This is a genomic window from Bacteroides sp. 1_1_14 (genome assembly GCF_000162515.1).
Taxonomy (GTDB): Bacteria; Bacteroidota; Bacteroidia; order Bacteroidales; family Bacteroidaceae; genus Bacteroides; species Bacteroides thetaiotaomicron.
Map to the genome: position 1 here is coordinate 1 of NZ_GG774712.1, position 52,330 is coordinate 52,330.

Sequence of the window (52,330 nt, forward strand, 5' to 3'; positions counted from 1 at the left end):
ACATTTCGCACTAAAAGCCGCTTCTGAAAATTTGCCGACAACAAGTTTCGCCATGACCGGGCAATGTCCCTCGTCATTCATTTCGCTCTTTTTGAGGTAGAACGTAACCGTTACATCCGTCTGTTTCATAACTCTATTTTTTTATGTTGCAAAATTACTTGATATATAGCTATTTACAGTTATGAAAATTATAGCGGAACAAAGAATAAAACCCCGGATGCCGGGTAACATAACCTGTATTTCCATGAAAACGGAAAAAACGGTTATCTTTACGGGCAAAATATAGGGTTCTTTGCATGGTGAACGGTAAAACCGCAGGTGGTCAAGCGTTATTTTGCCGGATTATCCGGGGCTAAAAAAGGCAACGGATAAGTAGCAAATCTTTCTCTTAACCTTTCATTATCCTGCATTTTAGCGATTTGGAAAGGTATAGAAGAATTTGGCTTAACTCTCCTCAATACCAAACACTTACTTTATTTATCCAAATTTTGCCGTTTTTTTGCGAGTTCTTGTTATATTTGTATTATCCCTTAAAAAATGATAATTATGAAACAACACTACAGACTTACTATTTGGAGCCTTTTCTTTCTGATCACTTCCAGTGGAAGTGCCTTTGCCCAGAGAAAAACGATCACTCCGATAGACTCTCTGATAACGGTAGGATACGCCACCGGAAGTTTAAAAACCATATCCGGATCAGTGGAGAAAATCACGGAGACACAGATGAATAAAGACCAGATTACGAATCCGCTGGAAGCCATACGCGGACGAGTACCGGGCCTGACCATCCAGCGTGGGACAAACGGTCCCGCCGCCTTAGATGCAGTCCGCCTGCGAGGAACCACCTCATTGACCAGCGGAAACGACCCGCTGATTATCGTCGATGGAGTCTTCGGCGATTTGAGTATGCTTACCTCCATTTATCCTACAGACATAGAGAGCTTCACCATCCTGAAAGACGCTTCCGAAACGGCACAGTACGGATCACGAGGCGCCTCCGGTGTCATCGAAATCACCACCAAGAAGGGCATGAGCGGTAAAACGCAAGTGAGTTATAACGGCATCTTCGGTATATCCACCGTCTATAAGAATCTGAAAATGCTGTCAGCAGATGACTTCCGCCGGGTCGCATCCGAACGGGGCATCTCCATACTGGACAAAGGAAACAACACCGACTTCCAGAAAGAGATAGAACAGACAGGATTGCAACAGAACCACCACATCGCCTTTTATGGAGGCTCGAATGAATCCAGCTACCGTGTCTCCCTCGGTTTCATGGACCGTCAGGGAGTCATACAGAACGAGGACATGAAGAACTTCACCTCTAATATGAACATGACCCAAAGGATGTTCGACGGTTTTCTGAACTGCGAACTGGGCATGTTCGGTTCTATCCAGAAGAATCACAATCTGGTAGACCTTCAGAAAACCTTCTATTCTGCCGCCACTTTCAATCCCACATACCCCAATCACAAAGACCCCGATTCCGGTTCATGGGACGGAATCACTACCGCCAGTCAGATCACGAATCCGTTGGCATGGATGGAAGTACAGGATCATGACGCCACCTCGCATATCAGTACTCACGCTCATCTGACTTTCAATCTGATGGACGAACTGAAACTGGTTCTCTTCGGTGCTTATACCTATAACATAGTCGAAAATTCCCAATACCTGCCCACCTCCGTCTGGGCGCACGGACAGGCATACAAAGGCACGAAAAAGATGGAATCCCTCCTGGGTAACATGATGCTGACCTACAAGAAAGGCTGGAAGAAGCATTACTTCGACGCGCTGGCACTGGCGGAACTCCAGAAGGAGACATACACCGGATACTATACCACAGTCACCAACTTCAATACAGATAAATTCGGCTACCACAACCTGCAAGCCGGTGCTCTCCGTCCGTGGGAGGGAACCAACTCGTACTACGAGCAACCGCATCTGGCCTCCTTCATGGGACGCTTCAACTACACCTATGCCGACCGCTACAGTCTGACAATGACCGCCCGTACCGATGCCTCCTCCAAATTCGGAGCCAATCACAAATGGGGATTCTTTCCCTCCGTCTCCGCCGCATGGGTGATCAGTGAGGAAAAGTTCATGAAACGCCTCCCCGTGATTGATAATCTGAAGTTCCGTATAGGCTACGGTCTGGCTGGTAATCAGAGCGGTATCGACTCCTACACCACGCTGAGCCTTGTCAAACCGAACGGAGTGATTCCCGTAGGAAACTCGGCAGCCGTGTCATTGGGAGACTTGCGAAACACGAATCCCGACTTGAAATGGGAAGTGAAACATACCTTCAATACAGGTATTGACCTTGCCATGTTCGGCAACCGCCTGCTGCTCTCCGCCAATTATTACAACTCCAAAACGACGGATATGCTCTACCTCTACAACGTAAGCGTACCGCCCTTTACCTACAACACCCTGTTGGCGAATATCGGCTCCATGCGCAACAGCGGTCTGGAGATAGCCATCGGCATCACCCCGTTGAAGACGCAGGACATGGAATTGAACATCAATGCCAACATCACCTTCCAGCAGAACAAGTTGCTTTCTCTGAGCGGTATGTACAATGGCGAACTGATTTCCGCCCCCGAATACAAGAGTCTTGCCAGCCTCGACGGAGCCGGCTTTCACGGAGGTTATAACCACATCGTTTATCAAGTAGTAGGCCAGCCGCTGGGTGTCTTCTACCTGCCACGTGCCAACGGACTCGTTTCCGACGGAAACGGCGGCTACACCTATGACATAGCCGATCTCAATGGCGGCGGCGTCAGCCTCGAAGATGGCGAAGACCGCTATGTAGCCGGGCAAGCCGTACCCAAAACGATTCTCGGATCGAACCTCAGTTTCCGCTACAAGCGTTTCGATATTTCAGTACAGATCAACGGTGCCTTCGGACACAAAATATACAACGGAACCTCCCTGACCTATATGAACATGAATATATTCCCCGACTACAATGTGATGCAGGAAGCTCCCGCACGCAATATCAAAGACCAGACCGCCACCGACTACTGGCTGGAAAACGGAGCGTATGTCAATTTCGACTACGTGACACTCGGCTGGAACGTACCGATAGAAAAGGTGCAGAAACTAAAGAAATATGTCCGCTCCCTGCGACTGGCATTTACAGTCAACAACCTTGCGACGATTTCCGGCTATTCAGGTCTTTCGCCCATGATCAACAGCTCGACGGTCAACTCCACTTTGGGGCTGGACGATAAACGCGGATATCCGTTAGCGCGGACTTACACGTTGGGATTGAGTATTAACTTTTAACGGAGGAGGAAAACAATAATGAAAAAGATAAAGCGATATTTGCAGCAGCAAGGATGGTATTTAGAGAGTAAATATCTATATGATGGAAAAGCAACTCTGCTTGGGGGGAATTTGCTTGAGGGGAAGATGAACCTGAAAAAAACAGTTGTCTTTCTTATTGTGTGCATTACCTTCTTCTCGTGCGACAAGTTTCTGGAAGAGAGTCCCAGAGACAAACTGCCGGAAGATGAAGTCTACAACAATATCTCGGATGTATATCTGAATGCCGTAGTCTCACTTTACACCTACATCGGCGGTTATAGCGACAGTCAGGGATTGCAGGGGACGGGTAGGGGAGTCTATGACCTGAACACCTTCACCACCGACGAAGCCATTATCCCCACCCGTGGCGGCGATTGGTACGACGGCGGCTTTTGGCAAGGTCTGTTCCTGCACCAATGGGGAATAGAAAACGATGCCATCCAAGCCACTTGGGAATATCTTTATAAAGTGGTGATGCTGTCCAACAAATCCATCGAACGAATAGACAAATTCAGTGCCACCCACACAGATGCCGAACTTCCCGCCTATCGTGCCGAAGTACGCGCCATGCGGGCGATGTATTATTATTACCTGATGGATTTGTTCGGACGTGTCCCGCTTGTACTTACCTCATCCCCGTCGATGAAAGACGTAGTGCAGAGCGAACGGAAAACGATATTCGACTTTGTATTCAAAGAACTGCAAGAATCCGCCCCTTTGCTGGCCGAAGTCCACAGCAACCAGTCCGGTCCGTATTACGGACGAATCACCCGTCCTGTAGTTGTTTTCCTCTTGGCAAAACTTGCCTTGAATGCCGAAGTCTATACCGACAACGACTGGACGGACGGCCAGCGTCCCGACGGAAAGAATCTCTTTTTCGAAGTAGACGGCAACCGCCTCAATGCCTGGCAGACGGTTATCGCTTACTGTGACCAACTGCAAGAAATGGGCTATCGTCTGGAACCGGATTACAAAACCAACTTTGCCGTATTCAATGAACCGTCTGTTGAGAACATCTTCACCATCCCGATGAACAAGACCTTGTACACCAACCAGATGCAATACCTTTTCCGTTCCCGCCATTACAATCACGCCAAAGCCTACGGACTGAGCGGTGAAAACGGACCGAGCGCTACTATCGAAGCTCTGGAAACCTTCGGCTATGAAACAGCGCAACAGGACCCGCGTTTCGATATCTGCTATTTTGCCGGAGTCGTATATGATTTAAAAGGAAATATAGTCCGTCTGGACGATGGAACCGTTCTCGAATATTTGCCGTGGAAAGTCGAACTGGATATCTCGAATACTCCCTATGAGCAGACAGCAGGAGCACGCATGAAAAAGTACGAAGTAGACGAAACGGCTACCAAGGACGGTAAACTGATGGAGAACGACATTGTACTGTTCCGTTATGCAGATGTCCTGTTGATGAAGAGCGAAGCAAAGATTCGTAATGGGGAAGACGGAGATGCCGAACTGAACGAAGTACGCGGGCGTGTCAACGCTTCCTCCCGAACGGCTACATTAGAAAATATCCTTGCCGAACGACAGCTCGAACTGGCTTGGGAAGGTTGGCGACGGCAGGATCTGATTCGCTTCGGAGCGTTCACGAGAGCATACAGCAGTCGTCCGCAACTTCCCGATGAGAACAATGGATATACCACCGTATTCCCGATTCCGGAAAAGATACGGGTAATGAATACAAAACTGGAGCAGAATCCGGGATATTAGCTGGTTTCATCCATTTATAATATCCAATACAAACTAAAAGAGTGTGTGTCAAGCCAATAGTAACTAAAATGGGGTGACTATTGACTTTTGACACACACTCTTTATTATATCTCTGTGTGAATGACTATGATCTTAAAAACAGACCCAGCCAAAGAAAGCTAGTCAAAGAAGCTCTTGAACTTCTTGAAGATCTTCTCCTTCACCGATGTACTCGGCTTGAAGTTGTCCGAAGCCTCCATCTTTTCCAGCGTGCTCTTTTCCTCCTTGTTCAATGCTTCCGGCACATAAATGCTGATATTAACCAGCAAATCTCCCGTACCGTAACCATTGACATTCGGCAGACCTTTGCCGCGCAGACGCAGCACTTTTCCCGGTTGAGTACCCGAGTCGATCTTCACTTTCACTTTTCCGTCGATTGTCGGAATCTCCACGGCACCGCCCAGTGCGGCAGTCGGGAAACTCAGCAGCAAGTTATAGATCAGATCATTCTCGTCGCGGATCAAGTCCGGATGCGGTTCTTCCTCTACGAGAATCAGCAAGTCGCCCGGCACACCATTATGCTTTCCGGCATTACCCTTGCCGCCCATCGAGAGCTGCATACCTTCTGCCACTCCGGCAGGAATCTTCACCGTCACTACCTCTTCGCCATATACGATACCGTCGCCGCCACACTCTTTACACTTGTTCTTGATGATCTTACCTTCACCGTTACAAGTAGGACAAGTGGTGCGGGTCTGCATCGTACCCAAAATCGTCTGCTGGTTACGGATCACCGAACCGCTACCTTTACAGGTCGGACAAGTCTCCGAACCGCCGTCGCCTTCGGCACCCGTGCCATGACAGTGATTACACGGCACATATTTTTTCAGTTTGAATTTCTTTTCTACTCCTGTCGAGATTTCTTTCAAAGTCATCTTTACCTTGACACGTAGATCGCTGCCCCGATAGCGACGTTGCTGTGAACCACCGCCACCGCCACCGAAACCGCTGAACCCTCCGAAGCCGCCGCTGAAACCACCGCCGCGACCTCCGAAGATGTCACCGAACATGGAGAAGATATCATCCATAGACATTCCTTCGCCACCGAAACCACCGAACGGACCTCCGTTGCCCGCCGCACCGCTTACTCCCGCATGACCGAACTGGTCGTAACGCGAACGCTTGTCCGGATTGCTCAACACGTCATACGCTTCGGCAGCCTCCTTGAATTTCTCTTCCGCTTCCTTGTCACCCGGATTTTTGTCGGGGTGATATTGGATCGCTTTTTTGCGGTAGGCTTTTTTAATCTCTTCTACTGTGGCGGTTTTTGTCACCTCCAGCACTTCATAATAGTCTCTTTTTTCTGCCATGCTTCTTAACTAAACTAACTTTTGTATTTACTCCCCAACTACTACTTTCGCGTGACGAATCACCTTGTCATTCAGCGTATATCCCGTCTGTACGCAGTCCAGAATCTTACCTTTCTGCTCTTCCGACGGGGCAGGGATGACGGCAATGGCTTCGTGATAATCGGTATCCAGCGGCTGGTCTTTCGTTTCGATGACCTTCACACCATTCTGTGCCATGACAGCCATGAACTTATTATAAATCAATTCGACACCTTCCTTCACGGCTTTTACGTCTTTGGCAGTTTCCATCGTTTTGATGGCACGTTCAAAGTCGTCGATCACCGGCAGAATGCTGCTGATGCTCTTTTCGCCACCATTCAGAATCAGTTCTGCCTTCTCCTTCATGGTACGTTTGCGGTAATTGTCAAACTCGGCGGACAGGCGCAGATATTTGTCCTTTTGCTCCTCGATGACAGCCTGAGCATCTTCCAGCTCCTTTTCGAGTTGCTCCTCATGAGTCAGGGGAGCGGCCTCTTCTGCCTGATCGTTTTGCGGTTGTTCTTCCGCCGTATCCTTTGTTTCTTCCACATTCAGCTCTTCAGCCATCTTTTCTTTTTCTTTTGGATCCATATCTTATTTTTATTTTTTATTCATAATATCAATTTCCCAAGCAAAAACTTTGCCAATCTGACCGTTTTGCCAAAAAACGTGGCAAAGGTAATACATTTATGCCAGATTGACACATTCCGGATAGCTCATAATTCATTTTAAATGTCTACCTTTGCACGCTCAAATAATAATATAGTAACTGGTAAAATAGTAAATAATAGAAAATGATTACAGTTTCAAACGTTTCGGTGCAGTTTGGTAAAAGAGTCTTGTTTAATGACGTGAACCTGAAATTTACAAGTGGCAACTGCTATGGTATTATCGGCGCGAACGGCGCGGGAAAATCCACCTTCCTTCGTACAATCTACGGAGATCTGGACCCGACGACCGGTACGATTGCCCTGGGACCGGGCGAACGCCTGTCGGTGTTGAGCCAGGACCACTTTAAATGGGATGCTTATACGGTAATGGACACCGTAATGATGGGCCACACCGTGTTGTGGGACATTATGAAGCAGCGTGAAGTATTGTACGCCAAGGAAGACTTCACGGACGAAGACGGACTGAAAGTATCCGAACTGGAAGAGAAATTTGCCGAGCTGGACGGATGGAATGCGGAGAGTGACGCAGCCATGCTGTTGAGCGGTCTGGGCATCAAGGAAGACAAGCATTATACATTGATGGGTGAGCTGAGCGGTAAGGAAAAGGTGCGTGTGATGCTTGCGCAAGCATTGTACGGCAACCCCGACAACCTCCTTCTGGACGAACCTACCAATGACCTCGATATGGAAACAGTGACCTGGCTGGAAGAATACCTTTCCAACTTCGAGCACACCGTGCTGGTGGTAAGCCACGACCGTCACTTCCTCGACTCCGTATGTACGCACACCGTAGACATCGACTACGGAAAGATCAATATGTTTGCCGGAAACTACAGTTTCTGGTACGAATCTAGTCAGCTGGCGCTCCGTCAGCAGCAGAACCAGAAGGCGAAGGCTGAGGAGAAGAAGAAAGAGCTGGAAGAATTTATCCGCCGTTTCAGTGCCAACGTAGCGAAGAGCAAGCAGACCACAAGCCGCAAGAAGATGCTGGAAAAACTGAATGTAGAAGAAATCAAACCTTCTTCACGCAAGTATCCGGGCATCATCTTCACTCCCGAACGCGAGCCGGGCAACCAGATCCTCGAAGTTTCCGGACTGAGCAAGAAGACGGAAGAAGGCGTAGTGCTGTTCAGCGACGTGAACTTCAACATCGAAAAAGGCGACAAAGTGGTATTCCTTTCACGCAACCCGCGTGCGATGACCGCTTTCTTCGAAATCATCAACGGAAACATGAAGCCGGATGCCGGACAGTTCAACTGGGGAGTAACCATCACAACGGCTTACCTGCCTCTGGACAATACGGACTTCTTCAACACTGACCTTAACCTGGTGGACTGGCTGAGCCAGTTCGGCGAAGGTAACGAAGTGTACATGAAGGGCTTCCTCGGGCGTATGCTGTTCTCCGGCGAAGAGGTACTGAAGAAAGTCAGCGTACTTTCCGGAGGTGAAAAGATGCGTTGTATGATTGCACGTATGCAGCTCCGCAATGCGAACTGTCTGATTCTGGATACTCCGACAAATCACTTGGACCTGGAATCTATTCAGGCTTTCAACAACAACCTGAAGACGTACAAAGGAAATATCCTCTTCTCTTCGCATGACCACGAATTTATTCAGACGGTTGCCAACCGCATTATCGAACTGACTCCGAACGGTATCATCGACAAGATGATGGAATATGACGAATATATCACTTCGGATCATATCAAGGAGTTGAGGGCGAAGATGTACGGTGATAAATAGTGTGTTGCATCAGCCGGATACACTGAATAATGTATAGAAGGTAGTATAAATAGTACCTTACTGTTAAATAAAGGGAAATGCTTGTTGACTGTCGTCACATTGCTTTTCCCTTTCCTTTTGTATATTGAAGTATATAAACTTGTATTGTACTGTTTGTAAAATAAAGTTTATTTAGATGTGTTGCTGAGGGAGAGATCGAAAGTTCCAAAATTCCTCCAGCAAAGTCCAGTAAAGTTCAAAAGTCCACTATAGGATTTTCAGAAAACGGAAATTGGATTAAAAACGAGGAAGAAATGAGCAGAGAAGGACTTGGCGGGCATATTTAAATTTTCCCGGACTAAACCTGCAATCTGATTCTCACCATCTTCAAAAATGTGTCTCCATCATAAGAAAATAACGTGAATAGGATGAATAGTTGTTGTTATTTATTGTTGCGTGTGTTGCCGGACGAACCGGAAGATGTTGAACAGTCTTCTTATTTATTCTTGACAATATCAGTCGCACGTATATCGAAGTAGCGTTCGCCATTTTACTATATTACGTTGAACATAATAAAATGGTCAACACCTGCGTGAGAAGCTTTGTCGAAGACACGAAAACGTGCAATCGTCTGACATATCTCGCATCTTTCGGAGAAGCTTAGACAGTTTTGGGGGCTAAAGATTCATGTGTTGCGGGAGAGGAATTAAACTTCTCTAGAAGCGCTGTTTATTATTTAATAAATTAAGGTGTTAATGCTTGAAATATAGTAAGTTATATCGCAGATTGTGTATTCTAAAAATCTAATATGGACTTTCTGGACTTTATTGGACTTTGAAAGGAAGGAAATTCGTGACTTTTCCTTGATTGTCATAAGAAAAAAGAGTTGTGAAAATCGGGAGAAATTATGAAATAAAAGAAAGTTGTGACAAACGAGAAGCTTTTTCTCTCTATGCCAATGACGAAGTGAAATAATTGATCGGTTTTGTCATTCTTTTCTTTCAAATACGCTATGAGCAAATCGAAATTAGCTATTAGCAAAAACAAATTAGCTAATAGCTAATCGAAATATGCTAATAGCTAATTTATTTTCGATCTATCCTCGTATCTTCTACATAGCATAAATCAATGTCCAATGTGGATTATACTTTTTTTATTTCTTATAAATCAACTTGCTCGGCACCCCGTTTCCGAAGAGTTCATCGCCCAGCGTTGTAATCTTATCACCTGTAGCAAGCACATAGCGCAGATTATCGCATCCCATGAACGCTCCGAACTCGATAGCCGTCACGCTGGCAGGCAGCTCAAGTGTTCCGGCAAGCCGTCCGCAGTTGCTGAATACCCGTTGGCCGATGGTCTTGAGGTTATGTGGCAGCTTGATCTTCAGGAGATACTTCTTTTGTGCGAAAGTGAAGTCGGGGATAGTTGTCGCATTTGTTTTAGAAATATCCAGAGATACGAGATTCGGCATATAGTCGCGGATTAGTTTGAAGTCGGCGTTATCCAGTTTCCCTTCGATGGTCAGGAAGTTGATGTCCCTGGGTTGCAGACCAGCTTTCATAATCTCGTCTTCCAGTTTGCCCATTGCGCCTACCTGTATGGTTGTTTCCAGCGGTTCACCTTCTATAAATGCAAAGTGCTCCCATCTGTTCTTAAAACGGTAGGCATCACTGCTGCCCAGCGGGATGAAGATAGCGGTCACACTGTCCGCCAGCGCTTCCGGCAGCAGATTAGGAGCTGTCTTCTTGCGTATCTGACAGATTTTCAAGTTGTCACATCCTTTGAAGGCTGCATCTTCGATATTCTTTATCTTTTCGGAAAGGATCACTTTCTCCAGCGTCTGTTTACCTTTGGTCACTCCGTTCACCACATTCGAGAAAGCGTAGGCAGGGACGAAATTGGCCATATAGATGTAGAACTTTCCGTTAGGATATGTGCCGGCTTTTCCGCTGTACATCTTGATTTCGGCATTGGAGATATCAAGCACTTTCAGGCTGGGAAACTCGTCGCGGAGATGTCTGAAGTCTTCTGCGTTCAGTTTTCCTGTCAGTGTCAGGTGGGTGATGCTGTTGGCTTCTTCTTCCGTCATCATCGAGATCAATGTGCCGGGCTTGCTGACATAATACGTTTTGCTTACTTGTGCGGTTGCTCCCAAAGTACTGGCAGCCAATAAAAAACTTATCAGTAGTTGTCTTATTTTCATAATTATGCAGATTTGTTCAGACAAATATAGGAAAAATAGGTAAGACACGATGTTTTTTTATGTTTTATATCTAATTTTGTAGCGTGATTAACAAAAAGTAAAAATGGAGACAGAAGAAATCAGAGAAAAGAAAGAACCGAAGAGACTTCCCGTATGGGCGTGCATCCTGTTGTTTGCACTGGGGCTTTTCGTCACCTTTGGATTGTATAGTACGATAGGCTTCGGAGTTTTATCTCTGATTCTTGGTGATGAGGCAAGGCACCCCGGATTGTTGGGGCGATATGGTGGCGGAAGCCGGCATGCTGCTGGCTGTGTTGACTTCGGCAGTGATTCTGCTCTATTTTGAGCGCCGCCCTTTCTCTGACCTGGGACTGACACTGAAAGGTCATGCACGGGGATTGTGGTACGGACTGCTGGCAGCCATCCTTCTCTACTTGATCGGCTTCGGACTGTCTTTGGCTTTGGGTGAGGTGGAAGTAACCGGTTTTCAATTCGATCCTCTGAATCTGCTTGCTACCTTTGTGTTCTGCCTGCTGGTGGCTCTGGCCGAAGAAATCATGATGCGGGGCTATATACTCGGCCGTCTGCTGCATACCCGGATGAATAAATTCCTGTCTCTTTTTGTCTCCGCACTGCTGTTCGCATTGCTGCACCTCTTCAATCCGAACCTTGCCTTCCTGCCTATGCTGAATCTGTTACTTGCAGGTATGTTTATCGGCGCTTCCTATTTATATACGCGCAATCTTTGTTTCCCTATTTCCCTTCATCTTTTCTGGAACTGGATTCAGGGCCCGATACTGGGCTATCAGGTAAGTGGAAATGACTTTGGGACATCCCTGCTGACGCTGCATCTGCCCGAAGAGAACGTACTGAATGGCGGAGCCTTCGGGTTTGAAGGCTCGCTCATTTGTACAGTACTGATGATTATCTTTACGATTTTAATTGTTTGGTGGGGAGAAAAACGGGAGGCAATCAGTCTTGCTGTACCCCGATCATGCTAAGCTGAATCCGTTTCCGGTCGGTATCCACGTTCATCACTCTGACCATGACATGCTGGTGGATGGACACGATTTCTGTAGGATCGGAGATGTATCGTTCGGCCAGTTGGGAGAGGTGTACAAGCCCGTTCTCCTTGATGCCTATATCGACGAAAGCTCCGAAATTGGTAATATTGCCTACGATGCCCGGCAGAATCATGCCTTCGCGCAAGCCTGCGATGGTGCGCACGTTCTTGTCGAATTCAAATACCTTGATCGCTTTACGCGGGTCGCGACCCGGCTTGTCGAGTTCCTGCATGATGTCTTGCAGGGTAGGCAGGCCCACAGTCGGCGTGATGTAGTCCGATATCTTGATTTTTTGGCGGAGTTCCTTATTCGCGATCAGTTCGTCTACGCTACATTTCAAGTCCTTTGCCATTTGCTCTACGATGTGGTAGCTTTCCGGATGCACGGCAGTGTTGTCCAATGGGTTCTTTGCTCCGGGAATGCGGAGGAAGCCGGCACACTGTTCGAAGGCTTTGGCACCCATGCGGGGGACTTTCATCAGCTCCTTGCGTGAACTGAAAGCTCCGTTCTCGGCACGGAAGTTGACAATGTTTTGTGCCAGTTGCGGCCCCAGACCGGATATGTATGTCAGCAGATGACTGCTGGCGGTATTCAGATTTACGCCTACCAGGTTCACGCAGTTTTCCACTGTCTGGTCAAGGGCTTTCTTCAGTTTCGTCTGGTCTACATCGTGCTGGTATTGTCCCACACCGATAGATTTGGGGTCGATCTTTACCAGTTCCGCCAGAGGGTCCATCAGTCGGCGACCGATGGAGACTGCTCCACGTACCGTTACGTCATAATCGGGAAACTCGTCACGGGCGATCTTGGATGCCGAATAAATGGAAGCGCCCTGCTCGCTGACCACGAATACAGGAATCTGCCGGTCGAAGGTCTGATGATTGATAAAGTCTTCCGTTTCGCGGCTGGCTGTTCCGTTGCCGATGGAGATGGCTTCAATTTCATAGGCTTCTATCATCTTGCGGAGTTTTGAGGCCGCTTCACCGGTTTTATTGACCGGAGGATGCGGGTAGATATTCTCATTGTGCAGCAAGTTGCCTTGCGCATCGAGGCAGACGACTTTGCAGCCGGTACGGAATCCGGGGTCGATGGCGAGCACCCGTTTCTGTCCGAGAGGAGGAGAGAGAAGCAGCTGGCGGAGATTCTCCGTAAATACGCGGATGGCTTCGTCGTCGGCTTTTTCTTTGGACTGGGCGGCAAATTCTGTTTCGATGGAAGGTTTGAGCAGACGTTTATATGCGTCGGCAGTGGCTTCCTTTACCTGATGGCTGCATTCATTATTGCCATGTACGAACTGGCGGTCGAGGCGTTCCAGGCAGGCTTCGTCATCCGGACTGATGGATACTTTCAGCAACCCTTCGGATTCTGCCCGGCGGATGGCGAGCAGGCGGTGGGAGGTGCAGCGTTTCAGTGATTCGGAGAAGTCGAAATAATCCCGGTACTTGGCGGCCTCTTCCTCTTTTCCTTTCACTACCTTGGCGGTGATTTCCGCCTGACGGGTGAACTGGTTACGTATGGCGTTGCGGGCACGCTCGTCCTCGTTCACTTGCTCCGCGATGATGTCACGGGCACCTTTCAGTGCGTCTTCCGTATCCTTGACGTCGCCTTTGACGAAGGTGGCGGCTTTGGCGGTGAGGTTAGGCTCCCTTTGCAGCATCATGATCATGGCCAGTGGTTCCAGTCCCTTCTGACGGGCCGCTTCGGCACGGGTCTTCCGTTTGGGTTTGTAGGGGAGGTAGATGTCCTCCAGTTCCGTAGGATTCCAGGTGGCGTTGATGCGCTTTTCGAGCTCCGGAGTGAGTTTGCCTTGCTCGTTGATGGTACTGAGGATGGTTTCCTTCCGTCTGGCTATGTCGCACAACTTGTCATGTTGCTCCTTGATGTTCTCTATCTGTACTTCGTTCAGTCCGCCGGTAGCTTCCTTACGGTAACGGCTGATGAAAGGGATGGTGGCACCTTCGCCCAACAAGTGGAGGGTACTGCTGATTTGTCTTTCCGGAATTCCCAGTAATCCGGAAATCATTTGATGAAATAGTTCCATAAACAATTTTTTTGTGAATGAATGAGCGACAAAAATACACATAAATCTGTTATAGCCGACAAGTTTTAGTATATTTGCAAGCTAAAATGAGATAGTAACACTTCAAAACTTACAAGTATGATGAGATATATAGGATGCCTGTTTATCTGTTTACTATGGCTTTTCCGGGCCACAGCGTTATTTGCTGTCTCTAACGATCAGAAACCCATCCTGATTATCTGCTCCTACAATCCCGCCGCTCATCAAACTTCGGTCACTATCTCCGACTATATGGAAGAATATAGCAAATTGGGAGGGAAACGCGATATTATCATTGAAAACATGAACTGCAAAAGTTTCTCCGAAGCCCCGCTTTGGAGCGGTATGATGACGCAGATTCTTTCTAAATATCAAGGGGAGAAGCATCCGGCGCAGATTATTCTGTTGGGACAGGAAGCATGGGCGGCGTATCTGTCGCAACGGGATTCGATACAGGTGAAGGTGCCGGTGATGTGTAGTCTCGTCAGCAGTAACATCGTCATACTGCCCGAGGATACGGTTGCCGGACTGGACACATGGATGCCGGAATCGGTCGATCTCTTTACCGACCACATGAATATACCGGAATTGAAGTCGGGATTTATCAATCAGTACAATATAGAAGATAACGTCCGGATGATCAAGGTGTTTTATCCGAAGACGGAACACATCGCTTTTATTTCGGACAATACTTACGGCGGCGTCACCATGCAGGCACTGGTGCGGAAGGAAATGAAGAAGTTTCCCGAAATCGACCTGATCTTGATGGACGGCCGGCGGCATACTATCTATACGATTGTAGAAGAATTGCGTCATTTACCGGAGAATACGGTGATCATGGTAGGCACGTGGCGTGTGGATATGAACGAAGGTTATTTCATGCGGAATGCTACTTATGCCATGATGGAGGTTACTCCGACCATTCCGACTTTTACTCCCTCATCGGTGAGTCTGGGGTATTGGGCGATCGGCGGAGTGCTGCCCGATTACCGGAAACTGGGAAAGGACATGGCATTGGCATCTGTACAGATTGATCAATATCCGGCGGATGAACAGCAGCACCTTTCCGTGATTGGCAGCAAGGCCGTACTGGACAGCCGGAAGGTGAAGGAGTGGGGACTGGACCCGGATATCCTTCCTTTTGATGTGGAGATTATTAATCAGACTGTATCATTCTATCAGCAATATACTTATCAGATTTGGTCGGCGTGTGCACTGTTTCTCATCCTTGTGCTGGGTTTGTGCATCTCACTCTTCTACTATTTCCGCACCAAACGTCTGAAGGACGATCTGCTGAAGTCGGAAAAAGACCTGCGGGTGGCTAAGGACCGTGCAGAAGAATCGAACCGTCTGAAAAGTGCTTTCCTCGCCAATATGAGCCATGAGATACGTACGCCTTTAAACTCCATTGTAGGTTTCTCGGATGTGCTCGCTGTGGGTGGCAATACGGAAGAAGAACAGCAGACCTATTATCAGATTATCAAGACAAATTCGGATTTGTTGCTTCGCCTGATCAATGATATTCTTGATCTCTCACGCCTGGAAGCGAACAGGGTCACGTTGACTTGGGAAGAGTGTGACGTGGTGCAGCTATGCAGGCAGGTGGTGGCATCTGTCAGCGTTTCACGGCAGTCCGGCAATCAGTTCCTGTTTGTCAGCGATTATGAGTCGTTTCGGATGACGACAGACATACAGCGTATGCAGCAGGTGATTATCAATCTGATGTCTAATGCGGATAAGTTCACCAGGAAAGGGCAGATAACACTGGAATTTTCGGTGAATGAAGAGACGGAGATGGCTGTATTCTCTGTGACGGATACAGGGTGCGGCATCCCGAAAGAGAAACAGAAACTGGTATTTGAGCGCTTCGAGAAGCTGAACGAATATGCCCAGGGAACAGGTTTGGGATTATCTATCTGTAAATTGATTGTGCATAAATGGAAAGGGGATATATGGATCGACTCCGAATATACGGGAGGTGCACGGTTCATGTTCTCACATCCGCTTAAAATAGAAAAAGAATGAAACGATTTGCATGTGTTTACGTATGGCTTCTTTGCCTCGTGCTCTCAATTGCGGCACAGGAAAAAGTAGTGAAGCTGAAAATTGTACAGACAAGTGATGTACATGGTAATTATTATCCTTATAATTTTATTACCCGTAAGGATTGGCAGGGCAGTCTGGCACGAATATACGCTTTTGTGGAGAAAGAACGCGAACAATATAAGGAGAATCTTATTTTACTCGACAACGGCGATATATTGCAGGGGCAACCGACTGCCTATTACTATAATTATATAGATACAGTATCACCCCACCTATGCGCGGAAATGATGAACTACATGAAATATGATGCCGGAAATATGGGTAATCATGATGTGGAGACAGGCCGAGCCGTGTTCGACCGCTGGATAAATACCTGTGACTTTCTCGTATTAGGAGCTAATATCATCGATATATCGACCGGAGAACCTCATCTTCCTCCTTATAAGGTCATGGAACGTGACGGAGTGAAAATCGTAATCCTTGGAATGATCACCCCTGCTATCCCTGCATGGCTCTCGGAGAACCTGTGGAAGGGACTGCGTTTCGACGACATGGAGGAGACTGCACGCAAATGGATGAAGATCATCCGTGAAAAAGAGAATCCGGACTTGATGATCGGCTTGTTCCATGCGGGGCAGGAGGCTTTCAAAATGTCCGGCAAGTATAATGAAAACGCTTCTCTGAGTGTGGCGAAGAATGTCCCCGGATTTGACATTGTACTGATGGGACACGATCATGCGCGCGAATGTAAGAAAGTGATGAATGTGGCAGGTGATTCAGTACTGGTCATTGATCCGGCAAGCAACGGAATTGTTCTGTCCAACATCGATGTGACCTTGAAACTGAAAGATGGGAAGGTGCGCAGCAAAGATATAAAAGGAGTATTGACCGAAACGAAAGATTATGGAATCAGCGAGGACTTTATGAAGCATTTTGCTCCTCAATATGACACTGTCCGTAACTTTGTCTCTAAAAAGATCGGTACATTCACCGAGAGTATCTCAACCTGTCCTTCTTTCTTCGGACCGTCTGCTTTTATCGACTTGATCCATACCTTGCAGCTTGATATCACCGGTGCGGAGATATCCTTTGCAGCACCGCTTTCATTTGATGCGAAAATAAATAAAGGTGATGTGTTTGTCAGCGATATGTTCAATCTGTATAAGTATGAGAATATGCTATATATGATGACTTTATCCGGAAAAGAAATCAAGGACTATCTGGAAATGTCTTATTTCATGTGGACCAACCGGATGAAGTCTCCGGACGATCATCTGCTCTGGTTTAAGGAGAAACGTCGCGAAGGTGCGGAGGACAGAGCTTCTTTCCAAAATTTCAGCTTCAATTTTGATTCAGCATCGGGAATTATTTATACCGTAGACGTCACCAAGCCGCAAGGGGAGAAGATTACGATTATCAGCATGGCAGACGGCAGTCCTTTCCTCATGGATAAGATTTATAAGGTGGCTTTGAACTCTTACCGGGGGAATGGCGGTGGAGAACTGCTGACGAAAGGATCAGGCATCCCGCAGGAGAAATTGAAAGAGCGTATCATCTTCTCTACGGATAAGGATCTTCGTTCCTATCTGATGAATTATATAGAAAAGAAAGGTACTATGGCCCCGAAGGCATTGAACCAATGGAAATTCGTTCCTGAAAAGTGGACTGTTCCGGCTGCTGAACGTGATTATAAGTTTTTATTCGGAGATAGTCAATAAGTAGGCAAAAGTGTTCTTTTTGACAGATAATCTCTCGCCTTAGGTTGAACATCTCATTATTACTGGTATCTTTGTCGCAACCAAAAGAGAGAGTGTATGGATATGCAAGTTGTTCCTAAGATAGGTATTTCTTCGGTAGTTCATTCTAAACATATAGATCCGGGTAGTATTGATGTGGTCGGCAATGATATAGCGCTCTTCGACACGGAGAGCGTTATTTCCCTTTATAATGGCCCCAGTAAACTGGAAGTGGTGAGCATCGGACTTTGTCTGGAAGGCTCTACTCGTTTTAATATCAGTCTGCGTGAGTTTGAACTGATTCCGGGCAGAATGGTTATTGCGTTGCCCAATCAGATAATCGAACATCGTCAGTTCAGTTCCAATTTCAGAGGGATTTTCTTTGCTGTATCAAAAAGTCTGTTGGAATCATTGCCCAAAGTTGGTAATGTGCTTTCATTCTTTTTCTTTCTGAAAGATTACCCTTGTTTTGATCTCAATCTGCACGAGCAGGAGATGATTAAGGAGTATCATGCTTTCATCAGAAAGAGATTGAAAAATAAAGACGATAGGTACCGTAGGGAGGTAGTAATGGGATTGATGCAGGGCTTCTTCTTTGAGCTTTGCAATATTTTCAACAGTTATGCTCCGGATGCTTCTGCCGTTGTCAAAAGTAAAAGTCGTAAAGAATATATATTTGAGCGCTTCTATGAATCTTTGGTTCAGTCTTATCAGTCGGAACGCAGCGTGAAGTTTTATGCGGATCAGTTGTGTCTGACGCCGAAACATCTGTCCGGAGTTGTCAAGGAAGTCAGCGGGAAGACGGTAGGGGAGTGGATTGACGAATTAGTGATCTTGGAAGCGAAGGCACTCTTGAATTCTTCGAGCATGAACATACAGGAGATAGCCGACCGTTTAAACTTTGCCAACCAGTCGTTCTTCGGTAAGTACTTTAAGCATTATACCGGTATGTCTCCCAAAGAATACCGGAAAAGCAGATAGCTCCCCAAAATTACAAAACTACAGAACACCTGAACGTACTCGGCTCAATGTTTCCGGTGTCATCAGCAGGTATGAAGCGATGTGTGCCAAAGGTGCCCGTTTGATGATTTCCGGATGAGTTTCGAGCAATAGATTATAACGCTCGCGGGCGGATTCGAAACGCCAGGAATCGGCTTTGGTTTGCGATACAATCAGAGAATATTCCAGTATCTTCCGATAGAACATATTGATTTCCCAGTTTTGCTTTGTCAGCTGCATCATTTTGTCATAAGGGAACAGATAGATGACAGCAGGCTCCAGTGTCTCTATGATCAATCGGGTAGGGACTTGTTTCAGCAGGCTTTCGATACACATCAGGATACAGCCTTCGTATGAGAAGTGTTCGGTAACGTCTTTCCCGTTTTTATAATAATATTGCCGGAGCATCCCTTTCCGACAAAACTAATTCATGGGCTACTTCTCCTTCATTAAGTGCGATCACTCCTTTAGGATATTCCTCACGTATCAGGATGCTTTCTATCTGTCGGCGTCCCTCTATACTCATTTCGGGAAAGCGGGAATTTACGACGGCATTTACAGTTTCTCTTAGTAGTGTATCCATGTCATTATAGTCTTGTTATGTGCAAAAGTACTAAAAACGGTTGATATAAATCAAGTTGATTCAAAAAAGATGTATCTTTGTCTCCAAAATAAGGATGTAATATGATAATGAATAAGATAATAGGAATAGCAGCTTTACTGCTTTGTCTGACAGGTTGTGTCAGAGATAATGATGCAATATATTACCCTGTAGGCGATGTGGATATTGAAAGAGGAGGTCCGGCGTTGGAAGTCGGAGAGGGGGATGTATTGGTAGCGCGGAGTTTTAATGAAGAAGATTATGTGCTGGATACGATAGCTCAATATCCGAATGACCCGACTTTGGGTAAACTGACATTTATGATTGACTTGAAAAATCAACAGAAAGATCTGAATGTGGCGGATTTCAACGGCGTGGGTAAATCAAAACTGACCATGAGCCTTGGCTATAAGGATGGTAATTATCCATCAGAGAGTCAGGTCCCCATTTATACTTCTCAGGACGTCACGGCTAAATATGCAGTCAAACTTCGTCTGAAAGGAGAATTGCTTGTATCCGGTGATGAATGGATGATCGATTATGTGTATGCGCAGCTGGCCAGCTTGTTTCAGCCTTATCCGCCTGCGAATTTCCCCGAAGTCTTTATGTGTAAGGGAGGTATGAAGCTGGGAACTTTCGATTCATTCCGAAGAACATGTACATTCGATATCACTTATGATCGTTCCGACCTCTCTTTTAGTCAATTATACTTCAATTTATTTATCAACCTGGCCGGTCAGAAGCGGGAAAACAGAGTCCGACTGCGGATTGATAAAGAGTCTTACTTCGAATTGTACGAGCAGAGTGAAGAAATGTAAGTAAGCAGCGTTTTTCTTCATTTGTTGGCGGGTATCCATGTGAAACACAATCGTTTTACATGGATATAACATTCTTTTACAGAAAAAACTTTGAATGCTCAAATAATTATTAAATCTTTTAACATCTTAATACAATATCAATAAGCATATCCTTCTTTTTTTAATTATGCTTATTTTACCTCTTCTACTTTATATTCATCCTTCACTTTCCTGCATTTAAAGACGCAGTAATCCGGATTATTTAAAGCGTTATCAAGGCTTTGTGGCAAAACGATCTCTTTCGTCTGTTTGTTGATTGCTATCAATGCGTAATAAATACCTTCTTCTTTGCATTGTTCAATCAATACCTTTTTCAATTCTTTTACGTTATATTCCATTTCTTGAGATATGAACATAATAAAAAAAGCCTCTTACTTCAATGTAAGAGGCTAACTAAAATAGAGTAGTGGGTACGAGAATCGAACTCGTATTACATGCGTGAGAGGCATGTGTCCTAACCGTTAGACGAACCCACCGGCTTTTGATAGATTTAAAAAGAGCCAAGTCTATAAAACTTAGCTCTTTTTATTTAGAGAATCTTGCGGAAGCTGGGGGATTCGAACCCCCGGTACGGTTACCCGTACGTCAGTTTAGCAAACTGGTGGTTTCAGCCACTCACCCAAACTTCCTTGAACCCGCATTCTCTCTTAAATGCGGTGCAAATATAGGGGGAACTTTTGGACTACGCAAATCTTTTAGCAAGATTTTTTTTACTTGTTTTTTGATGAAAGAGATAACTTGCTATGTTTCAAATGTTAAACGGATTATTTTTTTTGAGAATATTTTTTCTCACTATTCATGGGAGAAAACGATTACCTTATTAATTATTATAGAAGCCTGTGGTGTCATCAGATTTTTCACATCAGTATTTGCCATTTTACGTTTGTCTTCATGGCTTCTTGAGAAGTTTATTAAAAAAAGAGCATAAAAAAAGGCTATCTATCCCAGACAGCCAATCTTTTTGTTAACCTTAAATCTAATACTATGAAAAACACATTGCAAATATACAGAGTTTTGTGATATCTGCAAATAAATCGGGCTAAATGGCTTGATTTATAACATTGATTAAATAATTGAATGTTTGATTCAATGTTTATTAAGGTTCTGGAGGGCGGAAGCGTGTCTTCTTAGCTATTTAGGAATCTGTAAGGTATCCAGTACGTTGGGGGAATTTACCTCTTCCATTAGGTGAATTCCCCTAAACAAGTAGGAATTTTCAATTTCATAAGGAGAATTCATTCCCTACTTTTGTAATATCGAAAGATAAATGATAGGATTAATAAAGGAACCATTAAAAATAAAGGAATATGAAAACGAACGCATTTAGATACTTAGGACTGGCTTTAATGGCTGTGTTAACGTTGAGTCTGACTTCTTGTGAAGTAGAAATCGATAGTTTTTATGATGATGATAATATCGGTGGTGGTTACTATAATCGTTCTTCTGATTTATGTAGCCGTACATGGGTGAGTTTTTATCGGGATGTGGACGGTAACCGTTGCCGTCAGGAACTCGACTTTTATTTGGACCGGACAGGCGTTGATTTTATTCGGGTAGAATATCCTAATGGACATGTGGAGACATTCGAATATTATTTCCGTTGGAACTGGGAGAATTATGCACAGACTTCCATTCGCATGGATTACGGTCGCAATGATGTATCTTACCTGGATGATGTATACATCGGAGGAAATCGATTGAGCGGTTATCTGGATGGTCGGAATAATTTCGTAGAATATACAGGTAGGTGAGATAACAGCCGGCAGATGGAAAGTGCCGGCAAATGAAAAGAAAATGATGATTACACAAAAGATGACAGGTAGAGAGATTTCGGATAACGACAGGTAGAAAGATACCACATGGAATAGGTTGAAAAGGTAAAAAGCGATAGGTGGAGGTGACAGGTAAAAAGATTGCGGATAACAAACAGATAATTTAAAGGATAACATATAAGATTTCAGGATATTAAGAATTTAGAGAAGAGATAGGGCGCGAAATGAAAGCTTAAAAGTTTTGAATGGGACTAAATAGTTTTTATCTTTGCGCCCTATTAGTATGTTTAATTCATGGAGTGGTTATATAATCTGTTTCTCGAACATTCTGCCTTACAGGCAGTTGTGGTGCTTTCACTGATTTCTGCGATTGGGCTGGGGCTGGGAAGAGTGCATTTCTGGGGAGTATCTCTGGGAGTCACTTTTGTTTTTTTTGCAGGTATCCTTGCCGGGCACTTCGGGCTTTCGGTTGATCCACAGATGCTGAATTATGCAGAAAGTTTCGGACTGGTTATTTTCGTATATTCACTGGGACTTCAGGTAGGGCCCGGTTTCTTCAGTTCTTTCCGGAAAGGAGGGGTGACGCTGAATATGTTGGCGTTGGCCGTAGTTCTGTTGGGTACTTTGCTGACTGTTGTTGCCAGTTATGCGACAGGTGTGTCGCTTCCTGATATGGTGGGTATCCTTTGCGGAGCCACGACTAATACTCCTGCCTTGGGAGCTGCGCAGCAGACACTTAAACAGATGGGCATAGAGAGCAGTACTCCGGCTTTGGGGTGTGCGGTAGCCTATCCGATGGGAGTGATCGGTGTAATTCTTGCCGTACTGCTGATTCGTAAATTCTTGGTTCATAAAGAAGACTTGGAGATTAAAGAAAAGGATGATGCCAACAAAACCTTTATCGCAGCGTTTCAAGTACATAACCCCGCTATTTTTAATAAAAGTATCAAGGATATAGCTCAGATGAGTTATCCGAAATTTGTGATTTCCCGTTTGTGGCGTGACGGTCATGTCAGTATTCCTACCTCCGACAAGGTATTGAAGGAAGGCGACCGCCTGTTGGTGATCACAGCGGAAAAGAATGTCCTGGCTCTGACAGTACTTTTCGGCGAACAGGAAGAAAATACGGACTGGAACAAGGAAGATATAGACTGGAATGCAATTGACAGCGAATTGATCTCGCAGCGTATTGTCGTAACCCGCCCCGAACTGAATGGAAAGAAACTTGGCTCATTGAGACTAAGAAACCATTATGGAATCAATATCAGCCGTGTGTACCGTTCGGGTGTGCAACTACTTGCCACTCCGGAACTGATTCTCCAGCTGGGCGACCGCCTGACAGTAGTAGGTGAGGCAGCAGCCATTCAGAATGTAGAAAAAGTATTGGGAAATGCAGTGAAAAGTCTGAAAGAACCTAATCTTGTTGTCATATTTATAGGCATCGTATTGGGATTGGCATTGGGAGCGATCCCGTTCTCCATACCGGGAATCAGTACCCCCGTGAAGCTGGGGCTGGCAGGCGGACCGATTATCGTGGGTATCCTGCTGGGAACTTTCGGCCCACGGATACACATGATCACTTACACTACCCGCAGCGCCAATCTGATGCTGCGCGCGTTGGGGCTTTCCATGTATCTAGCCTGTCTTGGTCTGGATGCCGGTGCTCATTTCTTCGATACTGTCTTCCGTCCGGAAGGATTGCTTTGGATAGCTTTGGGAGCCGGGCTGACAATTATCCCGACGGTCCTGGTCGGCTTTGTCGCTTTCAAGATTATGAAGATAGACTTCGGCAGTGTATCCGGTATGTTGTGCGGTAGTATGGCGAATCCGATGGCGCTGAATTATGCCAACGATACGATACCGGGTGACAATCCTTCTGTCGCTTATGCTACAGTATATCCGTTGTGTATGTTTCTGCGTGTGATCATTGCGCAGGTGCTGTTGATGTTTTTATTGGGCTGACGATGAACATTAAAGGCTGTAATTTGTAATAAGTAGATGATAAATCGTTATATTTATAGCGATAAACGATAAGTCGATAAATAGCATATTGTAAATAGTAAAATAGTACATATAATGACTGCTCAAAGTAATATAACTCCTGAAAGCATAGTTGGCGATCTCCGCTACTTGCAGTTGCTTTCCCGGAGTTTTCCTACTATTGCTGATGCAAGTACGGAAATTATTAATCTGGAGGCTATCCTGAATCTGCCTAAAGGAACGGAGCATTTCTTGACAGACATACACGGTGAATACGAAGCCTTCCAACATGTGTTAAAGAATGCTTCGGGTGCGGTAAAACGCAAAGTGAACGAGATTTTCGGCAATACCCTGCGCGAAGCGGAGAAGAAAGAACTCTGCACGTTGATCTATTATCCGGAAGAGAAAATTCAGCTGGTAAAAGCCCGCGAGAAGGATCTGGACGACTGGTATCTGATCACTCTGAACCAGTTGGTGAAGGTTTGTCAGAATGTGTCTTCCAAATATACCCGTTCCAAAGTTCGAAAATCCTTGCCCGCAGAGTTCTCTTACATCATTCAGGAATTACTGCACGAAACGTCTGTCGAGCCGAATAAGCACGCATATATCAATGTCATCATCAGCACCATAATCTCTACCAAGCGGGCGGATGACTTTATTATAGCCATGTGTAATCTGATTCAGCGTCTGACTATTGATTCTCTTCATATTGTGGGTGATATATACGACCGTGGTCCCGGAGCACACATCATCATGGATACTTTGTGCAATTACCACAACTTCGACATCCAATGGGGCAACCACGATATCCTGTGGATGGGAGCCGCTTCCGGCAATGACAGTTGTATAGCCAACGTGATCCGTATGTCCATGCGCTACGGTAATCTGGGTACTCTTGAAGACGGTTATGGAATCAATCTGCTTCCTTTGGCAACTTTCGCCATGGATACTTATGCCGATGATCCGTGTACCATCTTTATGCCGAAGATGAATTTTGCCGACACCAATTACAATGAGAAGACTTTGCGTCTGATCACCCAGATGCACAAGGCGATTACGATCATCCAGTTTAAGCTGGAAGCTGAAATAATAGACCGTCGTCCGGAATTCGGGATGAGTAACCGCAAGCTGTTGGAGAAGATCGATTTTGAGCGTGGAGTTTTTGTGTATGAAGGCAAAGAATATGCCCTGCGTGACACAAACTTCCCGACCGTAGACCCTGCCGATCCTTATCGACTGACCGACGAAGAACGGGAACTTGTGGAAAAGATTCACTATTCGTTTATGAATAGTGAGAAGTTGAAGAAGCATATGCGTTGCCTGTTTACGTATGGCGGAATGTATCTGGTTTCCAATTCCAATCTTCTTTATCATGCTTCGGTACCTTTGAATGAGGATGGCAGTTTCAAGCATGTCAAGATACGTGGCAAGGAGTATTGGGGACGTAAGTTGCTCGATAAGGCCGATCAGCTGATTCGTACTGCATACTTTGATGAAGAAGGAGAGGATGATAAAGAATTTGCGATGGACTATATCTGGTATATGTGGTGTGGTCCGGAAGCTCCTCTGTTTGATAAGGATAAGATGGCGACTTTCGAACGCTATTTTCTGGAAGACAAGGAGATACAAAAGGAAAAGAAGGGGTATTACTACACGCTTCGCAATCGTGAAGATATCTGCGATCAGATATTAGATGAGTTCGGGGCATTGGGACCTCATTCTCATATCATCAATGGTCATGTGCCTGTAAAGACTATTCAAGGAGAACAGCCGATGAAGGCAAATGGCAAATTGTTCGTTATTGACGGAGGATTCTCCAAAGCCTATCAGCCGGAGACGGGAATTGCGGGCTATACGCTTGTTTACCATTCTCACGGGATGCAGTTGGTGCAGCATGAGCCGTTCCAGTCCAGGCAGAAAGCCATTGAAGAAGGGTTGGATATCAAGTCAACCAACTTTGTACTGGAGTTCAATTCGCAACGGATGATGGTGAAAGACACCGATAAAGGGAAGGAACTTGTGACGCAGATTCAGGATTTGAAGAAGTTGCTTGTGGCTTATCGCATCGGGTTGATTAAAGAGAAAGTATAAATAAGTAATAAGTATTAAGTATTAGGTAATAAGTATTAGGTATTAACCGTAGCTGCCATTTAGAGACGCATCTGTCTGTCATTCAGACGACTGTAAGGAGGAAGAATCTCTTCTTTGTGACTACAAAAGAGGAGATCCTTCGACAAGCTCAGGATGACAGATACTTATGCTCGTCATTATCGAATTGTTTCACTTTGATAAAGTGATGAAAACTTTGAATGACAGATAGATATACCTCTAAATGACAGCTACGGTTAATACCTAATACTTATTACCTAATACTTAATACTTATTACCTATTACTTATTAATCAGCCTTAGAAGAGGACAATGCCCGCTTCTATGATCGCTCCTTTATCGAAATTACCGGATTTGTTGTAATACCGTGTCAGTCCGTAACCGCCGGTGGCAAAGATGCCGAATTTCTTGCTGATCTGATATTCCAGATTCGCCCGTGCCTGCAATCCATAAAGGCGTCGGGGAATCACTTCACCCTTGTTGGAGCACGTTTCTATATGCTGGAATCCGAGGTCACCGCTAATAGACAAACCTTTGTAAACAGGCACTGCCAGTCCGGCACGGTAAGACGTGCTGATAGAAAACTTATCGTTCAGATTCTGATCGAATGCACCTACTCCCAAGATCGTATAAAACAGTTGGTTCTTGAAACGCACTCCTATGTTGGCGGGCGTGACGTTACCGCCATATACCATCATTTGTATTCTTGTATCGGGGTTCGCGTTCACGAGGCCGAGTTGTAATCCTTTCATATCTTCCCTGTAGTAATTGACCAGACCGATCTGAAAGCCATGAGCCTTCGTCGCATAGTTGCATAACCCGATCTGTGCGCCATTCAGGTCTTTTGCGGTGATATTGGCGATACCGGCAATCTGCAGACCGTTCATGTTTTCGCCTACCACATTCAAGAGTCCGGAAGTCATCATACCGTTGAAACTCTGTCCCGTGATATTTGACACGCCGGAAAACTGAAATCCCGAAGCCATGTTTCCCGTCACATTCATCAGACCGCTTATCATTACTCCCGAGTTGTTGTCCCCACCGATGCCGGTAAGTCCCGAAATAATGACCCCCTTTGAGCCGTCGCCTGTGATATTCACTAGTCCGGCGGCGGAAAGCCCTACGGTGTTGTTTCCGCTGATATTGCTGACACCCGCTATCTGAACACCCCGCATCGTACCACCGGCAAGATTGGCTAATCCTGTGATCTGTACTCCGTTCATATCTCCATGAATGACGCTTCCCAGCGCGTTGATGCCAACGCCGTTGAGACGGTTCAGCGTAGACAGCAGACCGAGGTTTACATAAGTCGTCTGAGTGCTGTCATACGGCTGTGTGCAGATGTCTTTCCAGAAGGAAAGGTTGATGCCCGCACTCTTGTTCTGTGCCGGCAAACAAACGGCAGCCATCAGAACAGCTGCCGTGAATATTGTCTTTATTATCTTCATCTTTATTATAACTCTTTTTTTCAGTTTAGGTTCACAGAGTATTCCCTTAATCCTTCACTTCCTTTATCCTTTCGCTTCCTGATACAGATAGCGTTTGATGCTCTTTTTCGGGGTCTTTTCAAATTCTTCGGGATATATCTTCATTTTTAGTATTTGGCTGTATGCCGGTAACATGGCGTTCAGTGCTACGCGGTTTTCTTCCATTACCCGTTCGATATCCTCATTCTTCAGGCCGTGGGCGAATGCTTCGTCAAAGTCCGGATAAACCAGTCCGACGAGTTTCTCGTTCTGCTGTACGATGATGCTTTCCGATACGTATGGCAGGTTGTTCAGTTTATCTTCGATTTCTTCGGGGTAGATGTTCTGTCCGCTGGCGCTGAGCAACATATTCTTGCTGCGTCCCTTGATGGTGATATTGCCTTCGGCGTCCATCAAGGCGAGGTCGCCTGTGTGCAGCCAGCCGTCTTTGTCGATCACTGCTTCTGTCGCTTCGTTGTTCTTGTAATATCCCAGCATCACGTTAGGGCCTTTGCAGACGATTTCGCCAACGATATTTTCCGGATCGGAAGACAGTACCCGTACGTCCATACGCGGCGCGGCTTTTCCGCACGAACCCGGCTTGAATCTTGTCCAGTCTTCGTAGCAGATGATCGGACCGCATTCTGTCATGCCGTATCCTACCGTATAAGGGAAGTCTATCATTTTAAGGAATTGTTCTACTTCCTGATTGAAGGCTGCTCCACCTACGATGATTTCTCTGAAATTTCCACCGAACGCTTTGATCATTTCTTCGCGTATGGTTGCTTTTATCTTGTCGTTGATGATGGGTACTTTGAGTAAGATTTTCATGGTCGGCGTTTCCAGTTTCGGTAGTACGCTCTTCTTGATAATCTTTTCGATGATGAGCGGAACGGCGACGATGAGATTCGGTTTTACTTCTTCGAATGCCTGGAAGATAATTTTCGGACTCGGCATACGGGTGAGGAAGTAGATGTGGCAGCCGACGGAGAACTCATAGAGGAACTCGAAGGCCAGTCCGTACATATGTGCCATAGGAAGCATGGAGACGATCTTGTCTCCGGCTTTCAGTTCGAGCACTTCATACGCGAACTTGGTGTTCGACCAGAGGCTACGGTAGGGGAGCATGACTCCTTTTGAGTAGCTCGTTGTGCCGGACGTGTAGTTGATTACTGCCAGTTCTTCGGGTTCATCCTTATGGTATTCGATGTGTTCTTTGCGGAAGTTCTTCGGGTATTTCTTGCCGAACATTTCGTTCAGATGTTCACGTGCGTGCGTCAGTCGTTCGCTGCGTGATACCAGTAAGGTGAAGTCGTTCATCATCAGGATACCTTCCAGCAGGGGCATTGCCGATTCGTTGAGGTTTTCCCACACCATGTCTCCTACAAATAGTAATTTGGCTTCGGAGTGGTTGACGATGTTGTGCACATTGTCCGCCTTGAACTCGTGAAGGATGGGGACGATGACTGCTCCATACGTCAGTGTGGCGAGGAAAGTGACTCCCCAATGGGAACTGTTTCGGCCGCAAACGGCGATTTTGTCTCCCTTGCGGATTCCGCTTTCTTCAAAGATGATATGGAGTTTTTCGATTTTTCGAGCAACGTCTTTATACTGAAGGGTGGCTCCCTTATAATCTGTCAGGGCGTCTAAGTCCCAATTGTTCTTGATACTATTTTCAATGTAAGCTATAAAACTCTTTTCCATTGTTTTTGCACATTTGGTATTAAATTGTGCAAATATAGTAATTAAATTAAGAATGAAGAATTAAGAATGAAGAATTTTTGGAAATGGGGAGTCTTGGGGTAATAAGGGACTAAGATGTGGAAGTATGGGAAAAGTGTTGGGAAGTATAGGGGAAGGAGTTGTGCCACGCCTTTGGCACAAGTGTTTCCGGCCTGTGGCACGATTGTTCCTTACAGATGACATTACTGTTCTCTCTATAAGAAAGGGAAGTTATCAATGCTTGTTAGGGTCGATAAGAATGCATGGTAATGTCATTAACAATGCTTGTTAAGACAGTCCACAATGCATGTCGCAGTCATTAACATGGATTAATCCGAAAAACCGGTTGTTTTCAGTCTGTTTCTTTCTAATTCAGCCCCAATGCGGATAGTTCTTTTTGAATTTATTTCAAGTACCATTCGTACATTCTCCGTACTCCTTCCTCTATTTCTATTTTGTGATGCCATCCCAAAGAGTGTAGTTTGGACGGATCGGTCAGTTTGCGCATAGTGCCGTCCGGTTTGCTGCTGTCGAAGGTTAGTTTGCCTTGATAGCCTACCGTTTCTACAATTCGTTCGGCGAGTTGGCGGATGGTGATTTCCTTTCCCGTTCCGATGTTGATATGGCAGTTGCGGATATCCTTGTCACCTTCTTTGTAGGTATCTTTGAAGTCCACGTGTTCCATTACGAATACACTGGCGTCGGCCATTTCTTCGCTCCAGAGAAATTCGCGCAGGGGAGTTCCCGTGCCCCACAGAGTCACTTCCGTTTCGCTGATACCGTATTTGCGGAGGATATTCAGAATGTCCGCCTTGGGGCTGTCGCCATTGACGCCTTCTACAGGACGTTGGTTCATATCCTTGCGGACAGCTTCCCAGTCTCCTTCCTTCAGACAGTGCGCAAGATGAATCTTACGGATCATGGCAGGCAGGACATGACTGCGTTCCAAGTCAAAATTATCATTCGGACCGTATAAGTTTGTCGGCATCACGGCGATGTAATTCGTGCCGTATTGCAGGTTGAAGCTCTCGCACATTTTCAGTCCGGCGATCTTGGCGATGGCGTATGGCTCATTTGTGTATTCCAGTGGTGAAGTCAGCAGGACTTCTTCTTTCATCGGCTGTTCGGCGTCACGCGGATAGATGCAGGTGCTGCCCAGAAACAGCAGTTTCCGGACGTTATGACGGAAACTTTCACCGATGACGTTCTGCTGTATTTGCAGGTTCTTATAAATGAAGTCGGCACGATAAATACTGTTTGCCATGATGCCGCCTACGAATGCAGCAGCCAGAAACACATACTCCGGTTGCTCTTCGTCGAAAAAACGGCGGACAGCTACACCGTCGAGCAAATCCAGTTCTTGATGCGTACGCCCGATCAGATTGGTATATCCCTTATCCTGTAAATTCTTCCAGATAGCAGAACCCACCAAACCGTGATGCCCTGCTACATAGATTTTTGCATTCTTTTCCATGATTAAGTATCATATATGAACACGGATTACTCCGGTTATGCGCATCTTCTGTAAAAAAAAGAAGATCGTTTAATCGGCGTAATCCGCGTTCGGTTTGAGGTCTGTTAGTGCTTGGTAGCGATCATTCTTCTTACTTTCTCCATGTCATGGCGCACCATGATGCTTACCAGTTCTCCGAACGATGTCTTCCTTGGGTTCCATCCCAGCAATGTCCGGGCTTTGGTAGGGTCTCCTAACAGTTGTTCCACTTCTGCCGGACGGAAATATTTGGGATCAACCTCTACCAATACTTTTCCGGTAGCCACGTCGATACCCTTTTCGTCCACGCCTTCGCCTTCCCAACGAAGTTCGATGCCTGCCTCCTTGAATGCCAGTGTGGCAAATTCGCGTACGGTGTGCATCTCTCCGGTGGCGATTACGAAATCTTCCGGAACGTCATGCTGAAGAATCAGCCACATACATTCCACGTAATCTTTCGCATACCCCCAGTCACGGCGGGCATCCAGATTACCTAAATACAGCTTGTCCTGCTCGCCTTGTGCGATACGTGCGGCAGCGAGAGAAATCTTGCGGGTAACGAATGTTTCGCCACGACGTTCACTTTCGTGATTGAACAAGATGCCGTTAACGGCAAACATGCCATAGCTTTCGCGGTAGTTCTTGGTGATCCAGAAGCCGTATTGCTTTGCCACTCCGTAGGGAGAACGGGGATAGAACGGAGTCGTCTCCTTCTGCGGAACTTCCTGCACCTTACCGAAGAGCTCGGAGGTGGAAGCCTGATATATCCTTGTTTTCTTTTCCAGTCCCAGGATGCGTACGGCTTCGAGCATACGCAGTGTGCCGATAGCGTCCGCTTCGGCAGTATATTCGGGCACGTCGAACGATACCTTCACATGACTCTGTGCTGCCAGATTGTAGATTTCATCCGGTTGCACCTGCTGTATGATGCGGATCAGTGAGCTGGAGTCCGTCATATCGCCGTAGTGCAGGTTGATGGTACGTTTTTGTTTCATGTCGCGTACCCATTCGTCAAAGTACAAATGCTCGATACGTCCGGTATTGAATGAGGAAGAACGACGGAGGATACCGTGTACTTCGTAACCTTTTTGCAAGAGAAATTCGGCAAGATAAGAACCATCCTGTCCGGTGATGCCTGATATAAGGGCTGTTTTCATATTCCTTTATTTTTTATTTGAAAATACGGGGGACAAATTTCGTTATTTTATGCTGTATATGCAAACCAAGTCTGTTTTATTTTCCCGTTCCTTTTCCCATTACTTTGTCTATGATCAACGCGATGGCTCCGTCGCCCGTCACGTTGCAGGCAGTCCCGAAACTGTCCATGGCGATGTAGAGTGCGATCATCAGCGCCTGTGCCGACTCGTCGAAGCCGAGCATCGATTGCAGGATACCGAGTGCCGCCATGATGGCTCCTCCCGGAACGCCCGGTGCGGCTACCATCGTGATGCCCAGCATAAAGATGAATCCGGCAAACAGTGGGAAGTCGAACGGCATTCCCTGCATCATCATCAGTGCCAGTGCGCAGGCCACGATTTTCAGTGTGCTGCCGGACAGGTGAATGGTGGCGCAGAGCGGAATCACAAATCCTGCAATGTCGGCGGATACTCCGTTCTTCTTTGTCTGCTCCAGCGTCACCGGAATGGTGGCGGCGGACGATTGCGTGCCCAATGCGGTGAAATAGGCCGGCATCATCCTGCCCAGCAACCGGAACGGATTCTTACGGACGAAGAGTGCTGCAATGGAATACTGAAAGACGAGCAGGAAGATATGTAACAGAAAGATAACTCCGATGATTTTGATAAAGACCATCAGAATGGCATATACTTGTCCGGAATGAGTCATATTCAGGAAAATGCCGAAGATGTAAAGCGGCAGTAAAGGCAGGATGACCGCACTGATCATGCGTACGATGATTTCCTGAAAATCCCGTGCTACACTCTTCAGAGCATCGCTGTGCAGTGCCGCCAGTCCCAATCCCAGTGTGAAGGCAAGGATCAATGCCGTCATGACATTCATCAGCGGAGGGATGGATACGGAGAAGTAGGGGAGAATGCCGTGCGCTTCGCTGACTTCTTCGAGCGGCGCGCCCACTTCGATGAGCGAGGGGAACACGGTGACACCGGTGAAGTAGGACAGGAAGCCGGAGAAGAGCGTCGCACCGTAAGCGATGAGGGCGGTGACAAGCAGCATCTTTCCCGCACCTTTGCCGATGTCGGCAATGGCTACGGTGACCAGTCCGACGATAATGAGCGGGATGGAGAAGTTAAGAAATTCACTGAAAATTCCGTTGAACGTAACGAATATTCGTACCAGCGGAGCCGGAAAAATAGTGCCAATGGCAATCCCCAAGATGATAGCAATAATGATGCGTGGCAGCAGGCCGATCTTGATTTTCTTCATTCTGATAGTTATTTGTTGACCACAAAAATAATATTTTAATCCAAAACTAGCGAACAAATGTGCTTTTCAAGTGTTTCTTACATAAACAATATTTTAAAATATATAAGATATGGCAAATCAGAATAAAACAGATATCGGGTTGATCGGTCTGGCAGTGATGGGTGAGAACCTTGCTTTGAATATGGAAAGCAAGGGCTGGCACGTCTCTGTTTATAATCGTACCGTCCCCGGAGTGGAAGAAGGAGTAGTAGACCGCTTTATGAATGGTCGTGCTAAAGGTAAAAACATTGAAGGTTTTACAGATATAAAGGCTTTTGTGGAATCAATCGCCACCCCTCGCAAGATTATGATGATGGTACGTGCCGGCAGTCCGGTAGACGAACTGATGGATCAGCTTTTCCCTTTGCTTTCTCCCGGAGATATTCTGATTGACGGTGGTAATTCTAATTACGAAGATACCAATCGCCGTGTAAAATTAGCTGAATCGAAAGGCTTCTTGTTTGTAGGAAGCGGAGTGTCGGGCGGTGAGGAAGGTGCGTTGAACGGTGCTTCCATCATGCCCGGAGGATCGGAGAAAGCGTGGCCGGAAGTGAAGCCTGTCTTGCAGAGCATTGCTGCGAAAGCGCCGGACGGAACTCCCTGTTGCCAGTGGGTAGGCCCTGCCGGGTCGGGACATTTTGTGAAGATGATTCACAACGGTATCGAATACGGTGATATGCAGTTGATTGCCGAGGCTTACTGGGTGATGAAGAATCTCATTGATCTGACGAATGAGGAGATGGCGGACGTTTTTGCCCGTTGGAATGAAGGGAAGTTGCGCAGTTATCTGATTGAGATTACTTCTAATATTTTGCGTCACAAGGATAAATCCGGTGGGTATCTGATCGATAAGATTCTCGATGCTGCCGGACAGAAGGGGACGGGAAAGTGGTCTGTCATCAATGCGATGGAGTTGGGGATGCCGTTGGGCTTGATTGCCACGGCGGTGTTCGAACGCAGTCTCTCGGCTCAGAAGGAGTTGCGTCATCTGGCTTCCAAGCAGTTCTTGTGCAAGCATACATTGCCTGTATATAATAAGGCGGAATTGGTGAAGGAGATATTTTCTGCGCTTTACGCTTCCAAGCTGGTGTCGTATGCGCAGGGCTTTGCTGTGTTGCAGCGGGCTTCTGATGCTTTCGGATGGAATCTGGATTTGGCTTCCATTGCCCGTATGTGGCGTGGGGGATGTATCATCCGTAGTATTTTCCTGAATGATATAGCTGCTGCTTTTGAGGCGGCGGATAAGCCGAAGCATTTGTTGCTGGCTCCTTACTTCCGTGAGGAAATCAAGTCTTTGCTCCCCGGATGGAAGAATCTGGTGGCGGAGGCGATGAAGGAGGAATTGCCTGTTCCGGCTTTCTCTTCGGCTTTGAATTATTTTTATTCGCTGACTTCTGACAATTTACCTGCCAATCTGGTGCAGGCGCAACGTGATTATTTCGGTGCGCATACGTTTGAGAGGAAGGATGAGTTGCGCGGACAGTTCTTTCATGAGAATTGGACGGGACACGGAGGGGAGACGAAGTCGGGGACTTATAATGTCTGAGTACTTTTCTTTTGCCTTGATGCAAAAGAAAGGTACCAAAAGAAAAAATCAAGGCTGCACCTACGGAGCTACTCCGGCCGCATCTCCGGCTAAAGGGCAGGAACTCGCTCCGCTCAAACAGCCTGCCCTTCTTCACGCCGGAGATACAGCCTTCGCTTGACGCTCCTTCGGTGAGGCCGGGAGACCGTTCGGATGGTAAGTTGTAGGTGGGGGTAGTAGTGGGTGTGTGGGTGATTATGCGTTAGGGCGGTTGGTTGAGATTGGTCGGTTTGTCGGTTGGTTGAGGCTGGTCGGTTTAGGTGCGGTGATGGATGGATAAAAGGTAAAAAGTTAAAAATACGACGATGGATAAATTTGCAATGATTATTTTTGGTGCTTCGGGCGACTTGACTAAACGCAAGTTGATGCCCGCATTGTACTCTCTGTATCGGGATAAACGGCTGACGGGGAGTTTTACTGTTCTGGGAATTGGGCGTACTGTCTATTCTGATGAAGATTACCGTTCATATATACTTGGGGAGTTGCAGCAGTTTGTAAAGGCTGAAGAGCAGAATTTGGAGCTGATGTCTTCTTTTGTGTCTCATTTGTATTATTTGCCGATGGATCCTGCGAAAGTGGAGGGATATTCGCAGTTGCGGGAGCGTTTGGTAGAGCTTACGAAGGAGGTCGATCCGGATAATTTGTTGTTCTATCTGGCTACTCCGCCTTCACTGTATGGGGTGGTGCCTTTGCATTTGAAGGCGGCCGGGCTGAATACTCCTCATTCTCGTATCATTGTTGAGAAGCCATTCGGGTATGATCTGGAGTCGGCGCTTGAGTTGAATAAGATTTACTCTTCTGTGTTTGATGAGCATCAGATTTATCGTATCGATCATTTTCTGGGCAAGGAGACAGCGCAGAATGTGCTTGCTTTCCGTTTCGCCAATGGTATTTTTGAGCCGTTATGGAATCGTAATTATATTGATTATGTGGAGATAACTGCTGTGGAGAATCTGGGTATTGAGCAGCGCGGAGGTTTTTACGAGACGGCGGGGGCTTTGCGGGATATGGTGCAGAATCACCTGATTCAGCTCGTAGCTCTTACGGCTATGGAGCCGCCGGCGGTATTCAATGCGGATAATTTCCGGAATGAGGTAGTGAAGGTTTATGAGTCGCTGACTCCGCTTACGGAGACGGACTTGAATGAACATATCGTTCGCGGACAATATACGGCTTCGGGCAATAAGAAGGGGTATCGTGAGGAAAAGGGAGTGGCTCCCGACTCGCGAACGGAGACTTATATTGCGATGAAGCTGGGCATCAGTAACTGGCGTTGGAGCGGGGTACCGTTCTACATCCGTACCGGTAAGCAGATGCCGACGAAGGTGACGGAGATTGTCGTTCACTTCCGCGAGACGCCCCATCAGATGTTCCGCTGTTCCGGCGGTAACTGTCCGAGGGCTAATAAGTTGATCCTTCGTTTGCAACCAAACGAGGGTATTGTGTTGAAGATCGGAATGAAGGTTCCGGGTGCAGGTTTCGAAGTCCGTCAGGTGACGATGGATTTCAGTTACGCACAGTTGGGCGGCGTGCCGAGTGGTGACGCTTATGCCCGTCTGATTGACGACTGCATTCAGGGAGATCCGACCTTATTTACTCGAAGTGATGCTGTAGAGGCTTCCTGGAACTTCTTTGATCCGGTCTTACGTTATTGGAAAGATAATCCGGACGCACCTTTGTACGGCTATCCGGCAGGTACGTGGGGACCTCTCGAAAGTGAAGCTATGATGCACGAGCATGGGGCAGACTGGACCAATCCGTGTAAGAATTTAACAAATACAGACCAATATTGCGAACTATGAAACTATCTGTTTTCCCGTCGTCTATGGAGACAGCCCGTTCGTTGATATTCCACCTGGTGGATATCATGAATGCTGAACCGGACAAAACGTTCAACATAGCAGTGAGTGGTGGCAGCACTCCCGCCTTGATGTTTGATTTATGGGCAAATGAATACGCTGATATTACTCCTTGGAAGCGTATGAAACTTTATTGGGTAGACGAACGTTGCGTTCCTCCCGAAGATTCTGATAGTAATTATGGAATGATGCGTTCCCTGCTTTTGGGGATAGTGCCCATTCCTTACGAAAATGTATACCGCATTCGCGGTGAAGAGAAACCGGCAAAAGAAGCAGCCCGCTATTCCGAACTTGTCAGCCGGCAGGTACCCAAGAAGAATGGCTGGCCCGAATTTGACATTGTGCTGTTGGGAGCGGGAGATGACGGACATACTTCCTCTATCTTCCCCGGACAGGAGGCTTTGCTCTCTTCCGACCAGATTTATGTGACCAGCACTCATCCCCGTAACGGACAGAAACGCATTGCAATGACCGGATTCCCGATTCTGACTGCCCGCCTTGTTATTTTTCTGATTACCGGAAAAGCGAAGGCGGAAGTGGTGGAAGAAATCTGCCACTCGGGAGATACGGGACCGGCGGCTTATATAGCGCATCATGCGGAGAATGTCGAACTCTTTATGGATGCCGGAGCCGCGATGTATGTGCGGAATGACTGAAAAGAGAGAGACAATATAAAGACAAAGTATATTATATATAAGAAGAGAGAGTAACATTGGAGAAGAGAGAAGCTCACGGGGTCGAAGCCGGGAGCTTCTTGACTATGTAGCCATTCGGCTTTGATTCGGTTTAATCACCGGATATATCTTATGGGCGAAACTAAAAAACTAAAATTAAAAGAATATGAATCCATTTCAAAATTCGTTCGGCGGTCATATCCCACAGGATGTGGCCGGAAAACAGGGAGAGAATGTAATATTTATAGTCTATAACCTGACAGATTCCCCCGATACGGTTGATAAAGTAAAGGATGTATGTGCCAATTTCTCGGCAATGATCCGTAGTATGCGCAATCGTTTTCCTGATATGCAATTCAGTTGCACGATGGGATTCGGGGCTGATGCGTGGACGCGGCTTTTCCCCGATAAGGGTAAACCGAAAGAGCTGAGTACTTTCTCCGAGATAAAAGGGGAGAAGTATACAGCTGTTTCTACTCCCGGTGATTTGTTGTTCCATATTCGGGCGAAGCAGATGGGGCTGTGTTTCGAGTTTGCTTCTATCCTTGATGAGAAGCTTAAAGGGGCTGTGGTGTCTGTTGATGAGACGCATGGATTCCGCTATATGGATGGTAAGGCGATTATCGGCTTTGTGGACGGTACGGAGAATCCTGCTGTCGATGAGAATCCCTATCATTTTGCGGTGATAGGCGAGGAGGATGCGGATTTTGCAGGAGGCAGTTATGTGTTTGTGCAGAAATACATTCATGATATGGTTGCGTGGAATGCGCTTCCGGTGGAACAGCAGGAAAAGGTGATCGGACGTCATAAGTTCAATGATGTGGAGCTGTCGGACGAAGAGAAGCCGGAGAATGCGCATAATGCTGTGACCAATATCGGTGATGATCTGAAGATTGTACGTGCCAATATGCCGTTTGCCAATACTTCGAAGGGGGAGTATGGTACGTATTTTATTGGGTATGCTAGTACATTCAGCACGACTCGCCGGATGTTGGAGAATATGTTTATCGGCAGTCCGGTGGGCAATACCGACCGCTTGCTCGATTTCAGTACGGCAATAACGGGGACGCTTTTCTTTGCGCCGTCGTATGATTTGCTGGGCGAGTTGGGTGAGTAAATCACCGGACGGTGCGAACTAGATAAAACGTGGTGGGAAGTTCGGAAAAGATGGTTATGTTTTCCGGATTTCCCACCACGTTTTACTCTTTGAACTCTGTTTCTTTTTGTACTTTCTTCCGAATTTCATGAAATAAAGGGGAAAAAGTGAGAGGAGTGAGAGAGGATTTCTAACATTCGTATTTTTTTTTCAGAAAAATTAGAGAGTAGAAACAGTGAAATAAAAATATAAAAGTTGCAATTCCTCCCTCACACCTCTCACTTTTTTAGGATAAACTTCTTTTTCCTATGCCCTTTGTACTATTGTCGGATCATTGGGAGATTTCTTTAAGAAATCGTTTCTGATAACGTATGCATCCATCTTCTCTGTATCGAAGGGTTTCAGTAAAGAAGCTATTTCGGCTTTGCTCAATGAGGGATTGAGCCATTTCTCTTCCTCCTCTTGGGTGAGTATGGCGGGCATCCGGTGCTTGGTGTTATCGATGTAATCGGTCAGCGAATTGGTGTCAGTGGTGATGATGGAGAAAGTTTCGTGTTCCTCTCCCGTATCCTTGTCCAGCCAACGGTCGTAGATGCCGGCCATCGAGAAGATAGGTTCATCTTTCACATATATATAATAAGGTATCTTGTTTGCTCCTTCATGCCTCCATTCAAAGTAGCCGGTACTGGGCACTATGCACCGTTTCTTCATGATCGGTTCGCGGAAAGACGGTTTCTCGAAAATGGTATCCGCACGGGCATTGAGTGTCATCTTTCTTATTTCTGTCGCATCCTCTTCGCTTCTTACCCAGAAGGGATGAGTCCCCAGTTGAAAACCTGTACTTCGTCCGAAGAAGTAATGATAGGATATCTGGGGAAAGTGAACGCATTCACATGATACTGTTCGTCAAGAATGCTTTGGTAAATCTCGACTACATCCGATTGGCGTCCGTAACGGGCGGCAACTTTGATGGCTTTGGCTGACATGGAGTTGTGGAAACACATATTATCTGCAATTAATGTTTATAATTTGGTTGATATCAGTAGTATAACGTCTGGAGAGCTGTTCTTGTTTGAGCATCCCCCTATAAACAAACGGAGTCAAGTCTTTGCTCGCAAAAAGAAATGCATTAAGATTTAATAGAATATAAAAGAGCTTTAGGTATAATCAAACTTTATGTTATTTTTCTTTGATTTAGTGCTATCGTCCAGCTTGTTCTATAAATAGATAAATAAAAAGTGCTTCCTAGATCGTCCGCCGACGAGGAAGCACTCAACACAAAAACTAAACTAGACTTAACTAAACTATTCTATTCTTGGAATTTCACAATCCCTTTCTGTTCGTTGCAAAGTTACATATAAAACCGATTTCTGACAAACTATAATCGACAAAATTCACTTTTTTGCCGATAAATTAGACAATCATCAGCTTCTTTCATCCAAAAATGCCTGAAAAACCTGCTTGTAACTATCACTAATGGGGATATACGTTTTGTCAAAGACGATACGTCCACGGTCGATCACCCGTATTTTGTCCTTTTGGACGATGAATGAACGGTGTACACGTATGAACCGGCTGGAAGGCAAAAGCTCTTCCATGGCTTTCATGCTCATGAGTGACAAGATGGGTTTGGCATCATCTTCCGTATATATTTTGATGTAATCTTTCAGTCCTTCGATGTACATGATCTTTTTCAGTTCTACCTGTACCAGCTTATAGTCGCTTTTTACAAAGATGCTGTCTATCTCTTCCGGCTTCTGCACCAGCTCGAACCATTGCAGGGCTTTATTGGCTGCTTGCAGGAAATCGACATACGAGATCGGTTTCAGCAGATAATCGAGTGCATTGACACGATAACCGTCGATAGCGTATTGACCGAATGCGGTGGTAAAAACGATACGCGTACGGGAATCTACCATTTGTGAGAACTCCAGTCCGTTAAGTTCCGGCATCTGAATGTCAAGGAAAAGAAGATCGACTTCTTCGCCCGGCAACTCCTTCATTGCCTGAACTGCACTGGAATATTTTCCTGTAAGTTGCAGAAACGGAGTCTTATTCACATAACTTTCCAGTAGGCCCAGAGCCAATGGCTCATCATCTACAATGGCACAACGTAATATCATAATTCTCTATATTTTATTTAATTACCTAAACCGAATATACTCTCAATTATTACCTATTACTTAATACTTATTACTTATTAATACTCTCCCTCACACGGATGCTCAGCCTTGATCTGTACTCCTTGCCGTCTTCCGAAATACCTTTCTGCCAGGTATACTGGCCTGGATAAAGAATCTCCAGTCGTCGGTTCACCTGTTCCAGTCCTATCCCCGAACCACTCTTGTCCATTATGTTCTTCGGGTGGTTGCTGTTGCTTATCTCGCAGATCACTTCCGTCTCATTTTCTGCAAGATGGATATGGATAAAACTCCGTTCCGTAGGCGATATACCGTGCTTGAAGGCATTCTCGATCAGCGAGATAAAGATAAGCGGTGCGATAAGAGTCCGACTGTCCGGCAGTATATCAATCTGCGTAGTCATCTGTACATTGGAGGACAGGCGGATGCGCATCAGTTCGATATAGTTGCGGATAAAGTCAGTCTCTTTGCCTAGCGGGACGTAGGTCTGCTGATTATCATACAACACATAGCGTAGGAGCTTGCTTAGTTCCTGCACAGCTTGTTGCGCCTTGTCTGTATCAAAAGCAATTAAGGCATAGATATTGTTCAGCGTATTGAGCAGAAAATGCGGGTTCAGTTGATTGCGCAGATTCTTCAGTTCCGCTTCCGAACGGTTCCGTTCCGCTTCCTTACGGGCAGCTTCCGCTTGTGTCCATCGGGCACTCATACGTATGGCGGCACTCAGTCCGATGGTGAAGACGAGACTCAGCATATCTCTGACAAAGAACAGCCATCCCGGAGGACCACCCGACCGGTGAGGCTTGGGAACAAAGGAAGGATCGAATGTCAGACTCCGCCAAAGGTGCAGCATCAGACCGATGACACACAACAGGAGAATATTGTAAGTAATATATCTCTTGGTCTGGCTCTGAAAAAGATATCGGGGAACCAGCAGGAAGTAGTTGACGTAGAACGCGATCATGAAAGACAACGGTACGGCAGAATGGCGTAAGTATGCCATCCAGTTGATGTTTCCGTTTTCGCGCTCTACAAAGAAGAACGGAAAACCGAACATAATCCCCCAGCCGATAATGTGTATCAGTGCTTCCAGGGGACGACGTGCGGATGTTAGGCTTTGTTTCATAAAGACAAAGATAGTTTTTTATTCGTATCTGATTGCCTCTATCGGGTCTAAATCTGCTGCTTTCTTTGCAGGATACCATCCGAAGAAGACTCCGGTGACGGTGCAGACTGCGAAAGAAAGGAAGACACTCCAAGGTTGGATGAAGATAGGCCAGTGTGCCACGCTCTTCACGATCCAGCTGGCTCCGCAGCCTATGATGACTCCGATAAGACCTCCCGTAATACTGATCATGATAGCCTCGATGAGGAACTGGCTCAGAATATCAACGCCACGTGCGCCGACGGACATACGCAGACCGATTTCACGGGTACGTTCGGTGACGGATACGTACATGATATTCATGATACCGATACCGCCCACTACCAGAGATATCCCGGCAATACAGGCGAGCAGGGTGGTCATCAGATCGGTGGTAGAGTTTAGCATCGTACTCAACTCCTGTTGGGTACGGATGGTGAAATCGTCTTCGTCCGAAGCTTTCAATTTATGGTTGCGCCGCAGGATTTCCGTGATTTCATCGGTAGCATACTCGGTCATGTCTTCCGATAGGGCAGAAGCAAAGACACCCTGAAGATAGGTGACGGCAAGCAATCGTTTCATGACGGTGGTGTAAGGAGCCAGTACGATATTGTCCTGATCCTGTCCCATAGAGTTGTACCCTTTGGCTTTGAGCACACCGACCACCCGGAACGGTATCTTGTTGAAGCGGATGATTTTCCCTATCGGATCGCTTCCGTCCGGAAAGAGGTTGTCTACAATCGTTTTACCGATCACGCAGACCTTAGCCGAACTTTGTATATCGGCTTCCGTAAACATATCTCCACTTTCTACACTCAGCTGACGGATGTCGAGATACTCCAGCCCGACACCGCTGACGGATGACGGGTAGTTGTTGTTACCCGCGATAAGCTGTCCCGACGAAGACACATTAGGACTGATGGCGGACAGGAAATTGGTCTCATCGCGCAAGGCCTCATAGTCGGTCAGCTTCAACGTCTGCATAGCCGATGGGTCTTGCCGGACCCCCCCCGTCTGTCGGCTCCCGGATGGATCATGATCATGTTCGATCCCATCTCCGATATCTGTTGCTGGATGCTTCGCTTCGATCCCTGACCGATAGCGAGCATCGTGATGACGGAAGCGACACCGATGATGATACCAAGCATGGTGAGGAAAGCACGCAGCTTGTTGTTCGCCAATGCCCGGAGAGCTATTTTAAATAAGTTAGTTCCATTCATAAACTACTATTACTTATTACTTAATACTTAATATTTGATACCTAATACTTAATACCTGATACCTAATACTTATTACCTATTACTTATCTTCAATCCTCATCGCTTTTGGGCAATGCGGCTAGTGCTTCGGCGGCGGACAGGACATGCGTGTTGACTGTATCTTCAATGACATGACCGTCGCGCAGGCGGATATTCCGGCTGCTGTATTGCGCGATTTCGGGATTGTGCGTTACGAATATAATGGTACGTCCTTCCGCATGAAGCTTTTGGAACAGGACAAGTATATCAAAAGACGTACGTGTGTCGAGATTTCCGGTTGCTTCGTCGGCAAGGATGACCGCAGGGTTGTTTACCAGTGCACGGGCGATGGCTACGCGCTGCATCTGTCCTCCGGACATCTGGTTGGACTTATGCTCCAACCGGTCGCCCAGGCCTACTGCCTGCAACGCTTCGATGGCACGCCGGCGACGTTCAGAAGCACTCACTGACGAATTGTACATCAGCGGTAACTCTACGTTTTCCACAGCCGTCGTCTTGGGCAGCAAGTTGTAGCTTTGGAAGACGAAGCCGATTTTCCGGTTTCTCAGTACGGCACGCTGAGGCTTGCTCATGGTACGCACGGAGATGTCATCGAGCAGATACTCCCCGCTGGTAGGAGTGTCCAGACAGCCCAACGTGTTGAGCAGTGTGGACTTTCCCGAACCGGAAGTACCCATAATGGTCACAAACTCACCTTCGTTGATGGTGAACGAAACGCCCCGTAACGCATGGACGGTTTCTTCTCCCACCTGAAAGTCTCGTTTGATATTTTGAAGTTCAATTACTTTTTTCATACTTGGCTACTTGTTGCTTTTCTTTTTGTTGTTTCCCGGAGGTCCTGGCATGAACGGGCTTCTTTCTCCGTTTCCCTGACCCGGTTCTCCATCCATACTCTCGCCCGGCATAGCACCGATAGTGGCTTCCGTGATGACCTTGGTTCCTTCGGCAACACCACTGATGATCTCTGTGGAAATACCGTTACTGATTCCGATTTCTACCGGATGAGCCGTAAAGGTGGTTCCTTCGCGCGTCCATACCTTATGTTCGCCTTCGCAATCTTTCACGATGTCATTCTTACCGATCAACGGTGCTTCGGGGGTGAAACGCAAAGCTCTGTTGGGGACAGACAATACATCTTTCTTATCAAGGATAAAGATAGTCACATTGGCTGTCAGACGCGGTTTCAGCTTCAAGTCCGGATTCGGAGCAGAGATCACCACTTCATAAGTGACTACCGTGCTGGTACTTGAACTGGCGCTGCTGCTACTGCTTGCATCTCCCAGACGAATCTGTGTCACGACTCCGTCGAACACATCATTCGGATAGGCATCGACAGTAAAGCTGGCACGCTGACCTTCTTCGATACCGCCTATATCAGCTTCGTCTACGTCTGCCACTACCTGCATCTGCGTCAGGTCGGCCGCAATGGTGAAGAGGGTAGGAGTTTCGAATCCGGAAGCTACGGTCTGTCCGGCTTCTACATCGCGGCTGATGACTACTCCGTCTATCGGAGAAGTAATCGTAGCGTATGACAGGTTACGTTCTGCCTTTGCCAGAGATGCCTTGCTGCTGTCGAAAGCGCTCTTGGCCTTCTGATAATTATAGAGAGCCTGCTCGTAGTCGGTATCGCTGATCAATGACTTATCGTGCAATCCCTTGCTACGTTCGTAGTTCTTCTTCTGATATTCAAATTCGGCTTTGGCACCATCGTAAGTTGCCTGCTGGGATGCCAGTTCACTCTGTAAAGTGACACGGTCCATTTCGGCAATCAGCTGTCCTTTGGTTACTACCGAGTTGTAATCTGCATAAATCTTGTCGATGATACCGGATACCTGCGTACCGACTTCTACTTCTATCACCGGTTCGATTGTTCCGGTGGCAGTCACCGAATTGGAGATATCGCCTTTACTGACAGTCGCACTGGCATACATCACCTTGTGCTTTGCCGGAGAACCTGTAAAGAACCAGATTCCTCCGCCCACTACTACGGCAACTGCCACAGCGATCAGGATAATCTTTTTCGTTTTCATTCTATATTCTGTTTTACTTATTTATATTCCGCTTTTAGTAAGGAAGAAGGCTTATAATGCCAGTTTGTCTCCTTGGTAGAACTTCAGCAACTGAGTGTTCAGTATCGCCATGTATTTGGCTTGAAGCTGCTCTTGCTGTGCTTGCAGCAAGTTGTTCTTTTCCGTCAGCAACTCTACTGTATTCTTCATGCCCAGATTGAACTGTTCGCTGATCAGGTCGTAGCTGATCTGTGTACTTTTCAGCTTTTCGTTCGCTGCCGCATAACGTTGCTGCGCACTGTTTGCATCCAGCCAAAGTCCTTCGATGGTCTTATACAGCGTTTTCTGTTCGTCGAGCAGCGACAGCAAACTCGTTTCGCGCTGTAACTTCGCTTTCTGCACGGCACTCTTGGTCTGACGGTTATTGAAGATAGGAACGCTGACGGAAACACCGATGGAGTTGTTCCATCCGTTCTTTACCTGTTCTCCGAAGGTGAAGTCACTGCCGCTGGTGTGGTTCGTTCCGATACCTGCACTCAGACTGATGGTGGGGAGATATCCCGCTTTGGCGATATCGATACCCAGTTCCGAAGCCTCTACGCTCAGTTTGCTCGCCTCGATTTCCGGACGGAGGGTGAGCGCGCTCATATACACATCTTTCTTGGTGGGCAATGGCAACAGTACGTTTTCGTCGGACAGGGCGGGGAGATAGACATTCATTTCATTCTCCCCATCCAATTCGAGCAGTTGTTTCAGTTGTAATTTGTAGTCCTGCAGAGTGGCTTGCGCTGTTACTAATTGATAACGGTCGGTGCTGACTTGAGCTTCCAGTTGTGCCAGATCACTTTTGGCAATGCTTCCGGCATTCAGAAGTTCCTGTCCGCGGTCGCGTTGCGCAATGGAAACTTGCAGCGTGTTTTCATTAACCTTGACGGACTCCGCTGCATAGAGAATCTGAATGTAAATCTGAGCAATAGATTCCTGAATACTATTCTCGGACGTTTCTACATCCAGATTGGCTGCCTGATTGTTCAGCTTCTCCTGTTTGATGGTGTTCAGTCGCTTGCTACCATTATAAATGGTCCACGAAGCATTCAGACCATAATTGCCATTGTAACTGGTCTTGCTGGTTGTCTCGATCACCTCGCTTCCGCTGATCGTTCTGCTTGATTCCTGATACGGACGGTTCACCATGTTCTGGCTCGTTGAGAACGACAGACTGGGGAACAGGGCAGCTTTGGCTGTCTTCACATCGATCTGTGTACTTTCCGCATTCACCCGGTTTTTGCGAATCGTAATGTTCTGTTGCAACGCATAGTCGATGCACGACTGTAAATCCCATTGGGCGGGGAGATTCATCTCGCTCTGGGCGGCTGTCTGCACAGAAGATTCCTGGGCGGATATACCGGGCAGCAGACCCGCTCCAAGAAATGCTATCACTGTCAATCTTCTTACATTTATCATATTTTTATATGTCTATTGATTTACTGGAACGAAGGTACGTACATATTATATTAGCTGCAAAAGCGATAGACAGATGGCGCTTTTTCGCCGTTAAATGTTTTTTTCTGTCGATAGGCAGGTTTTTTGAGAAAAACCATACAAATCATGCAACATTTTGCCTTACTTGTTTGTTTTAATTATAAAAATTGTATATTTGTACTCATTACAAATTCTAAGGTCAGCTTATGAAGAATACACTGCTTGCAATATGGAACTTTTATTTGGAGGGTTTCCGTAGTATGACGTTAGGTCGTACTTTGTGGCTTATTATTTTAGTGAAATTATTCATTATGTTCTTCATCCTCAAAATTTTCTTCTTTCCCGACTTTCTCGGCGATCATCCTACAGATGCCGACAAGGGTACGTATGTGGGAAATGAGCTGATACAGCGTGCACTTCCGGAGAAAACCACTGATTTTTAACTCTTAAACTACATAAGATTATGATTGAAAGTATTGACACCTCGCTGATCGATTGGTCGAGAGCCCAATTTGCGATGACAGCCATGTACCACTGGATTTTCGTTCCGCTCACCCTCGGACTGGCTGTGGTGATGGGAATAATGGAGACGTTGTATTATAAAACAGGCAATGAATTTTGGAAGCGGACAGCCAAGTTCTGGATGAAACTTTTCGGTATTAACTTCGCCATCGGTGTAGCGACAGGATTGATCCTGGAGTTTGAGTTTGGTACGAACTGGAGTAATTATTCTTGGTTTGTAGGTGATATTTTCGGTGCGCCGCTTGCTATCGAAGGTATTTTGGCGTTCTTTATGGAAGCCACGTTTATCGCTGTCATGTTCTTCGGATGGGATAAGGTGAGCAAACGCTTCCACCTTGCTTCTACCTGGCTGACTGGTCTGGGGGCTACGATCTCCGCTTGGTGGATTCTCGTAGCAAACGCATGGATGCAGCATCCGGTAGGTATGGAGTTCAATCCCGATACAGTGCGTAATGAGATGGTTGATTTCTGGGCGGTGGCAACTTCGCCTGTAGCGGTCAACAAGTTCTTTCATACGGTATTGTCCGGATGGGTACTTGGTGGCGTGTTCGTTGTAGGAATCAGTTGTTGGTTTCTGCTGAAGAAACGTAATCGCGAGTTTGCGCTTGCAAGCATAAAGATCGGTGCTATCTTCGGGCTTGTCTCTTCACTGCTGGCTGTATGGACGGGCGATGGTTCCGGCTATCAGATTGCACAGACCCAACCGATGAAACTGGCGGCTGTAGAGGGACTTTATGAAGGAGGAACCAATGTAGGTCTGGTGGGAATAGGAATGCTGAACCCCGAAAAGAAGACTTACAATGATGGGAAAGACCCTTTCCTGTTCCGGATTGAGATACCCAGTATGCTTTCGTTCCTTGCCGAGCGGGATGTGGACGGGTATGTCCCCGGAATTACCAATATTATCGAAGGCGGCTATCAGCTGAAAGACGGTACGACTGCTTTGTCGGCAGCCGAAAAGATAGAGCGGGGTAAGACCGCTATCGGAGCGCTGGCTGCTTATCGTGCAGCGAAGAGCGCCGGGCACGAGGAAGATGCCGCTGTTGCCTATCAGGTTTTGCAGGAGAATATGCCATACTTCGGATACGGATATATTAAAGATGTGAATCAGCTGGTTCCGAATGTTCCTCTGAACTTCTACGCTTTCCGTATAATGGTTATCCTGGGCGGATATTTTATCCTTTTCTTCATCGTTGTGCTCTTCTTTATATATAAGAAAGATTTGAGTAAGATGCGCTGGATGCATTGGATCGCTCTGCTGACCATTCCTTTGGCTTACATTGCCGGACAGGCAGGATGGGTGGTTGCCGAATGCGGTCGTCAGCCTTGGGCTATCCGCGATATGCTTCCTACATCGGCGGCTATCTCTAAATTGGATGTAGGCTCCGTTCAGGCTACTTTCTTTATCTTCCTGATCTTGTTTACCGTAATGCTGATTGCGGAGATAGGGATTATGGTGAAGGCGATTAAGAAAGGACCGGAAGAAGAGATAAGTAATAGGTAATAGGTATTAAGTAATAATCGTAGCTGCTGACTGATTTATCAGCATGGTTATTACTTATTACCTATTACTTATTACCTGTTACTTATTACTTAAAACTTAATACTTACATATTATGTATATATTTCTACAACAATATTGGTGGCTGGTCGTTTCCTTGCTGGGGGCCATACTTGTGTTTTTATTATTTGTGCAGGGAGGAAATTCTTTGTTGTTCTGTTTGGGTAAGACGGAGGAACATCGTAAGATGATGGTGAACTCTACCGGACGTAAGTGGGAGTTTACGTTTACTACGCTGGTAACGTTCGGAGGTGCTTTCTTTGCTTCGTTCCCGTTGTTTTACAGTACCAGTTTCGGTGGGGCTTACTGGCTTTGGATGATTATTCTTTTCAGTTTTGTGTTGCAGGCTGTGAGTTACGAGTTCCAGAGCAAGGCAGGGAATTTGCTGGGTAAAAAGACCTATCAGACTTTCTTGGTAATTAATGGGGTTGTAGGACCTCTGTTGCTGGGTGGAGCAGTTGCTACTTTCTTCACCGGTTCTGATTTCTATATCAATAAGGCGAATATGACGGATACGATTATGCCGGTTATCAGTCATTGGGGAAATGGATGGCACGGACTGGACGCGTTGACTAATATCTGGAATGTTATTCTCGGACTGGCTGTATTCTTTTTGGCACGTGTGTTGGGTTCGCTCTATTTCATTAATAGTATAGCGGATAAGGAACTGACCGATAAATGTCGTCGTGCAGTATTGAATAATACTATTTTCTTCCTTGTATTCTTTTTGGCATTTGTAATCCGTACATTGGTTTCTGACGGTTTTGCTGTCAATCCGGATACATTGGAGGTTTATATGCAGCCTTATAAGTACTTTATCAACTTTATAGAAATGCCGGTAGTTCTGATCATCTTCCTGATAGGTGTAGTATTGGTACTTTTTGGAATCGGTAAGACAGTTCTGAAAAAGACTTTCGACAAAGGAATCTGGTTTGCAGGGATAGGTACAGTGCTGACAGTCTTGGCTTTGTTACTCGTAGCCGGATATAATAACACTGCTTATTATCCTTCATATACGGACTTGCAAAGTTCGCTGACATTGGCTAACAGCTGTTCGAGTGAATTTACGCTGAAGACTATGGCTTATGTCTCTATTCTTGTTCCGTTTGTGATAGCTTATATATTCTATGCATGGCGTAGTATCGACCGCCATAAGATTACGGAGAAGGAGATGGATGAAGGAGGACATTCCTATTAAGGTAATTTTGATAGACATTAAAAGAAGAGGATGTGTCAAACTCCCCTTTTAACGAAATCATCCTCGCCACAGATAGTTGTAGCGAGGATGATCTTTAATCTATGAGGGCTTCGACATATTCTCTTAGGCTTAGCTACTTTCTTGGTAATCCTATTTATTCACTACATTTTCCGGTGTTCCGGAGATATAAGCCTGTAGATTGCTAATGGCAATATTCATCAGACGCTCACGAGCTTCTGTGCTTGCCCACGCGATATGCGGAGTAATGTAGCAGTTCTTTGCAGTCAGCAACGGATTGTCGGCACGAGGAGGTTCCGAAGAAAGTACATCTACTCCGGCAGCATAAATCTTACCACTATTCAAAGCATCCGCAAGGTCTTGTTCGTTGATCAATGGGCCACGACCCGTGTTAATCAAGATAGCATTCGGCTTCATCATGGCAAGACGGCGTGCGTTCACCAATTCGTGAGTTTCCGGAGTGAGCGGGCAGTGCAGACTGATAATATCACACTCGCTGAACAACTGATCCAAATCCATCTTCTTGATTTCCGGTGGCAACTGGAAGTGAGACTTTGAAGTCAAAGCATATACCTGCATACCGAAACCGATGGCAACGCGAGCAGTAGTATATCCTGTATTTCCCAATCCGACAAGACCGATTTTCTTATCCCGCAATTCTATCAACGGAGTATCCCAAAAACAGAAATCCTTGTTATTGGTCCAACGACCTTTGTGGACTTCTTCCGAATGATGCTGTACCTGCTGACAGATATTAAGAATGTGCGCAAATACCATTTGTGCAACGGAAGCTGTGCTATATGCAGGGATATTAGTTACAATAATACCACGTTCTTTGGCTACTGCCGTATCCACTACGTTGTATCCCGTAGCAAGCACACCGATATACTTCAGTTCGGGCAAGGCAGTCATGTGATCGGCGTTGATGATTACTTTATTCGTCAGAATCACTTCAGCTCCGGCTGCGCGTTCCAATACTTCTTCGGGGGCAGTACGGTCATAAATGGTACATTCTCCGAGAGCTTTCAAACCTTCCCATGATAAATCACCGGGGTTGGCGGCAAAGCCGTCTAAAACTACTATTTTCATAATAAGTAATAAGTAATAAGTAATAAATATTATGGGGCATTCCCATTATTTTTTAGTTTTACAATTGTGGCTGTCAGTAATTTAAGAATTTCCAGACAGTCTGTATTAATTGATTCATATTCTTCATCGCTTATATATTCTGTTTGTTGAAGTAAATATAGCCAGTATTCTGTTTCAGAACATTCTTTTAGAGAAATGGAATATTTGTGTATGAAGTCAAGATGAGACTCAGCATAGACAGCCTCTCTTATATTAGCTCCTATCGAAGTCCCGCTACGTAATAATTGTTTTGAAAGAATCGTTTCCTTTTTGCAATCCCTTAAATATTTATATAGATTAATTATTCGAATTGCAAACCTCGTTGATTTCTCTTTCATCAAGTTTTCTTTCACAGCTACGATTATTACTTATTACCTATAACTTATTACTTATTTAAACCTTTCTCCCCATAACTGCTGCATCCGTTCTGCATGCTTCTGTTCGGCGGCATTGTTCTGAGGTTGCCATATTCGTTTTTCTTTCAGCTCGTCCGGCAAGAATTGTTGCTTCACGAAGTTGCCTTCGTAGCTGTGGGCGTACTTGTATTCTTGTCCATATCCCAGTTGCTTCATCAGCTTGGTGGGAGCATTGCGTAAATGCAGAGGTACAGGCAAGTTTCCGGTCGAACGTACCAGTTCTAATGCATCGTTAATGGCACTGTATGCCGAATTGCTTTTGGGACTCGTTGCCAGATAGATCGTTGTTTCCGCCAAAGGGATGCGCCCTTCGGGCCAGCCGATTTTCATCAGAGTTTCAAAGCAGGCATTCGCCAGCAACAATGCATTCGGATTGGCCAGACCTATATCTTCGGCAGCAGAGATAACGAGTCTTCGTGCGATGAAAGCAGGGTCTTCACCACCTTCTACCATGCGGGCGAGCCAGTAAATAGCCCCGTCCGGATCACTGCCACGGATAGACTTGATAAAAGCGGAAATGATGTCATAATGCATTTCCCCGTCCTTGTCGTAAGCCAACGGATTCTGTTGCAGACGTTCGGTTACCATGTCATCGGTGATGACAACCGTTTCCTCTGTGTCCGATTCCACTACAAGTTCAAGTATATTGAGCAGTTTACGGGCGTCTCCGCCGGAGAAGCGCAGCATGGCTGTCGTTTCTTTGAGTTCGATTTTCCGTTCTTTCAGTATGGTGTCGGTGGTGATGGCACGTTGCAGAAGTTCGAGCAAATCTTCCTTTTCCAAAGATTTGAGCACATAAAGCTGGCAACGGGAGAGGAGAGGGCGGATCACTTCGAATGACGGATTCTCGGTCGTTGCGCCTATCAGCGTCACCGTACCGTTTTCCAC

36 protein-coding genes, 2 tRNA genes and 5 pseudogenes are annotated in these 52,330 nt (G+C 46.2%); 19 read left to right on the top strand and 24 right to left on the bottom strand.

All coding sequences use genetic code 11. The features are described 5' to 3' along the window. Window positions 1-129 (bottom strand): annotated as a pseudogene (locus HMPREF9007_RS26900) (site-specific integrase); the annotation flags it as partial. A gap of 417 nt (window positions 130-546) precedes the next feature. On the opposite strand from HMPREF9007_RS26900, the gene HMPREF9007_RS03110 reads away from it, so the two are divergent. Next, window positions 547-3,291, top strand: a complete 2,745-nt coding sequence (locus HMPREF9007_RS03110) for a SusC/RagA family TonB-linked outer membrane protein (protein ID WP_008763397.1) — start codon at window positions 547-549, stop codon at window positions 3,289-3,291. 126 nt (window positions 3,292-3,417) lie between these two features. Continuing rightward, window positions 3,418-5,043 carry a RagB/SusD family nutrient uptake outer membrane protein gene (locus HMPREF9007_RS03105; protein ID WP_225651901.1) on the top strand — a complete coding sequence of 542 codons (1,626 nt, stop codon included), beginning with the start codon at window positions 3,418-3,420 and terminating at the stop codon, window positions 5,041-5,043. A gap of 158 nt (window positions 5,044-5,201) precedes the next feature. On the opposite strand, the gene dnaJ is transcribed toward HMPREF9007_RS03105, so the two are convergent. Further along, window positions 5,202-6,392, bottom strand: a complete 1,191-nt coding sequence (gene dnaJ / locus HMPREF9007_RS03100; RefSeq protein WP_008763399.1) for a molecular chaperone DnaJ — start codon at window positions 6,390-6,392, stop codon at window positions 5,202-5,204. Between the two features lie 27 nt (window positions 6,393-6,419). Next, a complete protein-coding gene (locus tag HMPREF9007_RS03095; RefSeq protein WP_008763400.1) occupies window positions 6,420-7,001 on the bottom strand; it encodes a nucleotide exchange factor GrpE in 582 nt (193 codons plus the stop codon). A 203-nt stretch (window positions 7,002-7,204) separates the two neighbouring features. Here HMPREF9007_RS03095 and HMPREF9007_RS03090 point away from each other — a divergent pair, with 203 nt between their 5' ends. Further along, window positions 7,205-8,824: an ATP-binding cassette domain-containing protein gene (locus HMPREF9007_RS03090; protein WP_008763401.1), complete on the top strand. Its 1,620-nt coding sequence runs from the start codon at window positions 7,205-7,207 to the stop codon at window positions 8,822-8,824. A 1,132-nt stretch (window positions 8,825-9,956) separates the two neighbouring features. Here the strand turns inward: HMPREF9007_RS03090 and HMPREF9007_RS03085 are convergent. Next, a complete protein-coding gene (locus HMPREF9007_RS03085; RefSeq protein ID WP_008763402.1) occupies window positions 9,957-11,006 on the bottom strand; it encodes a leucine-rich repeat domain-containing protein in 1,050 nt (349 codons plus the stop codon). 103 nt (window positions 11,007-11,109) lie between these two features. Between HMPREF9007_RS03085 and HMPREF9007_RS03080 the strand changes: the two are divergent. Further along, a pseudogene (locus HMPREF9007_RS03080) lies at window positions 11,110-12,007 on the top strand (type II CAAX endopeptidase family protein). Here HMPREF9007_RS03080 and HMPREF9007_RS03075 read toward each other — a convergent pair. Then, a complete protein-coding gene (locus HMPREF9007_RS03075; protein WP_008763403.1) occupies window positions 11,979-14,111 on the bottom strand; it encodes a Tex family protein in 2,133 nt (710 codons plus the stop codon). The pseudogene HMPREF9007_RS03080 and the gene HMPREF9007_RS03075 overlap by 29 nt on opposite strands. A 117-nt stretch (window positions 14,112-14,228) precedes the next feature. On the opposite strand from HMPREF9007_RS03075, the gene HMPREF9007_RS03070 reads away from it, so the two are divergent. The 3 genes from HMPREF9007_RS03070 (at window position 14,229) to HMPREF9007_RS03060 (ending at window position 18,892) form a co-directional block, all read left to right on the top strand. Next, on the top strand, window positions 14,229-16,154 hold the full coding sequence (locus HMPREF9007_RS03070) for a HAMP domain-containing sensor histidine kinase (protein ID WP_008763404.1): 1,926 nt from the start codon (window positions 14,229-14,231) through the stop codon (window positions 16,152-16,154). Continuing rightward, window positions 16,151-17,893 (top strand): bifunctional metallophosphatase/5'-nucleotidase, encoded by a 1,743-nt coding sequence (locus tag HMPREF9007_RS03065; RefSeq protein ID WP_008763405.1) that lies wholly within the window; start codon window positions 16,151-16,153, stop codon window positions 17,891-17,893. Before HMPREF9007_RS03070 ends, HMPREF9007_RS03065 begins: the two co-directional genes overlap by 4 nt. A 96-nt stretch (window positions 17,894-17,989) precedes the next feature. Then, a complete protein-coding gene (locus HMPREF9007_RS03060) occupies window positions 17,990-18,892 on the top strand; it encodes a helix-turn-helix domain-containing protein (protein WP_008763406.1) in 903 nt (300 codons plus the stop codon). Between the two features lie 18 nt (window positions 18,893-18,910). On the opposite strand, the pseudogene HMPREF9007_RS03055 reads toward HMPREF9007_RS03060, so the two are convergent. Further along, window positions 18,911-19,493: pseudogene (locus HMPREF9007_RS03055) on the bottom strand (Crp/Fnr family transcriptional regulator). A gap of 101 nt (window positions 19,494-19,594) precedes the next feature. On the opposite strand from HMPREF9007_RS03055, the gene HMPREF9007_RS03050 reads away from it, so the two are divergent. After that, entirely contained in the window at window positions 19,595-20,329 is a 735-nt protein-coding gene (locus HMPREF9007_RS03050) for a DUF3845 domain-containing protein (protein WP_008763407.1), read from the top strand. 170 nt (window positions 20,330-20,499) lie between these two features. Here the strand turns inward: HMPREF9007_RS03050 and HMPREF9007_RS03045 are convergent, their stop codons facing one another. The 3 genes from HMPREF9007_RS03045 to HMPREF9007_RS03035 all read right to left on the bottom strand — a co-directional run bounded on the left by HMPREF9007_RS03045 (window position 20,500) and on the right by HMPREF9007_RS03035 (window position 20,997). Continuing rightward, window positions 20,500-20,706, bottom strand: a complete 207-nt coding sequence (locus HMPREF9007_RS03045; protein ID WP_008763408.1) for a hypothetical protein — start codon at window positions 20,704-20,706, stop codon at window positions 20,500-20,502. 66 nt (window positions 20,707-20,772) lie between these two features. Beyond that, window positions 20,773-20,844, bottom strand: a tRNA-Glu gene (locus HMPREF9007_RS03040). 66 nt (window positions 20,845-20,910) lie between these two features. After that, window positions 20,911-20,997: transfer RNA gene (locus tag HMPREF9007_RS03035), tRNA-Ser, on the bottom strand. A 678-nt stretch (window positions 20,998-21,675) separates the two neighbouring features. Between HMPREF9007_RS03035 and HMPREF9007_RS27310 the strand changes: the two genes are divergently transcribed. The 3 genes from HMPREF9007_RS27310 (at window position 21,676) to HMPREF9007_RS03015 (ending at window position 26,211) form a co-directional block, all read left to right on the top strand. Then, on the top strand, window positions 21,676-22,119 hold the full coding sequence (locus tag HMPREF9007_RS27310) for a hypothetical protein (protein ID WP_008763410.1): 444 nt from the start codon (window positions 21,676-21,678) through the stop codon (window positions 22,117-22,119). Window positions 22,120-22,434: 315 nt separating this feature from the next. Beyond that, window positions 22,435-24,102 (top strand): putative transporter, encoded by a 1,668-nt coding sequence (locus HMPREF9007_RS03020; RefSeq protein ID WP_008763411.1) that lies wholly within the window; start codon window positions 22,435-22,437, stop codon window positions 24,100-24,102. 114 nt (window positions 24,103-24,216) lie between these two features. Further along, entirely contained in the window at window positions 24,217-26,211 is a 1,995-nt protein-coding gene (locus tag HMPREF9007_RS03015; RefSeq protein WP_008763412.1) for a fructose-1,6-bisphosphatase, read from the top strand. Window positions 26,212-26,527: 316 nt separating this feature from the next. Here HMPREF9007_RS03015 and HMPREF9007_RS03010 read toward each other — a convergent pair whose 3' ends face one another. The 5 genes from HMPREF9007_RS03010 to HMPREF9007_RS02990 all read right to left on the bottom strand — a co-directional run bounded on the left by HMPREF9007_RS03010 (window position 26,528) and on the right by HMPREF9007_RS02990 (window position 33,311). Further along, window positions 26,528-27,676 carry a hypothetical protein gene (locus HMPREF9007_RS03010; RefSeq protein WP_008763413.1) on the bottom strand — a complete coding sequence of 383 codons (1,149 nt, stop codon included), beginning with the start codon at window positions 27,674-27,676 and terminating at the stop codon, window positions 26,528-26,530. A gap of 63 nt (window positions 27,677-27,739) precedes the next feature. Continuing rightward, on the bottom strand, window positions 27,740-29,398 hold the full coding sequence (locus tag HMPREF9007_RS03005; protein WP_008763414.1) for an AMP-binding protein: 1,659 nt from the start codon (window positions 29,396-29,398) through the stop codon (window positions 27,740-27,742). Between the two features lie 421 nt (window positions 29,399-29,819). Then, the gene (locus tag HMPREF9007_RS03000) at window positions 29,820-30,890 is read right to left on the bottom strand and encodes a GDP-L-fucose synthase (RefSeq protein ID WP_008763415.1); all 1,071 of its coding nucleotides are present in this window, start codon (window positions 30,888-30,890) and stop codon (window positions 29,820-29,822) included. A gap of 104 nt (window positions 30,891-30,994) precedes the next feature. Beyond that, on the bottom strand, window positions 30,995-32,065 hold the full coding sequence (gmd, locus tag HMPREF9007_RS02995) for a GDP-mannose 4,6-dehydratase (RefSeq protein WP_008763416.1): 1,071 nt from the start codon (window positions 32,063-32,065) through the stop codon (window positions 30,995-30,997). A gap of 76 nt (window positions 32,066-32,141) precedes the next feature. Beyond that, window positions 32,142-33,311 carry a dicarboxylate/amino acid:cation symporter gene (locus HMPREF9007_RS02990; protein ID WP_008763417.1) on the bottom strand — a complete coding sequence of 390 codons (1,170 nt, stop codon included), beginning with the start codon at window positions 33,309-33,311 and terminating at the stop codon, window positions 32,142-32,144. A 109-nt stretch (window positions 33,312-33,420) separates the two neighbouring features. On the opposite strand from HMPREF9007_RS02990, the gene gnd reads away from it, so the two are divergent. The 5 genes from gnd to HMPREF9007_RS02970 all read left to right on the top strand — a co-directional run bounded on the left by gnd (window position 33,421) and on the right by HMPREF9007_RS02970 (window position 38,585). Continuing rightward, window positions 33,421-34,896: a decarboxylating NADP(+)-dependent phosphogluconate dehydrogenase gene (gene gnd / locus HMPREF9007_RS02985; RefSeq protein ID WP_008763418.1), complete on the top strand. Its 1,476-nt coding sequence runs from the start codon at window positions 33,421-33,423 to the stop codon at window positions 34,894-34,896. Further along, window positions 34,889-35,056, top strand: coding sequence for a hypothetical protein (locus HMPREF9007_RS27315; protein ID WP_008763419.1), 168 nt, complete (start codon window positions 34,889-34,891; stop codon window positions 35,054-35,056). The genes gnd and HMPREF9007_RS27315 overlap by 8 nt, the downstream gene beginning before the upstream one ends. 184 nt (window positions 35,057-35,240) lie before the next feature. Beyond that, the gene (gene zwf, locus HMPREF9007_RS02980; RefSeq protein WP_008763420.1) at window positions 35,241-36,737 is read left to right on the top strand and encodes a glucose-6-phosphate dehydrogenase; all 1,497 of its coding nucleotides are present in this window, start codon (window positions 35,241-35,243) and stop codon (window positions 36,735-36,737) included. Beyond that, window positions 36,734-37,450 carry a 6-phosphogluconolactonase gene (gene pgl / locus HMPREF9007_RS02975; protein ID WP_008763421.1) on the top strand — a complete coding sequence of 239 codons (717 nt, stop codon included), beginning with the start codon at window positions 36,734-36,736 and terminating at the stop codon, window positions 37,448-37,450. The genes zwf and pgl overlap by 4 nt, the downstream gene beginning before the upstream one ends. Before the next feature lie 184 nt (window positions 37,451-37,634). Continuing rightward, a complete protein-coding gene (locus tag HMPREF9007_RS02970; RefSeq protein WP_008763422.1) occupies window positions 37,635-38,585 on the top strand; it encodes a Dyp-type peroxidase in 951 nt (316 codons plus the stop codon). Window positions 38,586-38,870: 285 nt separating this feature from the next. Here HMPREF9007_RS02970 and HMPREF9007_RS02965 read toward each other — a convergent pair. The 7 genes and pseudogenes from HMPREF9007_RS02965 to HMPREF9007_RS02935 form a co-directional block, all read right to left on the bottom strand. After that, window positions 38,871-39,568 (bottom strand): annotated as a pseudogene (locus tag HMPREF9007_RS02965) (SOS response-associated peptidase). A gap of 420 nt (window positions 39,569-39,988) precedes the next feature. Further along, entirely contained in the window at window positions 39,989-40,687 is a 699-nt protein-coding gene (locus HMPREF9007_RS02960; protein WP_008763423.1) for a LytTR family DNA-binding domain-containing protein, read from the bottom strand. Window positions 40,688-40,757: 70 nt separating this feature from the next. After that, the gene (locus HMPREF9007_RS02955) at window positions 40,758-41,831 is read right to left on the bottom strand and encodes a histidine kinase (RefSeq protein WP_008763424.1); all 1,074 of its coding nucleotides are present in this window, start codon (window positions 41,829-41,831) and stop codon (window positions 40,758-40,760) included. A gap of 18 nt (window positions 41,832-41,849) precedes the next feature. Beyond that, a pseudogene (locus HMPREF9007_RS02950) lies at window positions 41,850-43,069 on the bottom strand (ABC transporter permease). An 89-nt stretch (window positions 43,070-43,158) separates the two neighbouring features. After that, window positions 43,159-43,902: an ABC transporter ATP-binding protein gene (locus tag HMPREF9007_RS02945; protein WP_008763426.1), complete on the bottom strand. Its 744-nt coding sequence runs from the start codon at window positions 43,900-43,902 to the stop codon at window positions 43,159-43,161. A 6-nt stretch (window positions 43,903-43,908) separates the two neighbouring features. Beyond that, a complete protein-coding gene (locus HMPREF9007_RS02940; RefSeq protein ID WP_008763427.1) occupies window positions 43,909-45,138 on the bottom strand; it encodes an efflux RND transporter periplasmic adaptor subunit in 1,230 nt (409 codons plus the stop codon). 51 nt (window positions 45,139-45,189) lie between these two features. Then, window positions 45,190-46,581 (bottom strand): TolC family protein, encoded by a 1,392-nt coding sequence (locus HMPREF9007_RS02935; RefSeq protein ID WP_008763428.1) that lies wholly within the window; start codon window positions 46,579-46,581, stop codon window positions 45,190-45,192. A 224-nt stretch (window positions 46,582-46,805) separates the two neighbouring features. Here HMPREF9007_RS02935 and HMPREF9007_RS02930 point away from each other — a divergent pair, with 224 nt between their 5' ends. The 3 genes from HMPREF9007_RS02930 to HMPREF9007_RS02920 all read left to right on the top strand — a co-directional run bounded on the left by HMPREF9007_RS02930 (window position 46,806) and on the right by HMPREF9007_RS02920 (window position 49,880). Beyond that, window positions 46,806-47,042, top strand: coding sequence for a DUF4492 domain-containing protein (locus HMPREF9007_RS02930; RefSeq protein ID WP_008763429.1), 237 nt, complete (start codon window positions 46,806-46,808; stop codon window positions 47,040-47,042). Between the two features lie 20 nt (window positions 47,043-47,062). Beyond that, window positions 47,063-48,625 (top strand): cytochrome ubiquinol oxidase subunit I, encoded by a 1,563-nt coding sequence (locus HMPREF9007_RS02925; RefSeq protein WP_008763430.1) that lies wholly within the window; start codon window positions 47,063-47,065, stop codon window positions 48,623-48,625. Between the two features lie 112 nt (window positions 48,626-48,737). Next, window positions 48,738-49,880, top strand: a complete 1,143-nt coding sequence (locus HMPREF9007_RS02920) for a cytochrome d ubiquinol oxidase subunit II (RefSeq protein WP_008763431.1) — start codon at window positions 48,738-48,740, stop codon at window positions 49,878-49,880. 150 nt (window positions 49,881-50,030) lie between these two features. Here the strand turns inward: HMPREF9007_RS02920 and HMPREF9007_RS02915 are convergent, their stop codons facing one another. From HMPREF9007_RS02915 to HMPREF9007_RS02905, 3 genes are all read right to left on the bottom strand, one after another. After that, window positions 50,031-50,987, bottom strand: coding sequence for a D-2-hydroxyacid dehydrogenase (locus HMPREF9007_RS02915; protein WP_008763432.1), 957 nt, complete (start codon window positions 50,985-50,987; stop codon window positions 50,031-50,033). 29 nt (window positions 50,988-51,016) lie between these two features. Beyond that, window positions 51,017-51,364, bottom strand: coding sequence for a four helix bundle protein (locus HMPREF9007_RS02910; protein ID WP_008763433.1), 348 nt, complete (start codon window positions 51,362-51,364; stop codon window positions 51,017-51,019). Window positions 51,365-51,415: 51 nt separating this feature from the next. After that, window positions 51,416-52,330: replication-associated recombination protein A (locus HMPREF9007_RS02905; RefSeq protein ID WP_032850737.1), on the bottom strand; the 915-nt coding region annotated here is incomplete at its 5' end.

What these genes read in the sequence shown, in the direction of transcription:
- HMPREF9007_RS03110 (WP_008763397.1), top strand. Translation starts at nt 547, where the DNA reads ATGAAACAACACTACAGACTTACTATTTGGAGCCTTTTCTTTCTGATC.
- HMPREF9007_RS03105 (WP_225651901.1), top strand. Translation starts at nt 3,418, where the DNA reads ATGAACCTGAAAAAAACAGTTGTCTTTCTTATTGTGTGCATTACCTTC.
- dnaJ (WP_008763399.1), bottom strand. Translation starts at nt 6,392, where the DNA reads ATGGCAGAAAAAAGAGACTATTATGAAGTGCTGGAGGTGACAAAAACC.
- HMPREF9007_RS03095 (WP_008763400.1), bottom strand. Translation starts at nt 7,001, where the DNA reads ATGGATCCAAAAGAAAAAGAAAAGATGGCTGAAGAGCTGAATGTGGAA.
- HMPREF9007_RS03090 (WP_008763401.1), top strand. Translation starts at nt 7,205, where the DNA reads ATGATTACAGTTTCAAACGTTTCGGTGCAGTTTGGTAAAAGAGTCTTG.
- HMPREF9007_RS03085 (WP_008763402.1), bottom strand. Translation starts at nt 11,006, where the DNA reads ATGAAAATAAGACAACTACTGATAAGTTTTTTATTGGCTGCCAGTACT.
- HMPREF9007_RS03075 (WP_008763403.1), bottom strand. Translation starts at nt 14,111, where the DNA reads ATGGAACTATTTCATCAAATGATTTCCGGATTACTGGGAATTCCGGAA.
- HMPREF9007_RS03070 (WP_008763404.1), top strand. Translation starts at nt 14,229, where the DNA reads ATGATGAGATATATAGGATGCCTGTTTATCTGTTTACTATGGCTTTTC.
- HMPREF9007_RS03065 (WP_008763405.1), top strand. Translation starts at nt 16,151, where the DNA reads ATGAAACGATTTGCATGTGTTTACGTATGGCTTCTTTGCCTCGTGCTC.
- HMPREF9007_RS03060 (WP_008763406.1), top strand. Translation starts at nt 17,990, where the DNA reads ATGGATATGCAAGTTGTTCCTAAGATAGGTATTTCTTCGGTAGTTCAT.
- HMPREF9007_RS03050 (WP_008763407.1), top strand. Translation starts at nt 19,595, where the DNA reads ATGATAATGAATAAGATAATAGGAATAGCAGCTTTACTGCTTTGTCTG.
- HMPREF9007_RS03045 (WP_008763408.1), bottom strand. Translation starts at nt 20,706, where the DNA reads ATGGAATATAACGTAAAAGAATTGAAAAAGGTATTGATTGAACAATGC.
- HMPREF9007_RS27310 (WP_008763410.1), top strand. Translation starts at nt 21,676, where the DNA reads ATGAAAACGAACGCATTTAGATACTTAGGACTGGCTTTAATGGCTGTG.
- HMPREF9007_RS03020 (WP_008763411.1), top strand. Translation starts at nt 22,435, where the DNA reads ATGGAGTGGTTATATAATCTGTTTCTCGAACATTCTGCCTTACAGGCA.
- HMPREF9007_RS03015 (WP_008763412.1), top strand. Translation starts at nt 24,217, where the DNA reads ATGACTGCTCAAAGTAATATAACTCCTGAAAGCATAGTTGGCGATCTC.
- HMPREF9007_RS03010 (WP_008763413.1), bottom strand. Translation starts at nt 27,676, where the DNA reads ATGAAGATAATAAAGACAATATTCACGGCAGCTGTTCTGATGGCTGCC.
- HMPREF9007_RS03005 (WP_008763414.1), bottom strand. Translation starts at nt 29,398, where the DNA reads ATGGAAAAGAGTTTTATAGCTTACATTGAAAATAGTATCAAGAACAAT.
- HMPREF9007_RS03000 (WP_008763415.1), bottom strand. Translation starts at nt 30,890, where the DNA reads ATGGAAAAGAATGCAAAAATCTATGTAGCAGGGCATCACGGTTTGGTG.
- gmd (WP_008763416.1), bottom strand. Translation starts at nt 32,065, where the DNA reads ATGAAAACAGCCCTTATATCAGGCATCACCGGACAGGATGGTTCTTAT.
- HMPREF9007_RS02990 (WP_008763417.1), bottom strand. Translation starts at nt 33,311, where the DNA reads ATGAAGAAAATCAAGATCGGCCTGCTGCCACGCATCATTATTGCTATC.
- gnd (WP_008763418.1), top strand. Translation starts at nt 33,421, where the DNA reads ATGGCAAATCAGAATAAAACAGATATCGGGTTGATCGGTCTGGCAGTG.
- HMPREF9007_RS27315 (WP_008763419.1), top strand. Translation starts at nt 34,889, where the DNA reads ATGTCTGAGTACTTTTCTTTTGCCTTGATGCAAAAGAAAGGTACCAAA.
- zwf (WP_008763420.1), top strand. Translation starts at nt 35,241, where the DNA reads ATGGATAAATTTGCAATGATTATTTTTGGTGCTTCGGGCGACTTGACT.
- pgl (WP_008763421.1), top strand. Translation starts at nt 36,734, where the DNA reads ATGAAACTATCTGTTTTCCCGTCGTCTATGGAGACAGCCCGTTCGTTG.
- HMPREF9007_RS02970 (WP_008763422.1), top strand. Translation starts at nt 37,635, where the DNA reads ATGAATCCATTTCAAAATTCGTTCGGCGGTCATATCCCACAGGATGTG.
- HMPREF9007_RS02960 (WP_008763423.1), bottom strand. Translation starts at nt 40,687, where the DNA reads ATGATATTACGTTGTGCCATTGTAGATGATGAGCCATTGGCTCTGGGC.
- HMPREF9007_RS02955 (WP_008763424.1), bottom strand. Translation starts at nt 41,831, where the DNA reads ATGAAACAAAGCCTAACATCCGCACGTCGTCCCCTGGAAGCACTGATA.
- HMPREF9007_RS02945 (WP_008763426.1), bottom strand. Translation starts at nt 43,902, where the DNA reads ATGAAAAAAGTAATTGAACTTCAAAATATCAAACGAGACTTTCAGGTG.
- HMPREF9007_RS02940 (WP_008763427.1), bottom strand. Translation starts at nt 45,138, where the DNA reads ATGAAAACGAAAAAGATTATCCTGATCGCTGTGGCAGTTGCCGTAGTA.
- HMPREF9007_RS02935 (WP_008763428.1), bottom strand. Translation starts at nt 46,581, where the DNA reads ATGATAAATGTAAGAAGATTGACAGTGATAGCATTTCTTGGAGCGGGT.
- HMPREF9007_RS02930 (WP_008763429.1), top strand. Translation starts at nt 46,806, where the DNA reads ATGAAGAATACACTGCTTGCAATATGGAACTTTTATTTGGAGGGTTTC.
- HMPREF9007_RS02925 (WP_008763430.1), top strand. Translation starts at nt 47,063, where the DNA reads ATGATTGAAAGTATTGACACCTCGCTGATCGATTGGTCGAGAGCCCAA.
- HMPREF9007_RS02920 (WP_008763431.1), top strand. Translation starts at nt 48,738, where the DNA reads ATGTATATATTTCTACAACAATATTGGTGGCTGGTCGTTTCCTTGCTG.
- HMPREF9007_RS02915 (WP_008763432.1), bottom strand. Translation starts at nt 50,987, where the DNA reads ATGAAAATAGTAGTTTTAGACGGCTTTGCCGCCAACCCCGGTGATTTA.
- HMPREF9007_RS02910 (WP_008763433.1), bottom strand. Translation starts at nt 51,364, where the DNA reads ATGAAAGAGAAATCAACGAGGTTTGCAATTCGAATAATTAATCTATAT.